This window comes from Streptomyces sp. NPDC006733, assembly GCF_040636125.1.
In the GTDB taxonomy this organism is placed as follows: domain Bacteria; phylum Actinomycetota; class Actinomycetes; order Streptomycetales; family Streptomycetaceae; genus Actinacidiphila.
The window spans coordinates 1-52693 of sequence record NZ_JBEYJD010000056.1; the positions used below are offsets into that span (position 1 = coordinate 1).

The 52693-nt window shown below is 71.4% G+C and carries 51 protein-coding genes, 2 tRNA genes and 1 riboswitch; of the genes, 27 read left to right on the plus strand and 26 right to left on the minus strand.

Features of this window, described 5'->3' with window-relative positions; all coding sequences use genetic code 11:
• Window positions 1-86: 86 nt before the first annotated feature.
• On the minus strand, window positions 87-641 hold the full coding sequence (locus tag ABZ721_RS34890; RefSeq protein WP_358792810.1) for a PPA1309 family protein: 555 nt from the start codon (window positions 639-641) through the stop codon (window positions 87-89).
• A gap of 131 nt (window positions 642-772) precedes the next feature.
• Between ABZ721_RS34890 and ABZ721_RS34895 the strand changes: the two genes are divergently transcribed.
• From ABZ721_RS34895 to ABZ721_RS34915, 5 genes are all read left to right on the plus strand, one after another.
• Complete coding sequence (locus tag ABZ721_RS34895) at window positions 773-3631, plus strand: UPF0182 family protein (RefSeq protein ID WP_358792811.1); 2859 nt, start codon at window positions 773-775, stop codon at window positions 3629-3631.
• Between the two features lie 41 nt (window positions 3632-3672).
• Window positions 3673-3746, plus strand: a tRNA-Met gene (locus ABZ721_RS34900).
• 176 nt (window positions 3747-3922) lie between these two features.
• Window positions 3923-5809 carry a tetratricopeptide repeat protein gene (locus ABZ721_RS34905; RefSeq protein ID WP_358792812.1) on the plus strand — a complete coding sequence of 629 codons (1887 nt, stop codon included), beginning with the start codon at window positions 3923-3925 and terminating at the stop codon, window positions 5807-5809.
• Window positions 5810-5892: 83 nt separating this feature from the next.
• A tRNA-Met gene (locus ABZ721_RS34910) sits at window positions 5893-5966 on the plus strand.
• A gap of 198 nt (window positions 5967-6164) precedes the next feature.
• Window positions 6165-7526, plus strand: coding sequence for a hypothetical protein (locus ABZ721_RS34915; protein WP_358792813.1), 1362 nt, complete (start codon window positions 6165-6167; stop codon window positions 7524-7526).
• On the opposite strand, the gene ABZ721_RS34920 is transcribed toward ABZ721_RS34915, so the two are convergent.
• Complete coding sequence (locus tag ABZ721_RS34920) at window positions 7492-7902, minus strand: Fur family transcriptional regulator (RefSeq protein ID WP_358792814.1); 411 nt, start codon at window positions 7900-7902, stop codon at window positions 7492-7494. The two genes, ABZ721_RS34915 and ABZ721_RS34920, sit on opposite strands and share 35 nt — an antisense overlap.
• A 130-nt stretch (window positions 7903-8032) precedes the next feature.
• Here ABZ721_RS34920 and ABZ721_RS34925 point away from each other — a divergent pair, with 130 nt between their 5' ends.
• A complete protein-coding gene (locus ABZ721_RS34925) occupies window positions 8033-9493 on the plus strand; it encodes a catalase (protein ID WP_358792815.1) in 1461 nt (486 codons plus the stop codon).
• Window positions 9494-9566: 73 nt separating this feature from the next.
• On the opposite strand, the gene ABZ721_RS34930 is transcribed toward ABZ721_RS34925, so the two are convergent.
• Together ABZ721_RS34930 and hisN are read right to left on the minus strand one after the other, a co-directional pair.
• Entirely contained in the window at window positions 9567-9977 is a 411-nt protein-coding gene (locus ABZ721_RS34930) for a CBS domain-containing protein (RefSeq protein WP_358792816.1), read from the minus strand.
• A 102-nt stretch (window positions 9978-10079) separates the two neighbouring features.
• Window positions 10080-10880 (minus strand): histidinol-phosphatase, encoded by an 801-nt coding sequence (gene hisN, locus ABZ721_RS34935; RefSeq protein WP_358792817.1) that lies wholly within the window; start codon window positions 10878-10880, stop codon window positions 10080-10082.
• A gap of 134 nt (window positions 10881-11014) precedes the next feature.
• Here hisN and ABZ721_RS34940 point away from each other — a divergent pair, with 134 nt between their 5' ends.
• A complete protein-coding gene (locus tag ABZ721_RS34940) occupies window positions 11015-11674 on the plus strand; it encodes a helix-turn-helix domain-containing protein (protein WP_358792818.1) in 660 nt (219 codons plus the stop codon).
• A gap of 43 nt (window positions 11675-11717) precedes the next feature.
• Here the strand turns inward: ABZ721_RS34940 and ABZ721_RS34945 are convergent, their stop codons facing one another.
• From ABZ721_RS34945 to ABZ721_RS34960, 4 genes are all read right to left on the minus strand, one after another.
• Entirely contained in the window at window positions 11718-12041 is a 324-nt protein-coding gene (locus tag ABZ721_RS34945) for a multidrug efflux SMR transporter (RefSeq protein ID WP_358792819.1), read from the minus strand.
• 158 nt (window positions 12042-12199) lie between these two features.
• A complete protein-coding gene (rsgA, locus tag ABZ721_RS34950) occupies window positions 12200-13201 on the minus strand; it encodes a ribosome small subunit-dependent GTPase A (protein WP_358792820.1) in 1002 nt (333 codons plus the stop codon).
• 7 nt (window positions 13202-13208) lie between these two features.
• Window positions 13209-14549, minus strand: coding sequence for a 3-phosphoshikimate 1-carboxyvinyltransferase (gene aroA, locus ABZ721_RS34955; RefSeq protein WP_358792821.1), 1341 nt, complete (start codon window positions 14547-14549; stop codon window positions 13209-13211).
• Between the two features lie 103 nt (window positions 14550-14652).
• Entirely contained in the window at window positions 14653-15366 is a 714-nt protein-coding gene (locus ABZ721_RS34960; protein ID WP_358792822.1) for a M50 family metallopeptidase, read from the minus strand.
• 54 nt (window positions 15367-15420) lie between these two features.
• Between ABZ721_RS34960 and ABZ721_RS34965 the strand changes: the two genes are divergently transcribed.
• The 9 genes from ABZ721_RS34965 (at window position 15421) to def (ending at window position 23103) form a co-directional block, all read left to right on the plus strand.
• On the plus strand, window positions 15421-16236 hold the full coding sequence (locus ABZ721_RS34965; RefSeq protein ID WP_358792823.1) for an SOS response-associated peptidase: 816 nt from the start codon (window positions 15421-15423) through the stop codon (window positions 16234-16236).
• A 14-nt stretch (window positions 16237-16250) separates the two neighbouring features.
• Entirely contained in the window at window positions 16251-16916 is a 666-nt protein-coding gene (locus tag ABZ721_RS34970) for an alpha/beta family hydrolase (protein WP_358792824.1), read from the plus strand.
• 64 nt (window positions 16917-16980) lie between these two features.
• Window positions 16981-17823, plus strand: a complete 843-nt coding sequence (locus ABZ721_RS34975; RefSeq protein WP_277440016.1) for a sigma-70 family RNA polymerase sigma factor — start codon at window positions 16981-16983, stop codon at window positions 17821-17823.
• Window positions 17820-18143 carry a mycothiol system anti-sigma-R factor gene (rsrA, locus tag ABZ721_RS34980; RefSeq protein WP_358792825.1) on the plus strand — a complete coding sequence of 108 codons (324 nt, stop codon included), beginning with the start codon at window positions 17820-17822 and terminating at the stop codon, window positions 18141-18143. Before ABZ721_RS34975 ends, rsrA begins: the two co-directional genes overlap by 4 nt.
• A gap of 201 nt (window positions 18144-18344) precedes the next feature.
• Window positions 18345-19739 (plus strand): HD-GYP domain-containing protein, encoded by a 1395-nt coding sequence (locus ABZ721_RS34985; RefSeq protein WP_358792853.1) that lies wholly within the window; start codon window positions 18345-18347, stop codon window positions 19737-19739.
• An 83-nt stretch (window positions 19740-19822) separates the two neighbouring features.
• The gene (locus tag ABZ721_RS34990) at window positions 19823-21178 is read left to right on the plus strand and encodes an HD domain-containing protein (protein WP_358792854.1); all 1356 of its coding nucleotides are present in this window, start codon (window positions 19823-19825) and stop codon (window positions 21176-21178) included.
• Between the two features lie 70 nt (window positions 21179-21248).
• The gene (locus ABZ721_RS34995; protein WP_358792826.1) at window positions 21249-21371 is read left to right on the plus strand and encodes a hypothetical protein; all 123 of its coding nucleotides are present in this window, start codon (window positions 21249-21251) and stop codon (window positions 21369-21371) included.
• A 17-nt stretch (window positions 21372-21388) separates the two neighbouring features.
• Window positions 21389-22384 (plus strand): hypothetical protein, encoded by a 996-nt coding sequence (locus ABZ721_RS35000; RefSeq protein ID WP_358792827.1) that lies wholly within the window; start codon window positions 21389-21391, stop codon window positions 22382-22384.
• Between the two features lie 62 nt (window positions 22385-22446).
• Complete coding sequence (def, locus tag ABZ721_RS35005; protein WP_358792828.1) at window positions 22447-23103, plus strand: peptide deformylase; 657 nt, start codon at window positions 22447-22449, stop codon at window positions 23101-23103.
• An 87-nt stretch (window positions 23104-23190) separates the two neighbouring features.
• Here def and ABZ721_RS35010 read toward each other — a convergent pair whose 3' ends face one another.
• The 4 genes from ABZ721_RS35010 to ABZ721_RS35025 all read right to left on the minus strand — a co-directional run bounded on the left by ABZ721_RS35010 (window position 23191) and on the right by ABZ721_RS35025 (window position 27725).
• Window positions 23191-24213, minus strand: coding sequence for a ribonucleotide-diphosphate reductase subunit beta (locus ABZ721_RS35010; RefSeq protein WP_358792829.1), 1023 nt, complete (start codon window positions 24211-24213; stop codon window positions 23191-23193).
• Window positions 24213-26561 (minus strand): ribonucleoside-diphosphate reductase subunit alpha, encoded by a 2349-nt coding sequence (locus ABZ721_RS35015; RefSeq protein ID WP_358792830.1) that lies wholly within the window; start codon window positions 26559-26561, stop codon window positions 24213-24215. Before ABZ721_RS35015 ends, ABZ721_RS35010 begins: the two co-directional genes overlap by 1 nt.
• A 167-nt stretch (window positions 26562-26728) precedes the next feature.
• A riboswitch (cobalamin riboswitch) is annotated at window positions 26729-26806 on the minus strand.
• Window positions 26807-26971: 165 nt separating this feature from the next.
• A complete protein-coding gene (locus tag ABZ721_RS35020; RefSeq protein WP_358792831.1) occupies window positions 26972-27466 on the minus strand; it encodes a GNAT family N-acetyltransferase in 495 nt (164 codons plus the stop codon).
• Between the two features lie 55 nt (window positions 27467-27521).
• Window positions 27522-27725 (minus strand): hypothetical protein, encoded by a 204-nt coding sequence (locus ABZ721_RS35025; RefSeq protein WP_358792832.1) that lies wholly within the window; start codon window positions 27723-27725, stop codon window positions 27522-27524.
• 88 nt (window positions 27726-27813) lie between these two features.
• On the opposite strand from ABZ721_RS35025, the gene ABZ721_RS35030 reads away from it, so the two are divergent.
• The gene (locus tag ABZ721_RS35030; RefSeq protein ID WP_358792833.1) at window positions 27814-28788 is read left to right on the plus strand and encodes a helix-turn-helix domain-containing protein; all 975 of its coding nucleotides are present in this window, start codon (window positions 27814-27816) and stop codon (window positions 28786-28788) included.
• Between the two features lie 24 nt (window positions 28789-28812).
• Here the strand turns inward: ABZ721_RS35030 and mctP are convergent, their stop codons facing one another.
• The 3 genes from mctP to ABZ721_RS35045 all read right to left on the minus strand — a co-directional run bounded on the left by mctP (window position 28813) and on the right by ABZ721_RS35045 (window position 31674).
• Window positions 28813-30441: a monocarboxylate uptake permease MctP gene (gene mctP, locus ABZ721_RS35035; protein ID WP_358792834.1), complete on the minus strand. Its 1629-nt coding sequence runs from the start codon at window positions 30439-30441 to the stop codon at window positions 28813-28815.
• Window positions 30438-30704, minus strand: a complete 267-nt coding sequence (locus ABZ721_RS35040) for a DUF3311 domain-containing protein (protein ID WP_358792835.1) — start codon at window positions 30702-30704, stop codon at window positions 30438-30440. Before ABZ721_RS35040 ends, mctP begins: the two co-directional genes overlap by 4 nt.
• A gap of 187 nt (window positions 30705-30891) precedes the next feature.
• Window positions 30892-31674 (minus strand): GntR family transcriptional regulator, encoded by a 783-nt coding sequence (locus tag ABZ721_RS35045; protein ID WP_138351076.1) that lies wholly within the window; start codon window positions 31672-31674, stop codon window positions 30892-30894.
• A gap of 319 nt (window positions 31675-31993) precedes the next feature.
• Here ABZ721_RS35045 and ABZ721_RS35050 point away from each other — a divergent pair, with 319 nt between their 5' ends.
• The 6 genes from ABZ721_RS35050 to ABZ721_RS35075 all read left to right on the plus strand — a co-directional run bounded on the left by ABZ721_RS35050 (window position 31994) and on the right by ABZ721_RS35075 (window position 39835).
• The gene (locus ABZ721_RS35050; RefSeq protein WP_358792836.1) at window positions 31994-33289 is read left to right on the plus strand and encodes an extracellular solute-binding protein; all 1296 of its coding nucleotides are present in this window, start codon (window positions 31994-31996) and stop codon (window positions 33287-33289) included.
• 108 nt (window positions 33290-33397) lie between these two features.
• Window positions 33398-34405 carry a sugar ABC transporter permease gene (locus ABZ721_RS35055; RefSeq protein WP_358792837.1) on the plus strand — a complete coding sequence of 336 codons (1008 nt, stop codon included), beginning with the start codon at window positions 33398-33400 and terminating at the stop codon, window positions 34403-34405.
• The gene (locus tag ABZ721_RS35060) at window positions 34402-35256 is read left to right on the plus strand and encodes a carbohydrate ABC transporter permease (RefSeq protein ID WP_358792838.1); all 855 of its coding nucleotides are present in this window, start codon (window positions 34402-34404) and stop codon (window positions 35254-35256) included. Before ABZ721_RS35055 ends, ABZ721_RS35060 begins: the two co-directional genes overlap by 4 nt.
• A complete protein-coding gene (locus ABZ721_RS35065) occupies window positions 35253-36797 on the plus strand; it encodes a glycoside hydrolase family 3 protein (protein WP_358792839.1) in 1545 nt (514 codons plus the stop codon). Before ABZ721_RS35060 ends, ABZ721_RS35065 begins: the two co-directional genes overlap by 4 nt.
• Before the next feature lie 43 nt (window positions 36798-36840).
• On the plus strand, window positions 36841-37911 hold the full coding sequence (locus tag ABZ721_RS35070) for an SIS domain-containing protein (RefSeq protein ID WP_358792840.1): 1071 nt from the start codon (window positions 36841-36843) through the stop codon (window positions 37909-37911).
• Between the two features lie 475 nt (window positions 37912-38386).
• Window positions 38387-39835 (plus strand): PAS domain-containing sensor histidine kinase, encoded by a 1449-nt coding sequence (locus ABZ721_RS35075; RefSeq protein WP_358792855.1) that lies wholly within the window; start codon window positions 38387-38389, stop codon window positions 39833-39835.
• 148 nt (window positions 39836-39983) lie between these two features.
• Here the strand turns inward: ABZ721_RS35075 and ABZ721_RS35080 are convergent, their stop codons facing one another.
• Entirely contained in the window at window positions 39984-40241 is a 258-nt protein-coding gene (locus tag ABZ721_RS35080) for a WhiB family transcriptional regulator (protein WP_138350912.1), read from the minus strand.
• Window positions 40242-40560: 319 nt separating this feature from the next.
• Window positions 40561-41529, minus strand: coding sequence for a diacylglycerol kinase family protein (locus tag ABZ721_RS35085; RefSeq protein WP_358792841.1), 969 nt, complete (start codon window positions 41527-41529; stop codon window positions 40561-40563).
• A gap of 48 nt (window positions 41530-41577) precedes the next feature.
• Between ABZ721_RS35085 and ABZ721_RS35090 the strand changes: the two genes are divergently transcribed.
• On the plus strand, window positions 41578-41997 hold the full coding sequence (locus ABZ721_RS35090; RefSeq protein ID WP_358792842.1) for a hypothetical protein: 420 nt from the start codon (window positions 41578-41580) through the stop codon (window positions 41995-41997).
• 72 nt (window positions 41998-42069) lie between these two features.
• Here the strand turns inward: ABZ721_RS35090 and ABZ721_RS35095 are convergent, their stop codons facing one another.
• From ABZ721_RS35095 to ABZ721_RS35110, 4 genes are all read right to left on the minus strand, one after another.
• Window positions 42070-43035, minus strand: coding sequence for an RNA polymerase sigma factor SigF (locus ABZ721_RS35095; protein ID WP_358792843.1), 966 nt, complete (start codon window positions 43033-43035; stop codon window positions 42070-42072).
• A 109-nt stretch (window positions 43036-43144) separates the two neighbouring features.
• Window positions 43145-43558, minus strand: a complete 414-nt coding sequence (locus ABZ721_RS35100; RefSeq protein ID WP_138350908.1) for an anti-sigma regulatory factor — start codon at window positions 43556-43558, stop codon at window positions 43145-43147.
• A 182-nt stretch (window positions 43559-43740) separates the two neighbouring features.
• A complete protein-coding gene (locus ABZ721_RS35105) occupies window positions 43741-44286 on the minus strand; it encodes a GNAT family N-acetyltransferase (protein ID WP_358792844.1) in 546 nt (181 codons plus the stop codon).
• Between the two features lie 112 nt (window positions 44287-44398).
• Window positions 44399-45298 carry a pyridoxal-phosphate dependent enzyme gene (locus ABZ721_RS35110; RefSeq protein ID WP_358792845.1) on the minus strand — a complete coding sequence of 300 codons (900 nt, stop codon included), beginning with the start codon at window positions 45296-45298 and terminating at the stop codon, window positions 44399-44401.
• Between the two features lie 130 nt (window positions 45299-45428).
• Here ABZ721_RS35110 and ABZ721_RS35115 point away from each other — a divergent pair, with 130 nt between their 5' ends.
• The gene (locus ABZ721_RS35115; protein WP_358792846.1) at window positions 45429-46400 is read left to right on the plus strand and encodes a MurR/RpiR family transcriptional regulator; all 972 of its coding nucleotides are present in this window, start codon (window positions 45429-45431) and stop codon (window positions 46398-46400) included.
• 114 nt (window positions 46401-46514) lie between these two features.
• On the opposite strand, the gene sodN is transcribed toward ABZ721_RS35115, so the two are convergent.
• On the minus strand, window positions 46515-46910 hold the full coding sequence (gene sodN, locus ABZ721_RS35120; protein ID WP_164298766.1) for a superoxide dismutase, Ni: 396 nt from the start codon (window positions 46908-46910) through the stop codon (window positions 46515-46517).
• Window positions 46911-47050: 140 nt separating this feature from the next.
• Between sodN and sodX the strand changes: the two genes are divergently transcribed.
• Window positions 47051-47473: a nickel-type superoxide dismutase maturation protease gene (sodX, locus tag ABZ721_RS35125; RefSeq protein WP_358792847.1), complete on the plus strand. Its 423-nt coding sequence runs from the start codon at window positions 47051-47053 to the stop codon at window positions 47471-47473.
• Here sodX and ABZ721_RS35130 read toward each other — a convergent pair.
• The 4 genes from ABZ721_RS35130 to ABZ721_RS35145 form a co-directional block, all read right to left on the minus strand.
• Complete coding sequence (locus tag ABZ721_RS35130) at window positions 47377-48006, minus strand: CGNR zinc finger domain-containing protein (protein WP_358792848.1); 630 nt, start codon at window positions 48004-48006, stop codon at window positions 47377-47379. The two genes, sodX and ABZ721_RS35130, sit on opposite strands and share 97 nt — an antisense overlap.
• Window positions 48007-48183: 177 nt before the next feature.
• The gene (locus ABZ721_RS35135; RefSeq protein WP_358792849.1) at window positions 48184-48951 is read right to left on the minus strand and encodes an amino acid ABC transporter ATP-binding protein; all 768 of its coding nucleotides are present in this window, start codon (window positions 48949-48951) and stop codon (window positions 48184-48186) included.
• Window positions 48948-49907 (minus strand): amino acid ABC transporter permease, encoded by a 960-nt coding sequence (locus ABZ721_RS35140; protein ID WP_358792850.1) that lies wholly within the window; start codon window positions 49905-49907, stop codon window positions 48948-48950. The genes ABZ721_RS35135 and ABZ721_RS35140 overlap by 4 nt, the downstream gene beginning before the upstream one ends.
• 30 nt (window positions 49908-49937) lie before the next feature.
• On the minus strand, window positions 49938-50894 hold the full coding sequence (locus ABZ721_RS35145) for an ABC transporter substrate-binding protein (RefSeq protein ID WP_358792851.1): 957 nt from the start codon (window positions 50892-50894) through the stop codon (window positions 49938-49940).
• A 505-nt stretch (window positions 50895-51399) separates the two neighbouring features.
• On the opposite strand from ABZ721_RS35145, the gene ABZ721_RS35150 reads away from it, so the two are divergent.
• Window positions 51400-52596, plus strand: coding sequence for an NADP-dependent malic enzyme (locus tag ABZ721_RS35150; RefSeq protein WP_358792852.1), 1197 nt, complete (start codon window positions 51400-51402; stop codon window positions 52594-52596).
• The last annotated feature ends 97 nt before the right edge of the window (window positions 52597-52693 follow it).

Genomic DNA, 52693 nt, shown 5'->3' on the forward strand with positions numbered 1-52693 from the left:
GCGCCTGCTGAGCCGCCCCCGGGGCCCGCGGGCGGGCGGGGGGGGGGGGGGGGCCCCGGCCCCCCCCCCCCCCGCCGCGGGGGTCGTCAGCTCTCGAAGGTGGCGGCCAGGGCCTCCGCCAGGCCCGGTACGAGGTCGGAGCCGGTCAGGACCTCGGTGGCGGTGTCCTTGGACCGCAGCCTGATGGCCGACTCGCGGGCCCCGTTGCGCAGCACGGCGACCGTCATCCGCACCTCCTGGCGCTCGGGGTGCTCGGCGACCCACTTCGCGAGCTTGGCGTCGTTCAGCCCTTCGGGGATCGCCGCCTCCGCGGACGGCGGCAGCATCAGCCGCTCCACCGTCATGGCGCAGCCGGAGATCACATCCGGCCAGGCGATGGTGGCGAGAAACTCGTCCAGGGCCTTGCCGTCGGGCAGCTCGTCCTGCTCCACCGGGGTCAGCGCCCCGGCGTTCTTCTCCGCGAGTCCCAGCTGGTCGGCCAGGCCCGGTTCCTGTGTACGCAGGCGTGCGGTGTCGACCAGGGCGAACAGCCGCGCGGGCCGGTCCCAGCCGAGACCGGACGCGTATTCGTCGATCTCCAGTACGGCACGGGTCAGCGGGCTCGCCGCGAGAGGTGCTCCATCGGTCGCAATGTTGGACATGGTCAATATCCTGCCTGTTCCCAGGCCAAAATCGGGAACCGAGTAAAGCGTGAATAAGTTGCACCAGTGGGGGTCCGACCCGGGACGCCCGTAGACACCGACACTTCGAGGTGTGCACCTTGGTATTCCAGATGCCGGATCGCGGCGGAGGTCCGACCGGGCCGCGGATCAGACTCGGCCGTCCGTCCCGGCGTACGCGAACGCTCCTGATGACGCTGGGCGCGCTGATCGTGCTCGCCATCGCGTTCGTCATGTTCGCGGGCTTCTGGACGGACTGGCTCTGGTACCGCTCGGTCCACTACTCGTCGGTCTTCAAGACCACCCTGTGGACGAAGATCGGCCTGTTCTTCACCTTCGGCCTGCTGATGGCCGCGGCCGTCGGCGTCAACATCTTCCTGGCGCACCGGCTCCGGCCGCCGCTCAGCGCGATGTCGCTGGAGCAGCAGAGCCTCGACCGGTACCGCATGGGCATCGCGCCCTACAAGAAGTGGGTGCTGCTCGCCGTCTGTGCGATGGTCGGCCTGATCGCCGGCGGCTCGGCGTCCGGCCAGTGGCGCACGTGGCTGCTGTACACCAACGCCACGCAGTTCGGCACGAAGGATCCGCAGTTCCACAAGGACGTGGCGTTCTACGCCTTCGACCTGCCCTGGTACCGCTTCCTGCTGAGCTTCGGCTTCGCGGCCGTGGTGCTCGGCCTGGTGGCGGCCGCGCTGGTGCACTACCTGTACGGCGGCCTGCGGATCACGTCGCCCGGCGGGCGCGCCACGGCGGCGGCCACCGGCCACCTGTCGGTGCTGCTGGGGCTCTTCGTGTCCCTCAAGGCCGTCGCGTACTGGCTGGACCGGTACGGCCTGGCGGTGAAGTCGAGCGACTTCAAGGCCACCAGCAACTGGACCGGCCTGCGCTACGTGGACGCGAACGCGTACCTGCCGGCGAAGAACATCCTCTTCGCCATCGCGATCATCTGCGCGCTGCTGTTCTTCGCGACGCTGTGGCGCCGCACGTGGTCGCTGCCGATGATCGGCTTCGGCCTGATGGTGCTCTCGGCGATCCTGATCGGCGGGCTGTACCCGGCGATCGTGCAGAAGTTCCAGGTGCAGCCGAACGAGGCCGCCAAGGAAGCGCCGTACATCCAGAAGAACATCGACGCCACGCGCGAGGCCTACGGGATCGGGGACAGCAAGGTGTCCCCGTACCCGGGGGCGCCCGCCAACCCGAACAAGGACATCCTGCGGGCCGACGCCAACACCACGGCGAGCGTGCGCCTGCTGGACCCGAACGTGGTCTCGCCGACCTTCCAGCAGCTGCAGCAGACCCGCGGCTACTACGCCTTCCCGTCCACGCTCGACGTCGACCGGTACACGACCGACAAGAAGGAGCAGGACACGGTCGTCGGCCTGCGCGAGCTGAACGTCAACGGCATCCCCGAGAACAACTGGATCAACGACCACTTCAAGTACACCCACGGCTACGGCATGGTCGCCGCCAAGGGGACGAACGCGCTGGCGGACGGTTCGCCGGACTTCACCGAGAAGGACCTGCCGGCCACCGGCACCCTTCCCGAGTACGAGCAGCGGATCTACTACGGCGAGCAGACCAAGCAGTACTCGATCGTCGGCGGTCCGACGAAGGAGATCGACTACACCGACGGCGGCGGTGAGAAGGCGTTCACCTACACCGGCAAGAGCGGGGTCGGGCTGGACAACCCGATCACCCGCGCCGCGTACGCGGTGAGCTTCGGCGAGCCGCAGATCCTGTACTCGGGGGCGATCGGCAAGGGCTCCAAGGTGCTCTACAACCGGACGCCCAAGGAGCGGGTCGAGGCCGTCGCGCCGTGGCTCACCATCGACGGCGACCCGTACCCGTCGGTCGTCGACGGCCGCGTGCAGTGGATCGTGGACGCCTACACGACCACCAACGGCTATCCGTACGCCTCCCGCACCACGCTGGGGGACACCACGGCCGACTCGCTGACCGACGGCCAGCGGACGGTGCTCGCGCAGCAGAACCAGGTCAACTACATCCGCAACTCGGTCAAGGCGACCGTGGACGCGTACACCGGTGACGTCAGCCTGTACCAGTGGGACGCCAAGGACCCGGTGCTGAAGACCTGGATGAAGGCGTTCCCCGGCACGGTCAAGGACAAGAGCGAGATCAGTCCCGACCTGATGGCGCACCTGCGGTACCCGCAGGACCTGTTCAAGGTCCAGCGGCAGCTGCTGACCCGCTACCACGTGACCCTCGCGTCGACGTTCTACAGCGGCAGCGAGGTGTGGCAGGTCCCGGACGACCCGGCGGCGAAGACCGGCAAGGCGGTGCCGCCGTACTACCTGAGCCTGAAGATGCCGGACCAGCCCGCGCAGTCGTTCTCGCTGACGACCACGTTCACGCCCAACGGGCGGGACAACCTCAGCGCGTTCATGGCGGTCGACGCCGACGCGACGAGCAAGGACTACGGCGCGATCAGGATGCTGCAGCTGCCACCGAACACCACGGTGGACGGGCCCAAACAGGTGCAGAGCAAGCTCAACTCCGACAACAAGGTCGCGCCGCAGATCAACCTGCTCAAACGCGGGGGCGACTCGACGGTCGAGTACGGCAACCTGCTCACGGTGCCGCTCAACGGCGGCCTGCTGTACGTGGAGCCGGTGTACGTCCGGGGCGCGGGCACCAACTACCCGCTGCTGAGGAAGGTCCTGGTGACCTACGGGAACCAGATCGGCTTCCAGGACACCCTGGAGGCGGCGCTGAACGAGGTGTTCAGCAGCCAGGGGACCACCACCCCGCCGCCGGGCACCGGGCAGCCCACGCAGCCGACGCCGGACCCGACGGTCGCCGCGGCCCTGCAGGAGGCGCAGAAGGCGCTCGACGCGAGTCAGGCGGCGATGAAGGCCGGTGACTGGGCCAAGTACGGCGAGGCGCAGAAGCAGCTCGCTGCGGCCCTGCAGAAGGCCGTGGCGGCGGAGCAGAAGGCAGCAAAGAAGGGCTGATCAGACACACCTCGCGTCGTGGTACGGTTGCGACACAACGGCGCGGGGTGGAGCAGCTCGGTAGCTCGCTGGGCTCATAACCCAGAGGTCGCAGGTTCAAATCCTGTCCCCGCTACTGCAGAAGAGGCTCGGAGTCAATAGACTCCGGGCCTCTTCACTTATATGGGGGACGCTCAGAGCTATACGTTTGGTAAGGCGTCAAGTCGGGAAGTCGACAAAACGCTGAAGTGACCAATTGGGTTGCGGTATACCAGGTGTACGGCGGTAACGGGTGGTGCGACGATGGACCTTATGGGGGATGGTGCAAGGCTGCTGAATACTCGTCAGATCCATGATCGCGGGTCGGCGGGTGATACGTCGACGTCCGCTTCCAGGCTGGTGCCCGCGGTCACCGGTCTGCTGCCCGCGCCGCGCTCCGAGTCGCTCCCCGTCGCCAGGTCCGATGCCAGGAACGAGCCGTCCGATCTGCCCGAGGCCTCGGAGGCCGCCGAACTCGCCGACGAGGAGAGCCTCGCCGTCCGCGAGGAGGCCGAGATCGAGATCCGGCACCGCCGCGCCGCCGACCACGGGGACCCCGCCGCCATGAGCGCGCTGGGCACCCTGCTGCTGCGCCGGGGCGACCTCGACGCCGCCGAGCCGTACCTGCGCGCCGCGACCGCCAACGGCGACCGCGCGGCCGCCAACAACCTCGCCCTGCTGCTGCACCAGCGCGGCTACCCGGAGGAGGCGGCCAACTGGTGGCGGATCGCCGCCGTCGCGGGTTCCGCGCCGGCCGCGCACGCCCTGGGCCGGCACTACCGCGAGCGCGGCGACGAGCCCGGCGCCGAGTACTGGCTGCGCCAGGCCGCCGAGTCGGGCCACACGCTGGGCGCGTACGCCCTGGCCGACCTGCTGGACCACCGGCGCGACGTCGGTGCCGAGCGCTGGTTCCGCGTCGCCGCCGAGCACGGCCATCGCGAGGCCTCGTACCGCATCGCGCGCATCTGCGCCGAGCGCGGCGAGGAGCGCGAGGCCGAGCAGTGGTACCGGCAGGCCGCCGCGCGCCGGCACCGCCGCGCCGCGCTGCGCCTCGGCACGCTCCTGGAGGAGCGCGGCGAGACCAAGGAGGCCGGCCACTGGTACCTCACCGCGGCCCGTGACGGCGAGGCGCGCGCCGCCTGCGCGCTCGCCTTCCTGCTGCGCGACGCCGGCGACCTGGACTCCGCCGCCACGTGGTGGCGGCGCGCCGCCCAGGCGGGCGACGGCAACGCCGCCAACGCGCTCGGCGCGCTGCACGCCGAGGAGGGCGAGACGCAGACGGCCGAGCGCTGGTACCGCAGCGCCCTGGCCGCCGGCGACGTCAACGGCGCGTTCAACCTCGGCCTGCTCTGCGCCGGCCAGGGCCGCACCGCCCAGGCCGAGCAGTGGTACCGCAAGGCCGCGTACGCCGGACACCGCGAGGCCTCGAACGCGCTCGCCGTGCTGCTGCTGCAGCGCGGCGACGCGGCCGGCGCCGAGCCCTGGTTCTCCAAGGCGGCCGAGGCCGGCAGCGTCGACGCCGCCTTCAACCTCGGGATCCTGCACGCCAACCGGGGCGACGAGGCGGCCGCCCGCCGCTGGTACGAGCGGGCCGCCGCGGCCGGCCACACCGAGGCCGCGCTCCAGGTCGCCATCGTGCTGCTGCGCGAGGGCGAGCACCACGGCGCCGAGCGCCACCTGCGGTGCGCCGCGGGCGGCGGCAGCCCCGAGGCGGCCTTCCGGCTCGGCGCGCTGCTGGACCGGGCGGACACCGACGAGGCCGAGGAGGAGGCCGAGGAGTGGTACGGCCGTGCCGCCCGGCAGGGGCACCGCCGGGCGCAGGTGCGGCTCGGCATGTGCGCCGCCAAGCGCGGTGACGTCGTGGACGCGGCGCACTGGTACCGCGAGGCCGCCGAGGCGGGCAGCCGCAACGGCGCGTTCAACCTCGGGCTGCTGCTGGCCCGCGAGGGCAGCGAGCCGGAGGCCGCCCTGTGGTGGACCCGTGCCGCCGACGCCGGTCACGGCCGCGCCGCGCTGCGGATGGCGCTGCTGGCCGCCCGGCACGGCGAGCTGGCCGAGGCCCAGGGCTGGTGCGCGCGGGCGGTCGAGTGCGGCCCCGCCGAGGTCGCGGAGCGTGCCGCGCGCCTGACCGACGCCCTGAAGCAGGAGCTCACGGCGTAGCAGGGCGCCGGGCGCCCCCGCCCGTCCGTCCGGAACTGATTTGCACCGCTCAGCGCCGCTGGTCTACAGTGAGGACACAACGACGCGGGGTGGAGCAGCTCGGTAGCTCGCTGGGCTCATAACCCAGAGGTCGCAGGTTCAAATCCTGTCCCCGCTACTTCGGTACGAAGGCCCGGCTCCTGAGAAATCAGGAGCCGGGCCTTCGTCATTCCCCCAGGTGTGCGCCCTGAGGTGCCCCGGATCGTTCCGGACGGGTAGCAGCTCGGACATCGTTCGGGCAAAAGCGTGCAAACAGCCTTGGAAGCTCTCCCCGCCCGCGCGATCCTGGTCCCCTACGCGGTGCGAGGAGGCGGGGTTGCTGCGCGGACGGTTGGGGCGGACCGTGCTGCGCCGGCGGGACGGGTCGGCACCGGCCGCGGTGCTGGACGCGGAGCGCTGGAGCGGGCTGTGCGAGGCGGCCGTGTCCGGCCGCCCGGAGGCCGTCGGGGCGCTGCTGGACGCCCTGCGGGCCACCGCGGACGGCGGCCTCCCGTACGACCGCGCGGCGGCCCTCGACGCGCTGCTGCGGTCGCCCCCCGAACTGCTGCCCCGGCTGGACCGCGGCGCGCGGGCCCACGGGGGTGCGGCCCCGCTGCCGCGTCCCGGCGCCGCTGATCCGCTGCGGCTGCTGCTCGCCTCGCTGGACCGCGACGGCCGTGTCCGGCAGGCCGCCGTGGAGGCGCTGGCGGGGGTCGGCGGGCCGCTGGCCGCCGCGGCGCTGGCGCTGCGCACCGTCGACTGGGTGCCCGCGGTGCGGGAGTGCGCCGCGGCCGCGCTGCCCGCGCGGACCGCTCCCGACGAGGTCGCGGCCGCGCTGCGGCTGCTGCTGCGGCTGCGCGGCAGGCGCCGGGCGGGCGGCCTGGCCGGGTACCGCGCGGTGCTCGCGGAGCCGGGGCACCGGCGTGCGGTGCGGGCGCTGGCCGCCGACGGCGACCTGCGGACCCGCCGCTTCGGCATGGAACTGGCCCTGGAGCTGGGGGAGTACGTACGCGGCGACCTGCTGCGGGCCGCCCTGCACGACCGGGACCAGGTCTGTCGGCGGCTGTGCGCGGAACGGCTGCTGGAGATCGATCCGGAGCAGGCGGGGCAGCTGATGGGGGCGCGCGGCGCGGTGGTGCGGGAACTGGCGGTGGCCGCGCTGCCCGCGGACGTGCCGGCCGCCCGCCTGGTGCCGGTGCTCGCCGACCCGGCCCGGATGGTGCGGGCGCAGGCGCGCTGGCAGCTGTACCGGCGCGGTGAGCCGCCGGCCCGGGTCTACCGCAGGCAGCTCGGCCGCTGCGCGCCCGGCACCCCGGCGGGGCTGGTGGCCGGCCTGCTGGTGGGGCTGGGGGAGTGCGGGGACGCGGCGGACGTCCCGCTGCTGCTGCGCTTCGCCGAGCCGGGGCCGCCCGAGCGGCCGGCGCGGGTGCGGCGCTGCGCCGTGCGGGCGGTGGGGCGGCTGGCTCCCGCGAACGATCTGGTGCGGCTGCTCGCGCCGCTGGCGCTCGACCCCGACGCGGGGGTGGCCAGGGAGGTGTTCGACGCGCTGGCGCGGGTGGCCGCGCAGGTGCCCGCCGAGACGGTCTGGGTCGGCAGGACCCGGACGGAGCCCGCGGTGCGCAGGGCGGCCGAGCGGCTCGCGCCGGACGCGGCGGCCGGCTCCGTCAGGCGCAGTCGGGGCACAGACCGCGGAAGGTGACCTCGACCTCGGCGACGGTGAAGCCGTAGCGCTCGGCCGCGGGCAGGCTCGCCAGCGGGTCGCCCGCGGGGTGCACGTCGCGGATGGTGCCGCAGCGCGAGCAGATCAGGTGCTGGTGCGGCCGGTGCGCGTTCGGGTCGTACCGCTTGGCGCGGCCGTCCGTCGCCACCTCGATGACCTCGCCGAGGGTCACCATCTCGCCCAGCGTGTTGTAGACGGTCGCCCGGGAGATCTCCGGCAGCCGGGCGGCGGCGCGGGCGTGCACCTCGTCGGCGGTCAGATGGACGTGCTCGCCGTCGAGGACCTCGGCCACCACCCGCCGCTGGGCGGTCAGCCGCCAGCCGCGTTCGCGCAGTCGTCCCAGTAGGTCACTCATACCGATGAGCTTAACAGTCATGAGTCCGGATCCCGAAGGAGTCCGGTGATGGTTCTCTTCTTGACTTGGACTCTGTCTATCGTAGGATCGATTCCGACGGACAGGTCGATCAGGATCCAGGGAGACGCACGTGACGGTTCAGGAAACGGGCCCGCTGACCACCGAGGCCGGCGCGCCGGTGGCGGACAACCAGAACAGCCAGACGGCGGGGCCGGGCGGCCCGGTGCTGATCCAGGACCAGTCGCTGCTGGAGAAGCTCGCGCACTTCAACCGGGAGCGCATACCGGAGCGCGTCGTGCACGCCCGTGGCGCCGGCGCCTACGGCACCTTCACGCTGACGCGCGACGTCTCGCAGTGGACGCGGGCGGCGTTCCTCTCCGAGGTCGGCAAGCAGACCGAGACCTTCCTGCGGTTCTCCACCGTGGCGGGCAACCTCGGCTCCGCGGACGCGGTCCGCGACCCGCGCGGTTTCGCGCTGAAGTTCTACACCGAGGACGGCAACTACGACCTCGTCGGGAACAACACCCCGGTGTTCTTCATCAAGGACGCCATCAAGTTCCCCGACTTCATCCACACCCAGAAGCGCGACCCGTACACCGGCTCCCAGGAGGCGGACAACGTATGGGACTTCTGGGGCCTGAGTCCGGAGTCCACGCACCAGGTGACCTGGCTCTTCGGCGACCGCGGCATCCCGGCCTCGTTCCGGAACATGAACGGCTACGGCTCGCACACCTACCAGTGGAACAACGCGGCCGGCGAGGTCTTCTGGGTCAAGTACCACTTCAAGACCGACCAGGGCATCAAGAACCTGACCACGGCCGAGGCCAACCAGCTCTCGGGCATGGACCCGGACTCCCACCAGCGCGACCTGCGCGAGTCCATCGAGCGCGGCGAGTTCCCGTCCTGGACGGTGCAGGTCCAGGTGATGCCGGCGGCCGACGCGGCGGGCTACCGCTTCAACCCGTTCGACCTCACCAAGGTGTGGCCGCACGCGGACTACCCGCCGATCGAGATCGGCCGCCTCGAGCTCAACCGCAACCCGGAGAACATCTTCGCCGAGGTCGAGCAGTCGATCTTCTCCCCGGCGCACTTCGTGCCCGGCGTCGGCCCGTCGCCCGACAAGATGCTGCAGGGCCGGCTGTTCGCGTACGGCGACGCCCACCGCTACCGCGTCGGCATCAACGCCGACCACCTGCCGGTGAACCGGCCGCACGCCACGGTGGCGCGCACCAACAGCCGTGACGGCTACCTGTACGACGGCCGCCACAAGGGTGCCAAGAACTACGAGCCGAACAGCTTCGGCGGCCCGCAGCAGACCAACGTGCCGCTGTGGCAGCCGCTGCCGGTCACCGGTACCGACGCCGCCTCCGAGGCGCCCACGCACGCCGAGGACAACGACTTCGTGCAGGCCGGCAACCTCTACCGCTCGCTGTCCGAGGACGAGAAGGAGCGCCTGGTCGACAACCTGGCGCAGTTCATCGCCAAGGTGTCGCGCGACGACATCGCCGAGCGCGCGGTGAACAACTTCCGCCAGGCGGACCCCGACTACGGCAAGCGGCTGGAAGCCGCGGTCCAGGCCCTCCGCGGCTGACCGGACGCCTGCCGTACAACCGAAGAGGCCGGACGCCATGGGGCTCCGGCCTCTTCGCTGTCCGGGGCCGGGTTCAGCCGGCCATGGCTTCCTGGGCCGCGGGGGCGGCCCGGGACGGGGTCCAGCAGCGGATGATGTCGCGGACCGACACGATGCCGACCGGGTCGCGGCCGTCCAGCACGATCAGGTGCCGGAAGCCGCCGTGCACCATGGCGGACGCGGCGTCCTCCAGGGTCCATTCGGGCGTCGCGAAGACGACGTCGGTGGTGGTGTGGTCGTGGGCGGTCTCGACGTCCGGGTCCAGGCCCGCGCCGACGGCGTTGAGGATGTCGCGTTCGGTGAGGATGCCGAGTCCCCAGGTGTCGGAGTCGAGGACGACGGCCGCGCCGATCCTCCGGGCGGCCATCAGGCCGGCTGCCTGGCGCAGGGTGTGGGCGGGTCCGATGGTCAGGACGACGGTGCTCATGGCGTCTCGGACGAGCATGGGCTACCCCTAGAGAATGCGTTCACAAGTTCACAAGCTCGGGCATTCTCATGTTCACATGCTCCGACCCGCGCAGCAAGGGGAGGTACCGGGCGGGTTCGCTCAGCCCGTGCGTCCGAGGTAGCCGAGCAACTCCTCGTGCAGGAGCCCGTTCGAGGCCGCCGCGTTGGTGCCGAACGGGCCTGGCTCGCCGTCCAGGCTGGTGTACCGGCCGCCGGCCTCCTGGACGATGACGGCGGGTGCCGCCATGTCCCACAGGCTCAGCTCCGGCTCGGCGCAGATGTCGACCGAGCCCTCGGCGACCATCATGTACGGCCAGAAATCGCCGTAGCCGCGGGTGCGCCAGCAGTTCCTGGACAGGTGCAGGAAGCCGTCGAGCCGGCCCTGCTCCTCCCAGCCGCTGAGCGAGGAGTACGCGAAGGACGCGTCGTCCAGCTTGTTGATCTTCGACACCTGCAGCCGCGTGGCGGCCGACAGGCTGCGCCCGGTGTACGCCCCCCGGCCCTTGGAGGCCCACCAGCGCCGCCCGAGCGCCGGCGCGGAGACCACGCCCACCACACCCTCGTCGCCGTGCTCGCCGCTCACCACCAGGGAGATGAGGGTGGCCCAGACCGGCACCCCGCGCACGTAGTTCTTGGTGCCGTCGATCGGGTCGACGATCCAGCGGCGCGGGCCGTTGCCGTGGCTGCCGTACTCCTCGCCGAGCACCGCGTCCCGGGGCCGGGCCCGGCCCAACTGGCTGCGGATCAGCTCCTCCGCCGCCTTGTCGGCCTCGCTCACCGGCGTCATGTCGGGCTTGGTCTCCACCTTGAGGTCCAGAGCCTTGAAGCGCTCCATGGTGGTGGCGTCGGCGGCATCCGCGAGGATGTGGGCGAGGCGCAGGTCGTCGTTGAAGTCGGGCATAACGCGAACAGTAGCGATCGCAACCGGCCGAGGTCACGCGGAGAGTGCGCGGAGCCTTGACAGGGGTCAGCGGCGCGTCAATTCTTTGCCCACGGCCGCTGTCCGGGACATATGCGGGGCCTTGGAGGCAACCAATGCCTACTGCGCGGGAAGCATTACTGGACGCGGCTCTGGCCGCACTGGGTGCCCGGCCCTGGGCGGCGGTGCGGATGGTGGACGTCGCCGTGTCGGCCGGGGTGTCCCGGCAGACCCTCTACAACGAGTTCAGCAGCAAGGAAGGCCTCGCCCGCGCGCTCGCGCGACGCGAGGCCGACACGTTTCTGGCCGGGGTGGAGAACGCGCTGGCGGAAGCGGAGCGGCACGGCGCCGACGCGGGCGACTGCTTCGCCGCCGCGACGGCCTGGACGCTGCACAGCGCGCGCCGCAGCCCGCTGGTCCGCGCCACGCTGACGGGCTGCCGCAGCGAGCGGCTGCCGGCCGCGGCGGTCGCCGGGATCCCGGTCCAGCGCTCGCCGCATCCGGGGCGGGCCGCGGCGCCGCCCGCTCCGGGGGCGCGCCACCCGGCGGACGGGGCGCCGCCGTCGCCCGCCGAGCTCGTCACCGAGATCCGCAACCGGGCCGTCGGCGCTCTCGAACACGGCTACCCGAAGCTGGATCTGGCCGACATCGGCTGGGCCTGCGAGGTCGCGGTCCGGCAGACGCTCGCCTACGTCGTGGCCCCTTCGGCCTCCGACGAGGACGCCTGCCTTCAGGTCGCCCGGCTGGTGCGCGGACTGCTGGCGCGCGGCTGGTAGGCCCCGGCCCAGCCCCGCAGGGTCCCGAGCGGGGCGCCCGGCGTCAGTGCGAGGAGCCGGAGAGCTGCAGGCCGATGACGCCCGCCAGGACCAGGACGATCGAGACGATCTTGAGCGTCGAGACGATGTCACCGAGGAAGACCATGCCGTAGATCGCGGTCCCCGAGGCGCCGATCCCGGTCCACACCGCGTACGCGGGGCCGACGTCCAGCTTGCGCAGGGACAGGGTGAGCAGGCCGAAGCTCCCCAGGGCGAAGACCGCGAAGGCGATCGTCGGCCACAGGCGGGTGAACCCGTGGGAGAGCTTGAGACAGACCGCGAAGCCGGTCTCCAGGATGCCTGCGACCACCACGAGCAGCCATGCCATCCGAGGTGCCTCCCGTTCCGTCGCCGTGCCCGCCGTCCGCGGCGCTGCTGTCGGACTGATGGATCATCACACAGCATGCCCAGAAATGGCGGCAACGCTCCTGGGACGGAACGGCAAACGGGCGAACGGACGAAAGAAGCCCCGGAGGGCGCCGCGGATCAGTCGCCCTCGCGGCGTTCCCGGGTCGCGAGCAGCCGGCGCAGCGAGTCCAGCCGGGCCGGGTCGGCGTGCCCCGCGGCGACCCACGCGTCCAGCGCGCACTCGGGCTCGTCGTGGCTGCAGCCGCGCGGGCACCCCTCGGTCCCGGCCACCAGTTCGGGGAAGGCGAGGATGACGCGCGACGGGTCGATGTGGTGCAGCCCGAAGGAGCGCACGCCCGGCGTGTCCACGACCCAGCCGTCGTCGCCGGGCAGCGGGAGCGCCAGCGCGGACGTGGTGGTGTGCCGGCCGCGGCCGGTGACGGCGTTGACGATGCCGGTGGCGCGCTGCCGCTCGACCAGCGCGTTCACCAGGGTCGTCTTGCCGACGCCGCTGTGCCCGACGAAGGCGGTGATACGGCCCTTGAGGCGCTCGCGGACCGCGTCCACCCCGCCGGTCAGGAAGTTGTCGCGGTTGGTGACCACGTAGGCCACGCCGAGCGTCGCGTAGGTCTCCAGCAGCTTGTCCGGCGAGGCCAGGTCGGACTTGGTGAGCACGAGCAGCGGCTCCAGGCCCGCGTCGTACGCCGCCACCAGACATCGGTCGATCATGCGGGGGCGCGGCTCGGGGTCGGCCAGCGCGGTGACGATCGCGAGCTGGTCGGCGTTGGCCACGACCACCCGCTCGTACGGGTCGTCGTCGTCGGCGGTGCGGCGCAGCACGGACTTGCGCGGCTCGACGCGCACGATCCGCGCCAGGGTGTCCTTGTCGCCGGACAGGTCGCCGACGACCGCCACCCGGTCGCCCACCACGGCGCTCTTGCGGCCCAGCTCGCGGGCCTTCATCGCGACGATGGTCCGGTCGCCGATCAGGACGTGCAGCCGGCCGCGGTCCACGGTCAGGACCATGCCCTCGGCCGCGTCCTCGTGCTTGGGCCGGATGTTGGTGCGGGGGCGGTTGCCCTTGGTGTTGGGGCGGACGCGGATGTCGTCCTCGTCGGGGTTCTTGCCGTAGCGACGCATGGCGCGGTCAGCCCCGCCCCGCCGTGACGGAGGAGGCGCCGAGCATGTCGGCCCACAGCTCCGGGAACTCCGGCAGCGTCTTGGCGGTGGTGGCGACGTTCTCCACCTGGACGCCGGGGACGGCCAGGCCGAGCACGGCCGCCGCCGTCGCCAGCCGGTGGTCGTCGTAGGTGTGGAAGACCCCGCCGTGCAGCGCCCTGGGCCGGATGCGCAGGCCGTCCTCGGTCTCGGTGGCGTCGCCGCCCAGACCGTTGATCTCGGCGACGAGGGCCGCGAGGCGGTCCGTCTCGTGCAGCCGCAGGTGCGCGACCCCGGACAGCACGGACTGTGAGTCGGCCAGCGCGGCGACCGCCGCGATGACGGGCGTCAGCTCGCCGACCTCGTGCAGGTCCGCGGTGATCCCCAGGATCCGCCCGGTGCCGGTGAACGTCAGCCCCTGCTCGGTCAGCTCGCAGGCACCGCCCATCCGGGTGAAGATCTCCCGCAGTGCCTCGCCCGGTTGGGTGGTCCGCTCGGGCCAGTCCGGCACGGTGACCCGGCCGCCGGTGACCAGCGCCGCCGCGAGGAACGGCGCCGCGTTCGACAGGTCGGGCTCCACCGTCAGGTCCCGCCCGAGCAGCGCGCTCGGCGCGACCCGCCACACGTTCGGCTCGCCGCCGTCCTGCGGGGCGTCGACCTTCGCGCCCGCGAGCCGCAGCATGTCGATCGTCATGCGGATGTGGGGGAGGGAGGGGAGCGTGCGGCCGGTGTGCCGCAGCTCCAGGCCCTGGTTGAAGCGCGGCCCGGACAGCAGCAGCGCGCTCACGAACTGCGAGGACGACGAGGCGTCGACCTCCACCTTCCCGCCGGACAGCGAGCCGGCGCCCTGCACGGTCAGCGGCATCGCGCCGCGTCCCTCGTCGTCGATCCGGGCGCCCAGCGTGCGCAGCGCGTCGATGACGCCCTGCAGCGGCCGCTCGTAGGCGCGCGGGTCGCCCTCGAAGCGGACCGGGCCGTCGGCCAGCGTGGCGACCGGCGGCAGGAAGCGCATGACGGTGCCGGCGTTGCCGACGTCGACCCGGGCCGGGCCGTACAGGCCGGCCGGGATGACCCGCCAGACCTCGCCGCCGCCGACGGTGTTCACCTGCTCGTCGATCTGCACGCCCATGGCGCGCAGCGCGTCCGCCATCAGCACGGTGTCGCGGCTGCGCAGCGGGCGGCGGATCCAGCCGGGCTCCGACGCGTGCGCGGCGAGCACCAGGGCGCGGTTGGTGACCGATTTGGATCCGGGCACCGTGACCGTCGCGTCGACGGGGCCGGGGGCGACGGGGGCGGGCCAGAGAGCGGTGCGCGGGGAACTGTCGGTCATGGGAGCCAAGCCTAGTGGCTGACGGCGGCCCCGCCCCGGGTGCGGAGGCCGCGCGCAAGGCCTTCGGGGGCCGTACCGGGCCCGGTACGGGCCCCGCGCGGAGTCACAGCCCGAGCAGCCAGCGGCCCCCGCCGACGAGCGAGCAGACGGCCGTCGCGTAGAAGAGCAGCAGCCACAGCCCCACCGGCGTGTGCGTCAGCCGGCCCAGCTGGTCCGCGTCCGAGGTGTTGGACCGTTCGCGTCTGCGGGTGCGCTGCAGCTCGAAGACCGGGCGCGAGCCGCCGAGCAGCAGGAACCACACGACGAGGTAGGCGAAGGCCGCCTGCACCTGCGGCCCGGTCAGCCAGGACACCAGCAGGAACGCGGCGCCGGTGACCAGGACCGTGAGCGCCCCGTACGCGTTGCGGATCATGACCAGCATCGCCAGCAGCAGCGCCGTCGCCCCCCACAGCAGCGCCGTGATGTGCCCGGCGGCCAGCAGCGCGGCCCCGGCCAGGCCCAGCAGCGGCGGCGCGGTGTACCCGGCGGCGGCCGTCAGCACCATGCCGAGCCCGGAGGGCTTGCCGCGCGAGACGGTCAGCCCCGAGGTGTCCGAGTGCAGCCTGATGCCCTCCAGGCTGCGGCCGGTCAGCAGCGCGAGCAGCCCGTGGCCGCCCTCGTGCGCGATCGTGATCGCGTTGCGGCTCAGCCGCCAGACGCCGTCGGGCAGCACGGCGGCCAGGGCTATCAGGGCCGCCCCGCCGACCAGCCAGGCCGACGGATCGGGCTGCGTGCCGATCACGCGGTCCCACAGTTCGGTGAAGCTCTTGATATCCATCGTTCCCCTGCAACGAGCGGTGCGGTGTCGGAGTGCCGTGGCAGTCTGGCACTCATGTGCGGTCGATATGCGGCGAGCCGGCAACCCGAGGACCTGGCGGCTCTGTTCGAGGTGCGGCAGCAGGCCCCGGAGGAGGAGTGGGCGCCGAACTGGAACGTGGCGCCGACGGCCTCGGTGCACGTCGTGCTGGAGCGCCCGGTGAAGGGCGCGCCGAGCCCGGAGCCGGTGCGGCAGCTGCGGCGGCTGCGCTGGGGGCTCGTGCCGTCCTGGGCGAAGACACCGGACGTCGGCGTGAAGATGATCAACGCGCGGGCGGAGACGGTGCACGAGAAGCCGTCCTTCCGCCGCCCCTTCAGCGCCCGCCGCTGCCTCGTACCCGCCGACGGGTACTACGAGTGGCTGACCGCGCACGACGAGCGCCAGTTGGAGGAGCAGGGGAAGAAGAAGCGGGCGCGCAAGCAGCCGTACTTCGTGACCCCCGCGGACGGCTCGGTGATGGCGATGGCCGGGCTGTACGAGTTCTGGCGGGACCGGACGCTGCCCGACGACCACCCGCAGGCCTGGTGGTCCACCTGCACCGTGATCACGACGGAGGCGGAGCGGACCCCGCCGGCCGGCTTCACCGGCGAGGGCCCCGCCAGCCTGGCCGACATCCACCCCCGGATGCCGCTGGTGCTGACGCCGGACCGCTGGGACGCCTGGCTGGATCCGGCCACCACCGACCCCGAGGAGATACGCGGCCTGCTGGTGCCGCCGCCGGCCGGATCGATGCGGGTGTATCCGGTGGGCACGGAGGTCAGCAACGTCAGGAACAACGGGCCGCGGCTGACCGACGCGCTGGCCGCTCCCGAGGAGGAGACCCTTTTCTGACCGGGACCGGCAGGATGGGGCGGGTGATCGACACACCGGCGGGCGAGGCCCGCGTGACGTGGTACGACGGCGGACGCGGCGCGCGGGCGGTCCTCGCGCTGGGGCACGGCGCCGGGGGCGGCATCGAGGCGCGCGACCTGGTCGCCCTGGCCGCCGCGCTGCCGCCCCTGGGGGTGACCGTGGCGCTGGTGGAGCAGCCGTGGCGGGTCGCCGGGAAGAAGGTGGCGCCCGCGCCCAAGACGCTGGACGTGGCCTGGCGCGCGCTGTGGCCCGTCCTGGCCGGGCGCGGCCTGCCGGTGGTCGCGGGCGGCCGCAGCGCCGGGGCGCGGGTGGCCTGCCGGACCGCCGTGGAGCTGGGGGCGGTCGCCGTGCTGGCGCTGTCGTTCCCGCTGCACCCGCCGGGCCGGCCGGAGAAGTCGCGGGCCGCCGAGCTGCTGGGGGCAGGTGTCCCCACTCTGGTGGTGCAGGGCGGCCGGGATCCTTTCGGGCCGCCGGAGGAGTTCCCCGCCGGGACAAAGATCGTCGCGGTGCCGTACGCGGACCACGGCTTCGCCGTGCCCAAGAAGGCCGATCTCTCCCAGGAGGAGGCACTCGGCGTGATCACGGAGGGTGTCGGCGGCTGGCTGGCCGGACTCGGACACACGTCTGTTCGCACACAGGCGCGGCAACGGCGGGAATGACCGCTGAGGCGCATGCGTTGTCCGGATCACCGGTACGAAAACGCAGAGTGAGGAAGGCCGCCGCATGGTTTCAGCCGCATGCCAGCCACGCGCGAACGCGAAGGCGAAGGCACCCTACCTGGACTGGGCCCAGTGGCCTGCGACAGGCGGCAGGACCGGCACGCCCGGCACGCCGATCTCCAGCGGGATATCCTCCGAACCGAGCGGGTCCGGCTTCGGCCCCGTGACCGTTTTGGAGGAGGTGGTTCCGGTCACCGGCACCGACGACGGCACCGCGGGTGCTGCGGGCACGGCCGGCGAGGAAGCACAGGAGAGCTCCGCGGAGCGCAACGAGCGTTTCGAGCGCGACGCCCTCACTTTCCTCGACCAGATGTACTCGGCCGCGCTGCGGATGACCCGCAACCCCGCGGACGCCGAGGACCTGGTGCAGGAGACGTACGCGAAGGCGTACGCGTCCTTCCACCAGTTCCGCGAGGGCACCAACCTCAAGGCGTGGCTCTACCGCATCCTCACCAACAGCTTCATCAACTCCTACCGCAAGAAGCAGCGCGAGCCGCTGCGCAGCGGGTCGGAGGAGATCGAGGACTGGCAGCTCGCACGCGCCGAGTCGCACATGTCGACCGGCCTGCGTTCGGCCGAGTCCCAGGCGCTCGACCACCTGCCGGACTCCGACGTGAAGTCGGCGCTGCAGGCGATCCCCGAGGAGTTCCGCATCGCGGTCTATCTCGCGGATGTCGAGGGCTTTGCGTACAAGGAGATCGCCGACATCATGGGGACACCCATCGGCACGGTGATGTCCCGACTGCACCGCGGGCGGCGCCAGCTGCGCTCGATGCTCGAGGACTACGCCCGTGAGCGCGGGCTCGTCCCGGCCGGCGCGGGAGACGAGAAGGGCTCAGGGACATGAGCTGCGGCAACGCACACGAGACGGACTGCTCCGAGGTGCTCGACCACCTCTACGAGTACCTCGACGAGGAGATGTCCGACGACGCCTGCGCCAAGTTCAGGGAGCACTTCGACGAGTGCCACCCCTGCTTGGAGAAGTACGGCCTCGAGCAGGCGGTGAAGAAGCTCGTCAAGCGCTGCTGCGGCAGCGACGACGTCCCCACCGACCTCCGGTCGAAGGTCATGATGCGGATCGAGCTGATCCGCTCCGGCGAGATCGCCCCGGTGCCGGAGCAGGCACCCGAGATCATCGCCGGGAGCGGGGCCGAAGCTCACCCGTAGGGGTGACGGTCGGCGGCGTCAATCCGCTCAAACCGCACATCGGTCTCCCGCCCGACGGGCGCGGCCCTATTCTCCGAGGACTCATCGGGGGCTGAGCCGCGCCCGTCTCGGGCACTGGGAGGCAGGGTGCTGGGTTCGAGGATCCTGTCGGGCCGCTCGACGGCCGCGGCCGGCGCCCTGCGGTCGAAAGTCGGCGTGAGCCTGCGGACGCTGCCGCCGGCCGCCCGCGGCTGGGTCGCGGTGGTCCTGCTCGCCGCCGCCCTGTGCGCGGCCCCCGCGCTCGACACCCGTACGCCCTGGACCACGGTCGCGGTGCTCGCCGTCCTCTACGCGGTCTGCGAGCTCGGCTTCCTGCCCGCGGGAGGCGGGAGCCCGTCGGCCGCCCGCCGCGACCCCGGGGGCGAGGCGCCGGCCGGGATCGGCTCGTTCTACCCGGTGCTGCTCGCCGCGGCGCTGATGCTGCCGCCGTCCGCCGCCGCGCTCGTCGCCCTGCCGGGGTCGATGGTCGGCCGGGTCGCGCGCAGCCCCCGGTGGCTGCGGCGCTGCTGGCGCGCCGGGCAGCTCGCCGTCGCCACCTTCGCGGCGGGCCACGCGCAGCGGCTGCTGGACGGCGAACGCGCCCTGCGCGACCTCGACTTCCCGTACCTGCTGCTGCCGGCCGCCGCGGCGGCGCTCACCTTCTGCGTGGTCGCCACCACCCTCGTCGGAGGCGTGCTCGTCACCGCCGAGCGCTGCCCGCCGCGCGCCGCCTGGGGCACCCCGCTGCTGGGCTCGATCGCCCCGCACCTGACCTACGGGATGGTCGGGCTGATGATGGCGGCGCTGTGGCGCGGCTCGTACGGGGCCTTCGCCGCCGTCCTGGTGCTGCTTCCCATGTACATCGCCTGCTGGGTCTTCGCGCAGGTCCACCGCGAGCACACCGCCCACCGGGCGACCGTCCGGGCCCTGGTGCAGGCCGTCGAGATCAAGGACCGCTACACGCGCGGCCACAGCGAGCGCGTCGGCCGCGCCTCGGTGTTCATCGCCCGCGAGCTGGGGATGGCCGAGGACCGGGTGGACGCGCTGCGCTTCGCCGGGATCCTGCACGACATCGGCAAGATCGGCGTCCCCACCCGGCTGCTGCGCAAGAACGGCCCGCTCACCCCGGAGGAGCGCCGGGTGATCGAGCTGCACCCGGAGTACGGCCACGAGGTGGTGCGCGGCATCGCGTTCCTCGGCGAGGCCCGCGCCGCGATCCTGCACCACCACGAGCGGATGGACGGCAGCGGCTACCCCTTCGGGCTGACCGGCGAGCAGATCCCCCAGTTCGCCCGGGTCGTCGCCGTCGCCGACGCCTTCGACGCGATGACCTCCACCCGCAGCTACCGCCGGGCCAGGGGCGTCGGCGAGGCGCTGGACGAGCTGCGCCGCTGCTCGGGGACGCACTTCGACCCCGCCATGGTCGCCGGCCTCGTCAGCGCGCTCGACCGGCACGTCTGGACCCCCACCGCGACGGCCGACCCGTCCGACCTGCCCCTGCCCGGCGGGCCCGGCCTGCCGCCGCCGCGCCCCGGGGGCCGCCCCGCCACGGCTCCCGCGCCGGACCACCGCCCGTGACGGCGCTCCGCGACGAGCCGGCGCCCCGGCCACCCCGATGGCCCCGCGCCCGCGGCACGGCCGGCTCCCGCCCGCCCGCCGTCGTGGGGGCGGTCTACGCGGCCACCGCGCTGCTCACCGCCGTGGCGATCGGCTGGACGGTGTGGGCCGGCGTCACCGAGCCGGCGAGCGCCGCCGCCTTCGCCGCGCTGATCGCGGTGGGGGAGGCGACCCGGATCCCGCTGCCCGGCGACCGCGAGGCGACGCCGCTGGCCACCGCGGGGGCGCTGGCGTACGCGCTGCTCGGCGAGGCGGACGGCAGCCGGACCTCGCACGGAGTGCTGCAGGTCACCGCGGTCGTCGTGGTGGCCGCCGCGCTCGGCCGGCTCGCCCGTACGGCGGCCTGCCCCCGCACGGCCGCCTCCCGCGCCGAGGGCGCCGCCGACCCGCGCGCCCTGGACGACGCCGCCCGCCGCGTGCTCGCCGTGGCCTTCGCCGCCACCTGCTTCCAGCCGCTCTACAATTCCGGCCTGCTGCGGCGGTTCCTCGACCCCGGCCCGCTCTACGCGCTGTTCCTGTTCGCGCTGCTGGCGCTCACCGCCCTGTGCGACGCCGTCCTGGCCGCCACCCTCGCCACCGCCAGGACGGGGCACCCCTTCGCGCCCGTGCTGCGCGACGAGGTGCGGGCGCTGGCCACCATCGGGTCCGCGGTCTGCGCCGGCGGGGTCGTGATGGCCCTGGCGGTCGGCGTCGCCGGACTCTGGGCGCTGCCCGTCTTCAGCCTCCCGCTGCTCCTCACCCAGGTCTCGCTCCGCCGCCACGCCGCGATCCGGGCCACCTACCGGCAGACCATCGCCTCCCTCGCCCGCGCCACCGAGGTGGCCGGCTACACCCCGGCGGGCCACGCCCGCCGGGTGACCGCCCTCGGCCGGGAGGTCGGCCGGGAGCTGGGGATGGCCCAGCGCGAGCTGCTGCTGCTGGAGTACGCCGCCCTCATGCACGACATCGGCCAGCTCTCCCTCGTCGACCCCGTCCCCGGCGGCGCCACCGAGCCGCTCGCGCCCGAGGAGCAGCGCCGCATCGCGCTGCTGGGCGGTGTCGTGGTCCGGCAGACCGGTGTCCCCGCCGAGGTGGCCGTGATCGTGGAGCGCCAGGCCGACCCGTACCGCGAACAGCCCCTCGCCGGCCGTATCGTCCGCGCCGTCAACGCGTACGAGGACCTGACCGGCGGCACAGCGGCCCTGGACCGCCGTCTGGCGGCCGTGGAGCGGCTGCGGCTCTCCACCGCCAGGGACTACGATCCGGCCGTCGTGGACGCGCTGACCCGGGTTCTCGCCCGTGGCGGGGCGGGCCGGGCCCCGGCCGGGAACCGGAAGTCGATGAGCGGTGCTCGCGACCGACATGGTTGGATGCGGCTGGGGATGGCAAGGAGGAGTGGTGAGGACCGGAATCCGGGCTGAAGCCACGGCCGATATGTGGAAGGTTGTCACCGACCGGGGAGACAACCTGCGGGGGAACGGGAGCGTCGTCATGCTGGAGACCGTGGAGCGGGACATCCCGGTTCTCACCGAGATGCCGGGAATGGTCACCGGGCTGAAGGTGTCCGAGGAGGACGTGGTGCGGAAAGGCAACGTCCTGGCCGTGATCGGCTGAGCAGGCAGGCGGGAATCGTGAGGATCTTCGGCAGAGTGCGGCACCGGCCCTCCCCTACGTGGCGGCAGGCCACCGACCGCGCCTTCTCGCTCATCGGCGACGGGCGCTACGAGGACGCGGGAGCGCTGCTCACGCGTGCCGCCGACATGGAACCGTGGCTCTCGGAGTCCTGGTACAACCTCGCGCTGCTGCACAAGTTCCGCCACGACTGGGAGCAGGCCCGGACGGCCGGGCTGCGCGCCGTGGCGCTGCTGGACCGCGACTCCGGCGCCCCGGACTGGTGGAACCTCGGCATCGCGGCCACCGCGCTGCAGGACTGGCCGCTGGCCCGCCGCTCCTGGCAGGCGTACGGGCTGCGGCTGCCGTCCGGCTCCGCGGAGAGCGCCTCCGAGGAGGCGGTCCGCCTCGCGCTCGGCAGCGCCGCCGTGCGGCTGTCGCCCGAGGGCGAGGCCGAGGTCGTCTGGGGCCGGCGGCTGGACCCGGCGCGCATCGAGGTGCTGAGCATCCCGCTGCCGTCGTCCGGGCGGCGCTGGGGCGAGGTCGTCCTGCACGACGGCGTCCCGCACGGCGAGCGCGCCACCGCGGAGGGCTCCGCGAAGTCGGTCTACCCGGTCTTCGACGAGATCGAGCTGTGGGCGCCCTCGCCGGTGCCGACGTGGCTGGTCCTGCTGGAGGCCGCCACGGCCTCCGACCGGGACGCCCTGGAGCGGCTGGCCGCCGACGCGGGCTTCGCCGCCGAGGACTGGTCGTCGTCCGTGCGGCTGCTGTGCCGTACCTGTTCGGAGAGCCGGATGCCCACCGACGACGGCTCCGCGACCTCCCGGGACCCGCACGACCACGGGGAGCCGGGCCACCCGGGCCACCTCAGCCACCACAGCGCGGGCACCCTGTGGGTCCCCGAACGCGAGTGCGGCATAGCGGCACCCGCTGCGCTCGTACGGGGCCTTCTCGACAGCTGGATCGCGGACAGCCCGGACACCCGGGACTGGCGTGATCTGGAGGAGGTCTGCTGACCTCGCGCGGCCCCGTACGCTTGACGGGTCTATGACGGAATTGGGAAGGCGTACGGCGGAACATGTCGCAGCAGGAAACCGAGAAGCAGCAGGACCGGCACGTCCACGTCCACGATGACGCGTCGGAGTTCCTCGACGACGTCACGGACGCCGAGGCGCGCGAGCTGGCGTACCGCGAGCGCGGCACGGCCCGCCCGATCACCGTCGTGGGCAACCCGGTGCTCCACCGGGAGTGCCGCGACGTCACGGAGTTCGACGACGCGCTGGCCGCCCTCGTGGACGACATGTTCGCGAGCCAGAAGGCCGCCGAGGGGGTCGGCCTCGCCGCCAACCAGATCGGTGTCGACCTCAAGGTCTTCGTCTACGACTGCCCGGACGACGACGGCGTGCGCCACACCGGCGCCATCTGCAACCCCGTCCTGGACGAGATCCCCGCCGACCGGCGCGTGCTCGACGACTCCAACGAGGGCTGCCTGTCGGTGCCCGGCGCCTACATGGAGCTGGCCCGCCCGGACTACGCGATCGTCCGCGGCCTGGACCTGAAGGGCAACCCCATCGCCCTGGAGGGCACCGGCTACTTCGCCCGCTGCCTCCAGCACGAGACCGACCACCTGTACGGCCGGCTCTACATCGACCGCCTCTCCAAGCGCGACCGCAAGGACGTGCTGCGCCAGATGGAAGAGGCCACCCCGAAGTTCGCGACGGTCCCCAACGACTGACCGCCCGCGGGCGGCAGCACGCGTAAGGGCCCGGCTCCAGGAGCCGGGCCCTTACGCGTTGCCGGCGGGAGTCACCGGCGGTGGTGCCTAGAAGTCGTCGTCGAAGCCGACCGTGCCCTCGACCGCCACCTGGTAGGCGGAGGCGCGGCGCTCGAAGAAGTTGGTCAGTTCCTGGACGCCCTGCAGCTCCATGAAGGAGAAGGGGTTCTCCGAGCCGTAGACCGGCTTGATGCCGAGCCGGGCGAGGCGCTGGTCGGCGACGCACTGCAGGTACTCGCGCATCGACTCGGTGTTCATGCCCGGCAGGCCGTCACCGCACAGGTCGCGGCCGAACTGCAGTTCCGCCTCGACCGCCTCGCGGATCATGTCGGTGATCTGCTGGTCCAGCTCCGCGTCGAAGAGGTCCGGCTCCTCCTCGCGGACGGTGTCGACGAACGCGAACGCCGCGTCCATGTGGCCCGTCTCGTCGCGGAAGACCCAGTTGGTGCCGGTCGCCAGGCCGTGCAGCAGGCCCCGCGAGCGGAACCAGTACACGTAGGCGAAGGCGCCGTAGAAGAACAGCCCCTCGATGCAGGCCGCGAAGCAGATGAGGTTGAGCAGGAAGCGGCGGCGGTCGGCCTTTGTCTCCAGCCGGTCGATCTTCTCGACCGAGTCCATCCACTTGAAGCAGAACTGCGCCTTCTCGCGGATCGACGGGATGCTCTCGACCGCGTCGAACGCGGCGGCCCGGTCGTCCGGGTCGGGGAGGTAAGTGTCGAGCAGCGTCAGATAGAACTGGACGTGCACGGCCTCCTCGAAGAGCTGGCGGGACAGGTAGAGCCGCGCCTCGGGCGAGTTGATGTGCTTGTAGAGCGTCAGCACGAGGTTGTTGGAGACGATCGAGTCGCCGGTCGCGAAGAACGCGACGAGCCGGCCGATCATGTGCTGCTCACCCGGGGAGAGCTTGGCGAGGTCGGCGACGTCGGAGTGGAGGTCGACCTCCTCCACGGACCAGGTGTTCTTGATCGCGTTGTGGTAGCGCTCGTAGAACTCCGGGTAGCGCATGGGGCGCAGGGTCAGCTCGAAGCCCGGGTCCAGCAGGTGCTTCTCGTGGGTGGTGGTGTTGGGCATTACTGGCAGGCCTCGCAGGACTCGGGGTTTTCCAGGGAGCAGGCGACGGCGTCGTCGTCGGTCGTCTGCTGGAGGGGGATGGGCGCGGCCACCGGCGCCGCCGCGGCGGCGCGGGCGATCCGGGTGGCGGGCCGCGACCGCAGGTAGTACGTGGTCTTCAGGCCCTTCTTCCAGGCGTACGCGTACATCGAGCTGAGCTTGCCGATGGTGGGCGAGGCCATGAAGAGGTTCAGCGACTGGCTCTGGTCCAGGTACGGTGTGCGCGCCGCGGCCATGTCGATCAGGGCGCGCTGCGGCAGCTCCCAGGCGGTGCGGTACAGCGCCCGCACCTCGGCCGGGATCCAGCTGAAGCCCTCGACGGAGCCGTTGGAGTCGCGCAGCGCCTCGCGGGACTGCGCGTCCCACACGCCGAGCTCCTTGAGCTCGTTCACCAGGTAGGAGTTGACCTGGAGGAACTCGCCGGACAGCGTCTCGCGCTTGAAGAGGTTGGAGACCTGCGGCTCGATGCACTCGTAGACGCCCGCGATCGAGGCGATCGTCGCGGTCGGCGCGATGGCCAGCAGCAGGGAGTTGCGCATCCCGGTCCTCGCGATGCGGGCGCGCAGCGCCTCCCAGCGCTCGGGCCACAGCGAGTCGGCGGTGTCGTAGTGGTCCGGGTGCAGCACGCCCTGGGCGGTACGGGTCTGCTCCCAGGCCGGGTGCGGGCCGTGCCGCTCGGCGAGGCCGGCGGACGCCTCGTACGCGGCGAGCATGATCCGCTCGGAGATCCGGGTCGACAGGACCCGCGCCTCGGCGGAGTCGAACGGCAGCCGGAGCTTGAAGAAGACGTCCTGCAGGCCCATCAGGCCCAGGCCCACCGGTCGCCAGCGGGAGTTGGACGAGCCGGCCTGCTCGGTCGGGTAGAAGTTGATGTCCACGACGCGGTCGAGGAAGGTGACCGCGGTGCGGACCGTCGCGTCGAGCTTCTCCCAGTCCATCTCGCCGTCGGTGCCGAGGTGCTGCGAGAGGTTGACCGAGCCGAGGTTGCAGACGGCGGTCTCGCCGTCGTCAGAGACCTCCAGGATCTCGGTGCACAGGTTCGAGGAGTGCACGACGTTGCCCGGCAGCGCCGTCTGGTTGGCGGTGCGGTTGGCGGAGTCCTTGAAGTTCAGCCAGCCGTTGCCGGTCTGCGCGAGGGTGCGCATCATCCGGGCGTAGAGCTGGCGGGCCGGGATGGTCTTGATGGCCAGTCCGGCGGCTTCCGCCGTGCGGTAGGCCGCGTCGAAGTCGCCGCCCCACAGGTCGACCAGTTCGGGCACGTCGGCGGGGGAGAACAGCGACCAGTCGGTGTCGGCGTCCACCCGGCGCATGAACTCGTCGGGGATCCAGTGCGCGAGGTTGAGGTTGTGGGTGCGCCGGGCCTCCTCGCCGGTGTTGTCGCGCAGCTCCAGGAACTCCTCGATGTCGGCGTGCCACGTCTCCAGGTAGACGGCGGCGGCGCCCTTGCGCCGGCCGCCCTGGTTGACGGCGGCGACGGAGGCGTCGAGGGTGCGCAGGAACGGGACGATGCCGTTGGAGTGGCCGTTGGTGCCGCGGATCAGCGAGCCGCGGGAGCGGATCCGGCTGAACGGGATGCCGATGCCGCCGGCGTGCTTCGACAGCCGGGCGACCTGGTGGTAGCGGTCGTAGATCGAGTCCAGCTCGTCCAGCGGGGAGTCCAGCAGGTAGCAGGACGACATCTGCGGGTGCCGCGTGCCGGAGTTGAAGAGCGTGGGGGAGCTGGGGAGGTAGGAGAGCGTGCTGGTCAGCGCGTACAGCTCGCCGACCTCGACGAGGGCGCGCACCGAGTGGTCCTCGGCGAGACCGCAGGCGACGCGCAGCAGGAAGTGCTGCGGGGTCTCGATGACCTGGCGGGTGATCGGGTGCCGGAGCAGGTAGCGGCTGTGCAGGGTGCGCAGGCCGAAGTACTCCAGGCGGTCGTCGGCCGTGTCGTCGATCATCGCGTCCAGGCGGGCGGCGTGCAGCAGCACGAACTCGGCCGTGGCGTCGGCGATCAGGCCCTCGCGGTGCCCGACGGCGATGGAGGCGGAGAAGGAGACGGCGCCCTGCCCCGCCGCCTCGTCGGCGACGGCGCGGGCCAGCAGCCGGGCGGCGAGCCGGCTGTACTGGGGGTCCTCGGAGATGAGCCCGGCGGCGGCCTCGGTGGCCAGCGCCCGCAGTTCGGCCTCGTCCGATCCGGCGTTGCGGCCGCGGAGCGCCGCGGCGGCGACCCGGCCGGGGTCGGTGTCGGGGAGGTCGACGGTCAGTTCCGTCAGGGTGTGCAGCAGGACGGTTCCTGCTGAGGCGGGGGCTGCGGGCGCGATGGTCACGTTGGTGCTCTCTCCCTCGAACGCGGCGACGGCGTCACGGGGGAGGAGCAGGCGCGTTCGGGCACACCGCGTCAGGGCAGGGGTGTGCCGGGTCGCGTCCGCCGGCCCAACCCGCGAGGCCCGGACAACACTGCACCCGGAAGGCAGGACCGGGTGCGCCGTCGGCAGGTGGCCGGACTGTGCGGGCGTGCGCAGGCACGACCGCTCACCGTTGCGGGGCAGTGCCGGATTCTCACCGGCTTCCCCTGCGTGGACAGCGGCCCTGAGCATACATCTAGTGGCGGGTCGCGGCGCTAACCCCAGATGTTGTGTCTGGCGTGTTGCGCGGCGGACGCTGTGCGTGACAAGGGGCGTACGGGCGCGGCCGGTTGTGGGGCTGCGCGGGCAGGCGTGCGCGGCCCGTCGCCGCGCTACAGCGGCAGGGCGTACGTCAGCAGGTCGATGCCCGGCAGGGGCGACCAGTCGCGGTCCGGGGTGCGCCGGAAGCCGAGCCGTTCGTAGATGCGGTGGGCGCCGCCCATGGACGGCTGGGTGGACATCACCAGCCGCTGGACGCCGAGGGCGCGGGCCCGTTCGACACAGGCCAGGACGAGTGCCTCACCGGCGCCGCGGCCGCGCGCCGCGGGGTCGACGGCGAGCATCCGGAACTCCGCCTCGCCGTCTTCGGCTATGTCGCCCCAGGGGCTGCCGGGAGGGGCGAACGTCACACAGCCGAGCAGCGTGTCGTCCGCCGCTTCGACCGCGACGAGCACCTCCGCGGCCGCGGCGCGGGCGCGGGCGTCCCGCAGCTTCGGGGCGTAGGTGCCGTCGCGTGAGGTGTGGCCGTCGGCGATGAACGCCTCGGCGGTGACGCGGCCGGCTTCTTCGAGCTCGTCCGCTCGCGCGGGGCGGATGATGATGTCCATCCCCGCAGTCTGCCGCATGGCCCCCACGTCCTCGTGGGGAGCGGCTCGGGCGCGCTCAGACGACCGGGCTGAAGGAGCCGCGGGTCAGTTCTCCGGCCCGGCGGGCCTTCGCGGACCGCTCCTCGTGGAGCCGCTCGGCGGCGCGGGCGGCACGGATCTGGCGGGAGATGCGCAGCTCGGCGCGGAAGGCGATCAGGGACGGGAGGGCGACCAGGAGGATCAGGGCGGTGGCGGCCAGGTAGCCGAGGAATGTGTTCATGCATCTATTTTCGGCGCGGGCGGCCCCGACCGGGAGTGGCAGTACTGACGCACTACCGCAAATTCCTGCCAAGTGGGATGCTGGAGCCATGCTGGACAACGTGGCAGTGGTTCTGATGGACGGCGGACACGCCTTCGAACTCGGCGTCGTCTGCGAGGTCTTCGGCATCGACCGCAGTGAGCAGGGGCTTCCGGTCTACGACTTCGCCGTCGTCGGCCTCGGCACGTCCCCCGTCCAGCTGCAGAACGGCATGCAGGTCTCGGCGCCCCACGGCCCCGACCGGCTGGAGGAGGCGGACCTCATCGCCGTCCCCGCCGGATGCGCCTTCCCCGAGCAGGCGGAGTACCCGCCGGAGCTGCTGCGGGCGCTGCGCCGGGCGGTGGAGCGCGGGGGCCGGGTGCTCAGCGTGTGCTCCGGGGCGTTCGTGCTGGGCGCGGCCGGGCTGCTGGACGGGCGGAACTGCACCACGCACTGGCGGCACACCGAGGCGCTGCAGCGCCGCTTCCCGCTCGCCCGGGTCGAGGCGGACGTGCTGTACGTGGACGACGATCCGGTGATCACGTCGGCGGGCACGGCGGCCGGCATCGACGCCTGCCTGCACCTGGTCCGCAAGGAGCAGGGCAGCGCGGTCGCCAACGGCATCGCCCGGCGCATGGTGGTGCCGCCGCACCGCGAGGGCGGCCAGGCGCAGTACGTGGACCGGCCGCTGCCGCGCGGCCAGTGCGACACCGTGGGCGCCGTGCTGACCTGGATGGAGCGCCACCTGGACCGCGAGGTCACCGTCGAGGAGCTGGCCGCCCGCGCCCACATGTCGCCGCGCACGTTCGCCCGCCGCTTCCAGCAGGAGACGGGCACCACGCCGTACCGCTGGCTGCTGGGCCAGCGGGTGCTGCTGGCGCGCGAGCTGCTGGAGGGGACGGACGAGACGATGGACGCGATCGCCACCCGCGCGGGCTTCGGCAGCGCGGCGACCCTGCGCCACCACTTCGTCCAGTGGGTGGGAACCACCCCGCAGTCCTACCGCCGGACGTTCAGGGACCCGGTGCCCGCGCCGAGCGCGTGACACCGGGTCCCCGGCCGGCAGGCGTCAGGACGCCGCCAGCGGCAGTTCCTCCTTGACCCCGGGCTCGCCGGAGTCGGCCGTGTAGTCCGCGGGGGACGTCTCGTCGACGCCCTCGGGCGCCTTGAACGCCTTCAGCACGAAGGTCAGGACGACGGCGACGACGACGTTGAGCACGAACGCCGTGAGGCCGATGTACCCCTTCTCGCCGATGTACGGGATGAGGTCGGCGTTGCCGGCGAAGTGCTTCTGCGCCGGGGTGTGCTGCTCGTACGCCTTCCACGTGCCGTAGAACATGCCCACGGCCCAGCCGCCCAGCAGCGCCCAGCGGTGGAACCACCGGGTGAACAGGCCGCCGACGATGGCCGGGACGGTCTGCAGGATCCAGATGCCGCCGAGCAGCTGGAAGTTGATCGCGACCGTCTTGTCCATGGTGAGGACGAAGATCAGCGCGCCGACCTTCACCAGCAGCGACACCAGCTTGGAGACCTTGGTCTCCTGCGCGGGGGTCGCGTCGGGCTTGATGAAGTCCTTGTAGATGTTGCGGGTGAACAGGTTCGCCGCGGCGATCGACATGATGGCCGCGGGCACCAGGGCGCCGATCCCGATCGCGGCGAACGCCACCCCCGCGAACCAGTCCGGGAACATGTCCTCGAAGAGCTGCGGAATGGCGGTCTGCGGGTTGTACCCCTTCACCCCGACGCCGACCCCGGCCGCCAGCGCCATGAAGCCGAGCATGGCCAGCAGGCCCAGCATCAGGGAGTACAGCGGCAGGATGGTGGTGTTGCGGCGGATGACGTTGCGGCTCCTGCCGGAGAGCACCGCGGTCACCGAGTGCGGGTACAGGAAGAGCGCCATCGCCGAGCCGAGCGCCAGGGTCGCGTACGCCCACTGCGCCTGCGGCCCGGAGACCAGCGAGCCGCGGGGCTTGCCGGTCGCCGGGTTGACGGTGGCGTACGCCTTGCCCGCCTTGTCGAAGACGTCGTCGAAGCCGCCGAGCTTGTACGGGATGTAGATGATCGCCACCGCGATGACGATGTAGATCAGCGCGTCCTTGACGAACGCGATCATCGCGGGCGCCCGCAGCCCGGAGGAGTACGTGTACGCCGCGAGCACGCCGAACGCGATCAGCAGCGGCAGGTCCTTCACGAACCAGCTGGAGTTCTCGCCGCCGCCCACGCCCATGACGTCGAGGACCGCCTGGATCCCGACGAGCTGCAGCGCGATGTACGGCATCGTGGCGAGGATGCCGGTGACGGCCATCGCCAGCGACAGGCCCTTGGAGCCGAAGCGGCCGCGGATGAAGTCCGAGGACGTCACGTAGCCGTGCTTGTGCGAGATCGACCAGAGCCGCGGCAGGAAGAGGAAGACCAGCGGGTACGTGATGATCGTGTACGGCACCGCGAAGAAGCCGGCCGCGCCCGCCGCGTAGATCGCCGCCGGGACGGCGACGAAGGTGTACGCGGTGTACAGGTCGCCGCCGAGCAGGAACCAGGTGATCCAGGTGCCGAAGCTCCGGCCGCCCAGGCCCCACTCGTCGAGGCTCAGCGCGTTCTCCGCGCGGCGCCAGCGGGCCGCCAGGAAGCCCATGGCGGTGACCGCCACGAAGAAGAAGATGAAGACGCCGAGCGCCACACCGTTGACGCCACCGCTCATGACGAGGCCCCCTTGCGTGCGCGTTCCTCACGGCGGACCAGGAGGTAGGCGATCGTGGTCAGTCCGGCCGAGACGAAGACCCAGGCCATCTGGTACCAGTAGAAGAACGGGATGCCGATGAACTCCGGCGTCAGCCGCGCGTAGGAGCTGACCCACAACATCGCGACCAGCGGGATGACCAGGCAGACACCGGCCACCACGCGCGAGGGCGTGACGACCGGTGTGCGGTTGGGCGTAGGCGGTGTTTGCGGTGGTGCTGACATCTTCTCGGCTCCGTCCCCTAGAGCGAATCTCCTGCGTAATGCGCAGGAAATCTAGGGCAGCACTCCGCCACACGTCACTAGCGGTCCGCATATCGGTACGGACTCGATCCCTGACGAGGGGGGAATCGGGTGGATCGGAGCGGGTTTCGGCCCGGGTCGCGGTCCGGGCCGCGAGAGTCTCGCGCGGTCAGTCGGTGGGGCGGCTCAGCCTGGCGACGAACTTGTACCGGTCGCCCCGGTAGACCGAGCGCACCCATTCGACGGGTTCGCCCGTGGTGTCGATGGAGTGCCGGGACAGCATGAGCATCGGCAGGCCGACGTCCGTGCCCAGCAGCCCCGCCTCGCGCGGGGTGGCCAGCGAGGTCTCGATGGTCTCCTCGGCCTCGGCCAGCCGCACGTCGTAGACCTCCGCCAGCGCCGTGTACAGCGAGGTGTACTTGGCGAGGCTGCGGCGCAGCGCGGGGAAGCGCTTCGCCGACAGGTGGGTGATCTCGATCGCCATCGGCTCGCTGTTGGCGAGCCGCAGCCGCTCGATGCGCAGCACCCGGCCGCCGGTCTTCATGTCGAGCAGACCGGCGAGCCGGTCGTCCGCCGTGATGTAGCCGATGTCCAGGAGCTGTGACGTGGGCTCCAGGCCCTGGGCGCGCATGTCCTCGGTGTACGAGGTGAGCTGCAGTGCCTGGGAGACCTTCGGCTTGGCGACGAAGGTCCCCTTGCCCTGGATGCGTTCGAGGCGCCCCTCGACGACCAGTTCCTGCAGTGCCTGCCGCACGGTGGTGCGGGAGGTGTCGAACTCCGCCGCGAGCGTGCGCTCGGGCGGCACCGGTGTGCCGGGCGGCATCGTCTGCGTGATGTCCAGCAGATGTCGCTTGAGGCGGTAGTACTTGGGCACACGCGCGGTGCGCCCGGCGGCGCCCGCCGTCTCCGGCACGTCCGATGCCGGCGTGCCGCCGCCCCCGTCGCTGTCCATGACGTCTACTCCCGACTGCTGTCGTGCTGCCGTCACCGGCTCCTCCGTCTATCGCGGCTCACATGGTGGCACGGGCTGCTGTGGTGCAGGGAGGCGATGGCAGGTGACGTCCCCCTCAGGTGTCGGTCCGATAACAGACCCGACAGCGCTTCTTATACACCCTTGACACCCCTAAAGGTCTAGGCCAAGCTGCGCTCACTGGTCTAAACCATTAAAGACCAATCCCAGACCCACAAGCAGGACGCGGCATTTGTCGTGTCTCGCGGCAGCCGGATTTCGGGCCGTGGGGGGTGGTTTCGGGCATCCTGAGGAGGGTGGCATGAAGCGCAAGCTCATCGCGGCAATCGGTGTCGCGACCATGATCGCGGGCGTCGCAGCGTGTGGCAGCGACAAGAAGGACGAGTCGGCCGCGAAGCCGGCGGACCGCAAGGACACGGTGACCGTCTGGCTCATGAGTGACGCCCAGAGCACCTGGCCGGAGCTGGTCAAGAGCGTCAACGACGAGTTCAAGGCGAAGTACCCGAACGTCACCGTCAAGGTGCAGTACCAGCAGTGGAGCGACAAGGTCCAGAAGCTGGACGCCGCGCTCTCCGGCTCCAGCGCCCCGGACGTCGTCGAGCTCGGCAACACCGAGACCATGACCTACATCCTCAATGGCGCCCTCGCCGAGGTCGACAAGACCAAGTTCGAGAACTCGGCCACGTGGATCAAGGGCCTTGAGGACACCTGCTCGTACCAGGGCAAGCTCTACTGCGTGCCCTACTACGCGGGTGCCCGTGTGGCGATCTACAACACCGCCGTCTTCCAGAGCGCCACCGGTTCGGCCGAACTGCCGAAGACCGAGGCCGACCTGACGGCGGCCCTGGACAAGATCCAGGCGGCCAAGGGCGGGGACAAGGCGTACTCGCCGCTCTACCTGCCGGGCGAGTACTGGTACGCGGCCATGTCCTACGTCAAGGCGTACGGCGGCCAGATCGCCAAGTACGACGGCGGCAAGTGGACCGGCACGCTGTCCACCCCGGAGGCCCAGGAGGGTCTGAAGCACTTCATCGAGCTGGTCACCAAGTACAACCACGGTGACAAGACCAAGGACGAGGCCGACCACGCCGCGGTCATGGCCCAGGAGAAGACCGCGCTGATCTACGGCAACGGCTGGGAGTCCGGCAGCGTCGTCGACACCAAGGCGCCCGGCAACCCGAAGCTGAAGGACGTCATCAAGACGGCCGGTATGCCCGGCCCGAACGGCAAGGCCCTGCCGTCCTTCATCGGTGGCTCGGACCTCGCCGTCGTCGGCAAGTCCAAGGCCCAGGACCTGGCCAAGGAGTGGATCGCCGCCTTCACGAGCGAGAAGTCCGAAGCCGTCCTGGCGAGCAAGAAGATCCTCCCGAACAACACCAAGCAGCTCGAGCCGCTGAAGACGGACCCGGCCACCGCGCCGATCGCCAACGCGGTGCCGGACGCCTGGTTCACCCCGATCGCTCCGGGCTGGGCCACCATCGAGAAGCAGAACATCCTGAAGAACATGCTGCTCGACATCATCAAGGGCAAGTCCATCGCCGACGCCACCAAGGCGGCCGACGAGAAGATCAACTCGCTGATCAACAACGCCTCCTGATCCCAGGCCCCGCCCGCGGGCGGGGAGAACGGCCTGAGGAGCGGACGGCCCACAGTCGTGGGCCGTCCGCCTCCGCACCGGCAAGGACGACGAAGAAAGGTCAGCGAGATGAGTGCCGCCGACACGCATGCCACCGAGCCACTGGAGCGGGGTCTCGCCAAGAGTCCGCCACCGGCTCAGCACCTGCCCGCACCAGGGCGGGGCGGCCGCCGCCGGCCGGCCACCCGGCAGAACAGAACCCTGCCGTACCTGCTGATCACCCCGGCCCTGCTGGTCATGGCCGGCGTCCTCGGCTGGCCGCTGATCGACACCGTGGTGCTGTCCTTCCAGGACATGCGCCGCAACAACCTCTGGGGCGGCACGACACCCCCGTGGGTCGGCTTCGACCAGTACACGGAGATCCTCGGGGACTCCGAGTTCTGGCACGTGTTCATCCGCACGGCCGTCTTCGTCGCCGTCTGCGTCTTCTTCACCATGCTGCTCGGGCTTCTCATAGCGATGCTGCTGCAGCGAGTGTCGCCCTGGCTGCGGGTGATGATCACCAGCGCGATGGTCGCCGTCTGGGCGATGCCGCTGCTGGTCTCCACCTCGGTCTTCAAGTTCATGTTCGACTCGGACTACGGGCTGGTCAACGAGCTGCTCAGCAAGCTCCCCGGAGTCGACTACGCCGGGCACAACTGGTTCCTCGACCCCAACTCGGGGCTGGCGATCATCGCCGCCCTGGTGATCTGGGCGGCCATCCCCTTCATCGCCATCAGCCTGCACTCGGCGCTCACCCAGGTGCCGAAGGAGCTGGAGGAGGCGGCCAGGATCGACGGCGCCAGCGGCTTCGGCATCTTCCGGTTCGTCACCTTCCCGGTGATCAAGCCGGTCTTCGTCATGACGACGACGCTCTCGATCATCTGGGACTTCGGTGTCCTCGGCCAGGTGCTCCTGATGCGCAACAACCACCCGGAGCCCGACTACCAGCTGCTCGGCCTCTACTCCTTCACCCAGGCGTTCACCAGCAACTCCTTCAGCCGGGGTGCCGCGATCTCCATCATCACCGTGGTGATGCTGTCCGGCGTCTCCGTGTACTACCTGCGCCAGCTGATGAAGATCGGAGAGGTCGAGTGACTACCGCCGTCAAGGTCACGTACAAGAGCAAGAAGAAGAACCGCATCGGCTGGAACATCCTCGGCCTGATCACCTTCGTGGTCATGGGCTTCCCGGTCTACTGGATGGTCATCACCGCCCTGCGGCCCAGTACCGAGATCCTCAGCTACGACCAGAAGCTCTGGCCCAGCTCGATCACGTTCGACCAGTTCGACCGGGCGATGGACATGCCCAACTTCTGGGACAACGTGCGGAGCAGCGTGATCATCTCGCTGTTCGCGGTCGTGATCGCCATCGGCGTCGGGCTGCTCGCCGCCTACGCGCTCGGCCGCTTCCACTTCTGGGGCCGCCGCGGTCTGATGATCACGCTGCTGCTGATCCAGATGATCCCCGGCACGTCGATGCTGATCCCGATCTACATCCAGCTCAACGACATGGGCGGGCTGAACCAGTACTGGGGCGTCATCGTCGTCTACGCGGCGACGACGCTGCCCTTCTCGGTGTGGATGCTGCGCGGGTTCATCGTCAACATCCCCAAGGAGCTGGAGGAGTCGGCCATGGTCGACGGCTGCAGCCAGATGGCCGCCTTCCGCCGGGTCGTCTTCCCGCTGCTGGCCCCCGGGCTGGTCGCCGCCTCGATCTACGCCCTGATGACGGCGTGGAACGAATATCTTTTCGCTTACGTCCTCCTTCAGGACAACGACAAGTACACACTCAGCATTTGGCTGCTGAACTTCACCGGCCAGCGCGGCACCGACTTCGGCGCGCTGATGGCGGGCTCCATCCTGGTGGCCCTGCCCGTGGTGATCTTCTTCGTTCTGGTCCAGCGCAAGGTCGCTTCCGGTCTGACCGCCGGGGCGGTGAAGGGATGACCGTCATTTCTATCGACTCCGCCCCCGACACCCTCACGCGGGACGCGCTCGCCGTCCTGCAGCCGGGGTTCGTCGGGACCACCGCTCCCGAGTGGCTGCTGCTCCGGCTCGCCGAGGGGCTCGGCTCCGTGGCGCTGTTCTCCCGGAACATCGAATCGCCCGAGCAGCTGTCCGCGCTCACCGCGCAGTTGCGCGCGGTACGGGCCGACGTGCTGGTCGCGGCCGACGAGGAGGGCGGTGACGTCACCCGCCTCGAGGCGCGCAACGGCTCGTCCTTCCCCGGCAACCTCGCGCTCGGCGCCGTCGACGACGCGGACCTGACGCAGGAGGTGGCGGCGGAGCTCGGCCGCCGGCTCGGCACCTGCGGGGTCAACTTCAACTGGGCGCCGTCCGCGGACGTCAACTCCGACCCGGGCAACCCGGTCATCGGCGTGCGGTCCTTCGGCTCCGACCCGCACCTGGTCGCGCGCAACACGGCCGCGTACATCACCGGGCTGCAGTCCGCCGGGGTGGCGGCCTGCACCAAGCACTTCCCCGGCCACGGCGACACGGCCGTCGACTCGCACCACGCGATGCCCAACATCGAGGTCGGCCTGGAGATCCTGCGCGACCGTGAACTGGTGCCCTTCCAGGCCGCCGTCGCCGCCGGGACCAAGGCCGTGATGAGCGCCCACATCCTGGTGCCGGCCCTCGACCCGGACCGGCCCGCCACGCTCAGCCCCAGCGCGCTCAACGGGCTGCTGCGGGCGCCCGTCGCGGACGGCGGCCTCGGCTACGACGGCCTCATCGTCACCGACGGCATCGAGATGCAGGCCATCGCGGCGACGTACGGCATCGAGCGCGGCACCGTCATGGCGCTGCTGGCCGGCGCCGACGCCATCTGTGTCGGCGGCGGACTCGCCGACGAGGAGACCGTGCTGCGGCTGCGCGACGCCATCGTGCGTGCGGTGCGCGACGGCGATCTGCCCGAGGAGCGGCTCGCCGACGCCGCCGCCCGGGTGCGCTCGCTCGCGGCATGGACGGCCGAGCGGTCGGGTGCGGCGGAGGGGACCGCACCCGACCCCGAGGTCGGCCTCATCGCGGCCCGCCGGGCCGTGCGCGTGACCCGGACGGAGGAGTACGTACCGGTCGCGACCGCGCCGTACGTGGCCGCCTTCACCCCGGTCGCCAACATCGCGGTCGGCTCCGAGACGCCCTGGGGCGTGGCGGCGGAGCTGGAGCGGCTGCTGCCCGGCACCGTGACCGGCACCTTCCGCGAGGCGGACACCGCGGACGGCGGCGTGGACGGCCTGTGCGCGAAAGTGCTGCAGTCGGCGTCCGACCGTAGGATCGTCGCAGTGGTCCGTGACGTCCACCGCCACCCGTGGATGGCCGACGCGCTGGAAGCCCTGCTCGCCGCCCGGCCGGACTCGGTCGTGGTGGAGATGGGGGTGCCCCAGGCGCCGCCGTCCGGGGCGTTGCACATCGCGACCCACGGCGCGGCCCGCGTGTGCGGGCAAGCGGCCGCTGAGGTCATCGCCGGCAAGGAAGCCGGGGTCTGACCGGCGCGGCGACGAGATCAGCGACAGCCTGGAGGCCCACCGCATGTCCGCCCCGACTCCGGCCCGGCAGCACCCGATACCGGGCCGGATCATGTCCGGCGAGATGGCCGAGCAGCCCGCCGTGCTGCGCCGCATCCTGGAGCGGGGGGCACCCCGGATCCGCGCCGTCGCCGAGCAGGTCGCGGCGCGCGAGCCGCGCTTCGTGCTGCTCACCGCCCGCGGTACGTCCGACAACGCGGCGCTGTACGCGAAGTACCTGATCGAGGTGCTGCTCGGCAAGCCCGCGGGGCTGACCTCCATGTCCACCACCACCGCGTACGGCGCGACGCCGGACCTCACGGACTGCCTGGTGATCACGGTCAGCCAGTCGGGCGGCTCGCCCGACCTGGTGGCCTCCACCCGGGCGGCCCGCGAGGCCGGCGCCATCACCGTCGCGGTGACGAACAACCCCGACTCCCCGCTCGCCGAGGTCTCCGAGTTCCACATCGACGTGCTGGCGGGCCCGGAGAAGGCGCTGCCGGCGACGAAGACGTACACCGCCGAGCTGCTGGCGCTGTACCTGTTCGTCGAGGGGCTGCGCGGCGGGACCGGGGAGGCCGCCGACGTGCTGCCGGACCTGGCCGAGGGGATCCTCGCGCGCGGCGCCGAGATCAAGGCGCTGGCCGGCCGCTACCGCTTCGCGGAGCGCATGGTCATCACGTCCCGCGGCTACGGCTACCCGACCGCCCGGGAGGCCGCGCTGAAGCTGATGGAGACCAGCTACATCCCGGCCCTGGCGTACTCGGGCGCGGATCTGCTGCACGGCCCGCTGGCGATGGTCGACAACATCTCGCCGGTGATCGCCATCGTCACCGAGGGCAAGGGCGGAGAGGCCCTCCAGCCGGTCCTGGACCGGCTGCGCGGCCGGGGTGCGGATCTGGTGGTCATCGGCCCCCAGGCGCAGGTCGACGCGGCCTCGGCGGGCTTCGCCCTGCCGACGAAGGGCGTCGCCGAGGAGGTGCAGCCGATCCTGGAGATCCTGCCGCTGCAGATGCTGGCCTACGAGGTCACCATCGCCCGCGGCCAGGACCCGGACGCCCCGCGTGCGCTGGCCAAGGTGACGGAGACGCACTGACCGTACGGCCCGTAGGACGAGCAAGGCCCCGTCGCGTGTCGCGACGGGGCCTTGCGTCTGCGGGGGAGGGGGTGCGGCGGACCGCGGGAACGGTGCCGGGGCCGTGCCGGGAGGGGTGCCGGGGCCGGGCCGTGAACCGGGCTGTGAACCGGGCCGGAAAACGCCACGGGCCGCGGCGCCGGGAAGGGACCCTCAGCCCTTCCAGCACCGCAGCCCGGAGCTGCTGTCGGCGCCGTGGCCTACGGGGTGTGCGGTTCCCCGTGGCCCGCCAGGAGCCGACCGGTGAGGCCGCGGCGTAGTCAGGGCAGAGAACGCCTGGCCTCGATCCACCCTCCTGTGCGGGGAGGATGGAGGTCTGTTCGGTCCCATTGTGGACTAGACCATTCTCCCTTGTCCATGCCAAGGCGGCCATCAGTGGAAAAAGGCCGGGCGCGGATGGCGCGAAACGGCCTGTACGCTCGCAGACGTGCCCTCCATGAACGACCTCGTACGCCAGCACACCGGCCTCGACGACTCCGATCTCGAATGGCTCCACCTGCTGGTCTCGGAGTGGCAGCTGCTCTCCGACCTGTCCTTCGCCGACCTCGTCCTGTGGGTGCCCACCCTGGACGGCACGCGGTACGTCTCGGTCGCCCAGATGCGGCCGAACACGGGCCCGACCTCGTACCAGGACGACATGGTCGGCCATCTGGTGCCGCGCGGCCGCCGCCCCATGCTGGACGCGGCGCTCGACGAGGGCCGGATCGTCCGCGAGGGCGACCCCGAGTGGCGCGACGAGGTCCCTGTGCGGGTCGAGTCGATCCCGGTCCGCCGCGAGGGCCGGGTGCTGGGCGTCATCGCCCGCAACACCAACCTGCTGACCGTCCGTACCCCCAGCCGGCTCGAGCTGACCTACCTGCAGAGCGCCTCGGACCTGGCGCAGATGATCGCCGCGGGCTCCTTCCCGTTCCCCGCCGAGCAGGTCGACATGGACGCGGCGCCGCGCGCCGGCGACGGGCTGATCCGGCTCGACGCGGACGGCGTCGTGCAGTACGCCAGCCCCAACGCGCTCTCCGCGTACCACCGGCTGGGCCTCGCCGCCGACCTGGTCGGCCTGCACCTCGGCAAGGCCACCACCGAACTCGCCCCCGCCCGCGGCCCGGTGGACGAGGCGATGGTCAAACTCGCCAGCGGCTGGGCGCCCCGTGAGGCCGAGGTCGAGGGCGGCGACGGTGTCATCCAGCTGCGCACCATCCCGCTGCGCCCCAAGGGCACCCACATCGGCTCCCTGGTGCTGCTGCGCGACGTCACCGAGCTGCGGCGCCGTGAGCGCGAGTTGATGACCAAGGACGCCACCATCCGGGAGATCCACCACCGGGTGAAGAACAACCTGCAGACCGTCGCCGCGCTGCTGCGGCTGCAGGCCCGGCGGATGGACTCCGACAAGGCGCGCGAGGCGCTGGAGGAGGCGGTCCGCCGGGTCGGCTCGATCGCGATCGTGCACGAGACGCTCTCGCAGAACCTGGACGAGCGGGTCGAGTTCGACGACATCGCCGACCGCGTGCTCTCGATGGTCGCCGAGATCTCACCCGGTCGGGTCACCGCCCGCCGCACCGGCCGCTTCGGAATCCTGACCGCCGAGGTCGCCACCCCGCTCGCGATGGTCCTCACCGAGCTGCTGCAGAACGCGCTGGAGCACGGCTTCGGCCCGGGGGAGAGCGGCTCGGTCGAGGTGGGCGCGGTGGTCGGCCGCGACAAGCTGATCATCACCGTCCAGGACAACGGGCGCGGGCTGCCGGAGGGCTTCGACCCGCAGCGGGCCGGAAACCTCGGGCTGCAGATCGTCCGCACCCTGGTGGTCGGCGAGCTCTCGGGCACGTTCGACATGGTCCCGGCGCCCGAGGGCGGCACCCGGGTCGTCCTGGAACTCCCCGCCGAGGGCTAGGACTTCGCTCGAACGGCGGTCGGGAACAGCGGGGAGCGGGAACAGCAGTGAGCCCCGACCGCCAGGCGGTCGGGGCTCACTGGATGCTGTGTGCTGCGCGTACGAATTCGGGTGCTGCGCGCTGCGGCTCGGGGGTAAGGCGCGGGCGTCAGACGCTGGCGTTGCGGGCCCTGTTGCGGGCGGCGCGGCGCTTCATTGCGCGACGCTCGTCCTCGCTGAGGCCGCCCCAGACGCCTGCGTCCTGGCCGCTCTCCAGCGCCCACTGCAGGCACTGCTCCATGACGGGGCAGCGGCGGCAGACGGCCTTGGCTTCCTCGATCTGCAGCAGCGCAGGACCGGTGTTGCCGATGGGGAAGAAGAGTTCCGGGTCTTCCTCGCGGCAAACGGCGCGATGACGCCAGTCCATGGCTGCTCCAACTCCTTTGTGACAAGCACGTTGCTTGTGAATGTGAACGCTTTCACGAATCCCCTCACAGGGCACGGCACTACGCCCAGTTTCCTGGTGCAGTCCCGCTGGTGTGAGGTGGTGTGGATTCGGGCTCTCAAGGGACTCCGGTTGGTGGCCGTCCCGATCGCCATGTAGAGACTCGCAAACCTGGGCTGCGGATACAACCCCTTCAGGAAAGTTTTTTTTGATTCCTCGGTGTCGCCTGCATCACAGCCGTACTTCCATGGGGTGCAGGGCAGCCTAAACGTTCGAGTAAAAGGACTTTGGGCTCTTCCGCTTACACAATCACACGCAGTGCACGGCGTACGCCTGTGAAGGTTGCGCTGGTTCGCAGCCCCAGGTGGTCGCCGTCCACCTGGAAGGGGAGTGGCGCCTGCGAATGCAAGGTGAAGTCGGTCAGGTCGTGCAAGGACGCCACATGCTTGCCGTGCGGGCCTCGATCGGGGCTCGAACGCAGCAGTTGCGTGGCGTAGCGCATGGCCGAGGATGTCGACATCTTGGACACCCCGAGCACGTCCAGGCCGGTGTCGAAGGAGGCCTCGGGGGACGCGTACACCGGACGATTGCCCAGGTAGGTCCAGGGTGCGGTGTTGCAGACTATGGACAGCACCAGTCCGGAGACCGGGTCCGCGTCCGGCCGCTCCAGCGTGATCGAACCGACCCCGCGGTGGGTCTCCGCCAGGAACTGGCGCATCACCTGGCGCATGTAGAGCGCGTGCGTCGAGCGCTTGCCCAGATCGCGTTGCTGTTCGACCCGGCCGACCACGCCGGCGTCGAAGCCCAGCCCGGCGCAGAAGGTGAACCAGCGCGACGGGACCCCCTCGTCCTCCGTGCCGGGGGTGCCGCTCACCAGGCCCAGGCCGACCGTGCGCGACGACCGGTCGTGCAGGGCGTCCAGCAGGGCGCCGGTCGCCTCGACGGCGTCGTTGGGCAGCCCCAGGGCGCGCGCGAACACGTTGGTCGACCCGCCGGGGACCACGGCGAGCTGCGGCAGGTTGTCGGGGTCCGGGCCGTTGTGCAGGAGCCCGTTGACGACCTCGTTGACCGTGCCGTCGCCGCCGAGCGCGACGACGAGTTCGATCTCACCGCCCTCGGCCGCCTGCCGGGCGAGGTCCCGGGCGTGGCCGCGGTACTCCGTCGCCGCCACGTCCAGCTTCAGATCACTGGCGAGGGCGTGGGCCAGAACGTCACGTACCCGCGCGCTGGTGGTGGTGGCAGCAGGGTTGACCACGAGAAGTGCGCGCATGAGGGGAAGCGTACCTACCCATAAGTACACCGGGCTACGCTGGCCGGTGTGAGCCAGATCCCCCCGACCCCGTCATCCACCCCGCGCCGGCTGACCGCCGCCGCGGGCCTCGCGGCCCTGGAAGGCCTCGCCCTGGCGGGCTGCGGGCTCGTCCTGCTGGTGCTGGCGCTGACCGGGCACAGCGACAACGTCCGCAACGCCGTGGTGGGGGCGCTCACCGTCCTCGCCCTCGGCGCGATCCCGCTGGCGGCCGCGTACGGGCTGCGGCACGCCCGGCGCTGGAGCCGGGGCCCCGCGCTGATCATCCAGCTGCTGGCGCTGCCGGTGGCCTGGACGCTGCTGCACGGCGCGGCACCGCTCGTCGCGGCGGGCGTCGCCCTGGCCCTGGTCGCGCTGGCCGGGCTCGTCCTGCTCGTCCACCCCGCCACGACCGCCGCCCTCGGCATCGGGGACCGCGGCCAGGCGTAGGCCCGCACACACGGCGGCCGGACGGATCCAGGGATCCGTCCGGCCGCCGTGCTGTCACGGGTCGCTCCCCGGCTACTCCTCGACGAGGAGCTTCTCGCGGAGCTGCATGAGGGTGCGGGCCAGCAGCCGGGAGACGTGCATCTGGGAGATGCCGACCTCGATGGCGATCTGGGACTGGGTCATGTTGCCGAAGAAGCGCAGCATGAGGATCTTCTTCTCCCGGGGCGGAAGCGACTCCAGGAGCGGTTTGAGCGATTCCCGGTACTCGACGCCCTCCAGGGCCTCGTCCATGGCCCCGAGGGTGTCGGCGACGGCGGGGGAGTCGTCGTCGGTGTCCGGCACGTCGAGGGACAGGGTGCTGTAGGCGTTCGCGGATTCGAGGCCCTCCAGCACCTCCTCTTCCGTGATCTTGAGCTGGACCGCCAGTTCGTGCACGGTAGGTGCCCGGCCGAAGCGCTGGGAGAGCTCTCCGGTGGCGGTGGTGAGGGCCAGCCGCAGCTCCTGGAGCCTGCGGGGGACGCGGACGGCCCAGCCCTTGTCCCTGAAGTGGCGCTTGATCTCGCCGACGACCGTGGGAGTCGCGTACGTGGAGAACTCCACGCCGCGGTCCACGTCGAAGCGGTCGACGGACTTGATCAGGCCGATGGTGGCGACCTGGGTGAGGTCGTCCAACGGCTCTCCGCGGTTGCGGAAGCGCCGCGCCAGGTGCTCCACCAGCGGCAGGTGCATGCGCACCAGCCGGTTGCGCAGCTCTGCGCGTTCCGGCGAGCCGTCCGGGAGCCGGCTCAGCTCCACGAAGAGCGCTCGGGCGCCGGCCCGGTCATGCGGGTCGTGCTGCTCTTGCTGGTCCATGGGATCCGCCTGCTCCGCCGCGTCCATTGCATCTGTACGGGACCCGGGGTGCTGCCGCGCCGCGAACCGCCCGGCCGCCCCGGCGGGCGACGCCTGAGCGGGTACGGCGGCACGGCCCCGCACCGCGGGCGTGCCGCTGTCCGCCGGGGGTCCGGGAGCTGCCTCCCGGGAAAGATCAGCACTCATGGCGTTTCCCCGTTCCGTGCACGGTTGTACCGTTACCGGCCCTTCGGGGGACCGGGACACGCTGACCTGCTTCGGGTCCGCGCCTGCGGGCTGCCTGCATCTGGCGACCTCACGACTGTCCGGGGCCGGCACCGCGCTTCTTGTGCAGGCTGATGCTGACGGTCTTGTCCTCCGCGACCGTGGCATCCACCTCGCCGGCCAGTGCGGAGAGCACTGTCCAGGCGAAGGTGTCCCGCTCCGGGGCGCGGCCATCGGTCGTGGGCGCCGAAACTCTCACCCACAGAGCGTCTCCGACGAGTCGGAAGACGCAACTCAGTACGCTGCCGGGAACGGCCTGCTGCAGCAGGATCGCGCACGCCTCGTCCACGGCGATGCGCAGGTCTTCGATCTCGTCGAGGGTGAAGTCCAGCCGTGCCGCGAGACCGGCCGTAGCCGTTCGCAGCACCGACAGATAGGCCCCCGCGGCGGGCAGCCGGACCTCAACGAAGTCCTTCGTCCCGGGCTCGCCTGCGATCTGGGACACCCTCACCTCCAAGGTGGCACACAGTGATTGCTCTGGTTCGCCAGCGACGCTATCGCGATCTGTGCCCCGATGTCGCCCGGACGGAGCACTGCCGCCGCCATGAGTGAGCCCTGGCCCGACCCCCCACGACTGTCACCCATGGTAAGCGCATGAGCACACAAAGTGGCTAGGGGTGTGCGGTCTCAATTCGAAAGAGATGTCGCATCGTTGCCCGTGCCGGGGTGGAGTGCCAGGTCGGCGAGGGTGCGCAGCGGTTCGCCGGTCAGCCGTTGCACGGTCCAGCCGTCCTGCCCGAGGGCGCCGATGGAGCGGTAGAACCCGATCGCGGGATCGTTCCAGTCCAGTACTGCCCATTCGAAGCGCTCGTAGCCGCGCGTGACGCAGATCGAGGCCAGTTCGGCGAGCAGGGCCTTGCCGTGGCCGCCGCCGCGCGCCTCGGGCCGGACGTACAGATCCTCCAGGTACACCCCGTGCGTACCCGTCCAGGTGGAGAAGTTCCGGAACCACAGGGCGAATCCCACCGTGCGGTCCCCGGAATTCGTCCCGGAATCCTCCGCGGATTCCGCTTCCGCGATCAGCCCGAAGACCGCCGGGTGCTCGCCGAAAAGGGCGTCGTGCAATTGCTCCGGCGTCGCGCGGGCTTCCTCCAGCGCCTTTTCGTACTCCGCGAGTTCGCGGATCATGGCGTGGATCGCCGGGACGTCGGCGGGCGTGGCGGCTCGGATCATGAACCAAGATTACGCGCTCGACGGCGGCTCGACAGCGGCTCGGAAGTGGTGGAGATCACCTGCGTTCCCGGAGCCCTCGGCCGGGGTCCTCGGCCTGGGCCCTGGACGGCCCTCAGCCGGTCACGACGGCCGCCAGGCGGGTTCCCGGGGTGAAGGCGCCCTCCTGGGCCAGGGTGAACAGGCCGTGCAGCATCTTCGCCACGTAGACGCGGTCCGGGAGCAGGCCGTGCCGGACGGCGAAGTCCTCGGCGAAGGCGTCGAGCTCGGGGGTGGTGCGGGCGTAGCCGCCGTGGTGGAAGCGCTCGTCGAGCCGCCAGTCGCCCGTCCTGGCGCCGAACGCGTCCTCCTGCAGCCGCTGGACGGCGGCGTCCAGGAAGCCGCCCCTGAGGACCGGGAAGCCGATCGCGCGCTGGCCGTCCGGCAGCAGTCCCGCGGCCAGCCCGGCGAGGGTGCCGCCGGTGCCGCAGGCGACCGCGACGACGTCCGCCGCGCCGCGCAGCTCCCGCCCCAGCTCCGCGCAGCCCTGGGCCGCCAGCGGGTTGCTGCCGCCCTCCGGCACCACGTAGCAGCGGCCGAAGCGCTCCCGCAGCCCGGCGACGACGTCCGGCTCCGCCTTGCGGCGGTACGTGCTCCGGTCGACGAACACCAGCCGCATGCCGTCGGCCGCGGCGCGGGCCAGCGAGGCGTTCAGCGGGCGCCGGGCCAGCTCGTCGCCGCGGACGACGCCGACGGTCGCGAAGCCCAGCAGCCGGCCGGCCGCGGCGGTCGCGCGCAGATGGTTGGAGTAGGCGCCGCCGAACGTCAGCAGGGTGTCGTGTCCGGCGTCCGCGGCGGCCTGGAGGTTGAGCCGGAGCTTGCGCCACTTGTTGCCCGGCAGGTCCGGATGGATCAGGTCGTCGCGCTTGAGCAGCAGCCGGACGCCGTGCCGGGTGAGCCGGTCGTCCTCGATCGCGGCCAGCGGGGAGGGCAGCCGGGGGTGGAGCGCGTCGAGCGGCAGGCCGGGGGCGGTCACCGGAACATTGTCCCCCCGGGCGGACGGGGGCGGCGGCCCGTGGATCGCAAACCGCCGCAATGGCCTCAGAAGTCCCTCAGGGCAAGGAAGAAGCTCCCGAAAAGGGCCGCCCCCGGTGCATTCTTCTCACGTGAAGACGGACGGCACGAACGGCACAGACCCCTCAGGCGGCCCGGACCTGGAGTTTCCGGCCTCCCCGCCACCCCAGGCCGCCCCGCCGGCCCCAGCGGCCCCACTGGCCCCGGCCGGGGCCGGTGACGGGCTCGCCGCGACGGTGCGCGGGCTGCTGCCCTCGCTGACGCCCGCCTCCGCGCGCATCGCCCGGCTGATCGTCGAGGACCCCGCCCAGGTCGCCCGGAGCACCATCTCGGAGCTGAGCGCGCTGGCGGGCACCAGCGACTCCTCGATCGTCAGGACCGCGCGGGCACTGGGTTTCTCCGGCTACCCCGAGCTCCGGCTGGCGCTGGCCGCCTCGGCCGCCCGGCAGGCCCCGCGCTCGACCCTCACCTCGGGGATCACCCGGCAGGACTCGCCCGCGGAGGTGATGGCCAAGCTGGTGCACACCGAGTCCCAGGCGGTCCTGGAGACCGAGACGCAGCTCGACCCCGGCCAGCTGCTGGGCGCCGCGCTGGCCGTCTGCGGCGGCGGCCAGCTGCACATCGCCGGCGTCGGCGCGTCGGGGCTGGTCGCGCAGGACCTGCACCAGAAGCTGCAGCGCATAGGGCGGCCGTGCCACGCGCACGGCGACTCCCAGTCCGCCCTGACCAGCGCGGTCCTGCTCGGGCCCGGCGACATCTTCCTGGCCGTGTCGCACTCCGGCGAGAGCCGCGACGTCCTGGAGCCGCTGCGCCGGGCCGCCGACCAGGGCGCGACCACCGTCGTCATCACCAACCACCCGCAGTCGTCCGCCGCCCGGCTCGCGGACTTCGTCCTGGCGTCGGCGGGCCGCGAGACGACCTTCCGGCCCGGCGCGATGGCCAGCCGGATCAGCCAACTGGTCGTCGTCGACTGCCTCTTCGTCTGCGTGGCGCAGCGCACCTACGAGAAGTCCGACCACGCGCTGCGGGTCACCCGCCAGGCGCTGGAGAGCGACCGCTCCTGAACTGCCGGGCCCGGAGCGCGGAAACGCCCGTACCCGGTGCGCCGAGGCGGACCGGGTACGGGCGACAGGTCTGTGACCGTGGTGTTGTCACAGGCCGACGGGCCCAGGTGGAGCTCAGGCCTTCTTGGTCTCCCAGAAGATGGTGTCGATCCGGGCGATCAGCTCGAGGAGCTTCTCACCCGTCTTCGGGTCGTTCGACGCCTTGGCAGCACTGCCTGCCTTGAGGGCGTCGTTGATGAGCTGGTGCAGCTCGGGGTACTTCTCGAAGTGCGGCGGCTTGAAGTAGTCGCTCCACAGCACCGAGATGTGGTGCTTCGCGAGCTCCGCGCGCTGCTCCTTGATGATGATCGCCCGGGTCCGGAAGTCCGGGTCCTCGTTGGCCTGGTACTTCTCCTGGACGGCCTTGACCGACTCGGCCTCGATGCGGGCCTGGGCCGGGTCGTATACGCCGCAGGGCAGGTCGCAGTGGGCGCTGACCTTGACCTTCGGCGCGAACAGGCGAGAGAACATGGCTGTCCTTCCTTGTGATCGTCTTTCCAGGTGGGAGATTACTCCCTAGGAGAGTCGTTTTCTCGGGTGCCCCAGGTGGCTTAGGACAAAAGTCTGGTGTCACCCTGGGGCTGGTGGAGGAAGGGACGAGGAGGCAGAGCATGCGGGAGCGGCGAGTCCGGCGGGGCTACGCGGTCGAGGTGACCGGCCCTTCGATGGTCCCGACGCTGTACGAGGGCGATCGGCTGTTCGTGCGCGACGTGAGCGGTCCGGCCGACGTCCGGGAGGGTGACGTCGTGGTCCTGCGCCACCCCCTGCAGCAGGATCTGCTCATCGTGAAGCGGGCCGTGGAGCGCCGTGAGGGCGGCTGGTGGGTGCTGGCGGACAACCCGTTCGGGTCGGTCGCGGACAGCAGCGTGTTCGGCACGGTGCCGGACGAGTTGGTGCTCGCCCGGGCCCTGGTGCGGTTCCGGCCGCCGCGGGAGCTTCAGCGGTCGGTGGCCGGGGTGCTGTCGTGGGCGGCGTCCTGCGTGCGGCCGCTGAGCGCCGACCGTTCGTTCTCCAGGCGCTTGCGGGCGCGGTAGGCCGCGACGTTCGCGCGCGTCGCGCACCGGTCGGAGCAGTAGCGCCGGGACCGGTTGGTCGATGTGTCGACATAAGCGTTGCGGCAGGGGGCGGCCTCGCAGATGCCGAGCCGGTCCACGCCGAGTTCGGTGAGCTGGAAGGCGAGCCCCATGCAGGCGGTGGCGGCGTACCCCGCGGTGGCGGTCGCGGCGTGGTCGGCGAGGTGCATGTGCCAGTCGGGCCGCCCCGACGCGTCGAGGTGCTCGTGCCCGGAGATCTGCGGGCTGACGGGGAACTCCAGCAGGAGCGCGTTGAGCAGGTCCACCGCGCGCACCTCGTCCCCCTCGTCGGCGGCCTCGAAGACCCCGCGCAGCCGGGTGCGGACGGCACGCAGCCGGGGCACGTCGGCGTCGGTGCTGCGCGCGGCGGCCTGGGTGCTGGTGCCGAAGAGCGCGCGGACGGCGTCGACCCCGGTGAGGTCGTCCGTCCCGCGTTCCGGCTCCTCGCTGTTGACCAGGCGCACGGCGTACTCGGAGTAGTAGGCCAGTTCCACGTGTGATCCTTACCCGTGCGTTCTAGGCTCAGTAATGACCGAGGTAGCTATCAGGGTATTACGGCTCGGCGGACGGCGAGAACGGTACGCCGACGGTGCCGCCCGGCGGGCGCCGCGGACAGGCCGAGGCCGGACCGCCGGGCTCCGCGCCCGGCCGTCCGGCCTCGTCCCTTCGGGTCACAGCACCTTGGACAGGAACGCCTTGGTGCGGTCGTGCTGCGGGTTGTTCAGGACGTCACGGGGGCTGCCCGCCTCGACGACGAGGCCGTCGTCCATGAAGACCAGCGCGTCGCCCACCTCGCGGGCGAAGCCCATCTCGTGGGTGACGACGATCATCGTCATGCCGTCCTCGGCGAGACCGCGCATGACGTCGAGGACGTCACCCACGAGCTCCGGGTCGAGCGCCGAGGTCGGCTCGTCGAAGAGCATCAGCTTCGGCTCCATCGCCAGCGCGCGGGCGATGGCGACGCGCTGCTGCTGGCCGCCGGAGAGCTGCGACGGGTAGTTGGCCGCCTTGTCGGCCAGCCCGACCCGGTCCAGCAGCCGCTCCGCGCGGGCCCGGGCGGTCGCCTTCGACTCGCCCTTGACCTGCATCGGGGCTTCCATGACGTTCTCGATCGCCGTCATGTGCGGGAAGAGGTTGAAGCGCTGGAACACCATGCCGATGTCCCGCCGCTTCGCCGCGACCTCGCTGTCCTTCAGCTCGTAGAGCTTGTCGCCCTTCTGCCGGTAGCCGACCAGCTCGCCGTCGACCCACAGGCGGCCGGCGTTGATCTGCTCCAGGTGGTTGATGCACCGCAGGAAGGTGGACTTGCCCGAGCCGGACGGGCCGACGAGGCAGAACACCTCGCGCGGCGCGACCTCCAGCTCGATCCCCTTGAGGATGTGCGCCAGGCCGAACGACTTGTGCACGGCCTCGGCCTTGACCATGGGCTGAACGGTCATCGGGCCACCTCCGGACGGCGCAACGTGCTGAGATTCGCCTTGATCTTCTGCCACGGGGTGAGCGGCAGGCTCCGCAGCGAGCCCCGGGCGAAGCGGCGCTCCAGGTAGTACTGGCCGACGCTGAACACGCTGGTCAGGGCGAGGTACCAGATCGACGCGACGAAGAACATCTCCATGGTCGCGAAGGAGCTCGCGGCGATGTCCTGCGCGCTGCGCAGCAGGTCCTGGTACTGGACGGCGACGACCAGCGAGGACGTCTTGAGCATGTTGATGAACTCGTTGCCGCTCGGCGGGATGATCACCCGCATCGCCTGCGGCAGCACCACGCGGCGCATCGTCTGGCCTTGCTTCATGCCCAGCGCGTGCGACGCCTCGGTCTGGCCCTCGTCGACCGACTGGATGCCGGCCCGGACGATCTCCGCCATGTAGGCGCCCTCGTTCAGGCCGAGCCCCAGCAGGGCGGCCACGAACGGGGTCATGACCTCGACCATCTCGTTCTTGTAGATCGGCCCGAGGTTCAGCACCGGGAAGATCAGCGCCAGGTTGAACCAGATCAGCAGCTGCACGTAGACCGGCGTGCCGCGGAAGAACCAGATGTAGAGCCAGGCGACGCCGCCCGTCACCGGGTTCTTGGAGAGCCGCATGATGGCGAAGAGCACGCCGAGCAGCAGACCCATCAGCATCGACAGGACGCTGATGAGGACGGTGTGCCACAGGCCGGTCAGGATGGAGTCGTCGAACAGCTTCTCCGGCACGGTCGCCCAGCGCACGTCGCCCTGGGAGAACGAGTACACGAGTCCGGCCAGCACGGCCAGGACGACGACGGCGCTCACCCAGCGCCCGTAGTGCCGTACGGGGATCGCCCGGATGGCCTGGGCCGGGACCGCGGTGGTGGCGGTCCCGGCCCACCCGCTCGGCGGCGTGTCGGCGGGTTCCTTCGAGAATTTGTCAGTCACGGTGACTGCCCTTCAGTGGAGCGCGTGGGGTCAGGATCCGCCGTTGATCGCGGCCTTGGTGATCGCGCCGTCGCCGGCGCCCCACTTGTCGAGGGCTGCCTTGTAGCTGCCGTCGGCGATGATCGCGTCCAGCGCGAGCTTGATCGCGTCACGCAGCTGCGTGTTGCTCTTGTCCACGGCGATGCCGAACGGCCCGGCGTCGGACTTGTTGGCCACGGACTCGAAGTCGTTGCCGCCGCCCGCGGTCTTGGCGATGTACGCGGCGACCGGGGAGTCGTTGAGGTCGGCGACGGCTCCGCCGGCCTTGACGCGGGTCTGGGCCTCGGCGTCGGTCGGGAAGGACTCGATGGAGATCTCGGACTTGCCGCCGGTCGTGCACTTCTTGGAGAGGTCCTTGGCCGCCGCCTCGAACGTCGTACCGCGCTGGACGGCGAGCTTCTTGCCGCACAGGTCGTCGACGGAGGTGATGTGCGCCGGGTTGCCCTTCTTGACCAGGATGCCGGTGCTCGCGGTGAAGTAGTCGACGAAGTCGACGCCCTTACCGGTCTTCTGCCCCTTGTCGTCCAGGCCCTCCTGGCGGGCCTTGGTGTCGCTCACGGAGGACATGACGAGGTTGTAGCGGCCGGTCTGCATCGCGGCGAGCAGGCCGTCGAAGGTGCCGCTGGTGAACTTGAAGGTCACACCGAGCTGCTTGCCGAGCGCGGCGGCGACGTCGGGGTCGACGCCGACGATCGTGCCGCCCTCCTTCAGCTCCATCGGCGCGTACGTGGCGTCCGTGCCGACGGTGATGACGCCGGCGTCCTGGATCGCCTTCGGCAGCTTGCCGAAGAGCGGGGCGCTGTTCGTCTTCGCGGTGCTGTCGGAGCCGCCGTCCTTCTTGGTCTGGTCGCCACAGCCGCTGAGCAGCAGGGTGCCCGCGACCGCGATCGCGCCGACCGCTGTGATCCGAGAGGTGGCGGTCGAGCGAAGGGTGGTGCGTGCGGTCATTGCTGGTTCCTCCTGCGGAAGGTGGGCGGAGTGGGGGAAGCCTGTGGATGGAAACCTCTGTTCGAGTGTCGCCACCCGGTGTGATGTGCGCATCTTGCCATCCGGACAGACCCAGACAGTGGTCCAGTTGTGTCAAAATCGGATAACGGGCGATCCCCGGGCTCTCACCGGGCCGGCACACCAAGGCCGGACCGCGGTGGGGCCACGCCGACCAGTCGCACACAGTATCCGCGGTTTCTCCCTATTAGGGCCTTTTGCCGCGCTGTATGCCGTTTCTACCGATTCGCTCTCCGATGACGGAACCGAATTGGACTCGTCAGCGGAATCACTCTTCCGGTAGAACGGATCCTTACCCCTCATCCCGGGGCCCACGGCATGCGTGCGGCATGCCTGGCGCCGGTGCCTTCAGGACCACTCAAGTGCCTGGGTGTACCGATGCCGAGCCCGCCTATCTCCATTTCCGGAGGTAGTACCCTCGACACCAAATCAGACAAAGGGGTCAATTGTGGCAGCGGAGATCGTCAATCCTCGGACCGATACGGACGCGTTTCCCATCGATCCGGTCTTCGCCCTGCACCGCGGCGGAAAGATGGAGGTGACCGCGACCGTGCCGGTGCGCGACGCGGACGATCTCTCCCTCGCCTACACGCCGGGTGTCGCGAAAGTCTGCACGGCGATTGCCGAGCAGCCCGAGCTGGTGAACGACTACACCTGGAAGTCCAACGTCGTGGCGGTCGTCACGGACGGCACCGCGGTGCTCGGACTCGGGGACATCGGCCCGGAGGCCTCCCTGCCGGTCATGGAGGGCAAGGCCATCCTCTTCAAGCAGTTCGGCGGGGTCGACGCCGTCCCCATCGCGCTGGCCTGCACGGACGTCGACGAGATCATCGAAACCGTGGTGCGGATGGCGCCGTCCTTCGGCGGCGTCAACCTGGAGGACATCTCCGCCCCCCGCTGCTTCGAGATCGAGCGGCGGCTGCAGGAGCGCCTCGACATCCCGGTCTTCCACGACGACCAGCACGGCACCGCCGTCGTGACGCTCGCCGCGCTGCGCAACGCCGCCAAGCTCACCGACCGGTCGCTGGGGCAGCTGCGCGCGGTGATCTCGGGCGCGGGTGCGGCCGGGGTCGCGATCGCCAAGATCCTCGTCGAGGCGGGAATCGGCGACGTCGCCGTCACCGACCGCAAGGGGATCGTGCACGCCGGACGGGACGACCTGAACTCCGTCAAGCGCGAGCTGGCCTCGTACACCAATAAGGCTGGTCTTTCCGGCTCGCTGGAGACGGCTCTGGAGGGGGCCGACGTCTTCATCGGCGTCTCCGGCGGCACCGTGCGGGAGGAGGCGGTGGCCACCATGGCCGAGGGCGCCTTCATCTTCGCGATGGCCAACCCGACGCCGGAGATCCACCCGGACGTCGCGCACAAGTACGCGGCCGTCGTCGCCACCGGCCGCAGCGACTTCCCGAACCAGATCAACAACGTCCTGGCCTTCCCCGGCATCTTCGCCGGCGCCCTCCAGGTGCGCGCCTCGCGCATCACCGAGGGCATGAAGATCGCCGCGGCCGAGGCGCTGGCCGCCGTCATCGCCGACGAGCTCAGCGCGGACCACGTCATCCCGTCGCCGTTCGACACCCGCGTCGCCCCGGCGGTCACCGCGGCCGTGGCGGCGGCGGCCCGGGCGGAGGGCGTCGCCCGCCGCTGACCCCCCTCCGGGCCTGCGCCGCCCGGGCGGCGATCAGGGTCCAGAGCGTGGGCGCGAGCCCGCACAGCACCGAGGCCGCCGTGAACAGCGCGATGCC

Excerpts from the sequence above, each read along its gene's own strand:
- ABZ721_RS35075 (WP_358792855.1), top strand. The coding sequence starts at position 38,387 with ATGAACGACCTCGTACGCCAGCACACCGGCCTCGACGACTCCGATCTC.
- ABZ721_RS34975 (WP_277440016.1), top strand. The coding sequence starts at position 16,981 with ATGGTTTCAGCCGCATGCCAGCCACGCGCGAACGCGAAGGCGAAGGCA.
- ABZ721_RS35065 (WP_358792839.1), top strand. The coding sequence starts at position 35,253 with ATGACCGTCATTTCTATCGACTCCGCCCCCGACACCCTCACGCGGGAC.
- ABZ721_RS35070 (WP_358792840.1), top strand. The coding sequence starts at position 36,841 with ATGTCCGCCCCGACTCCGGCCCGGCAGCACCCGATACCGGGCCGGATC.
- ABZ721_RS35105 (WP_358792844.1), bottom strand. The coding sequence starts at position 44,286 with ATGATCCGAGCCGCCACGCCCGCCGACGTCCCGGCGATCCACGCCATG.
- ABZ721_RS34970 (WP_358792824.1), top strand. The coding sequence starts at position 16,251 with ATGGGGCGGGTGATCGACACACCGGCGGGCGAGGCCCGCGTGACGTGG.
- ABZ721_RS34940 (WP_358792818.1), top strand. The coding sequence starts at position 11,015 with ATGCCTACTGCGCGGGAAGCATTACTGGACGCGGCTCTGGCCGCACTG.
- ABZ721_RS35050 (WP_358792836.1), top strand. The coding sequence starts at position 31,994 with ATGAAGCGCAAGCTCATCGCGGCAATCGGTGTCGCGACCATGATCGCG.
- hisN (WP_358792817.1), bottom strand. The coding sequence starts at position 10,880 with ATGCCCGACTTCAACGACGACCTGCGCCTCGCCCACATCCTCGCGGAT.
- ABZ721_RS34905 (WP_358792812.1), top strand. The coding sequence starts at position 3,923 with ATGGGGGATGGTGCAAGGCTGCTGAATACTCGTCAGATCCATGATCGC.
- ABZ721_RS35010 (WP_358792829.1), bottom strand. The coding sequence starts at position 24,213 with ATGCCCAACACCACCACCCACGAGAAGCACCTGCTGGACCCGGGCTTC.
- ABZ721_RS35045 (WP_138351076.1), bottom strand. The coding sequence starts at position 31,674 with ATGGACAGCGACGGGGGCGGCGGCACGCCGGCATCGGACGTGCCGGAG.
- ABZ721_RS34890 (WP_358792810.1), bottom strand. The coding sequence starts at position 641 with ATGTCCAACATTGCGACCGATGGAGCACCTCTCGCGGCGAGCCCGCTG.
- sodN (WP_164298766.1), bottom strand. The coding sequence starts at position 46,910 with ATGTTCTCTCGCCTGTTCGCGCCGAAGGTCAAGGTCAGCGCCCACTGC.
- ABZ721_RS35085 (WP_358792841.1), bottom strand. The coding sequence starts at position 41,529 with ATGCGCGCACTTCTCGTGGTCAACCCTGCTGCCACCACCACCAGCGCG.
- ABZ721_RS34965 (WP_358792823.1), top strand. The coding sequence starts at position 15,421 with ATGTGCGGTCGATATGCGGCGAGCCGGCAACCCGAGGACCTGGCGGCT.
- rsgA (WP_358792820.1), bottom strand. The coding sequence starts at position 13,201 with ATGCGTCGCTACGGCAAGAACCCCGACGAGGACGACATCCGCGTCCGC.
- ABZ721_RS35040 (WP_358792835.1), bottom strand. The coding sequence starts at position 30,704 with ATGTCAGCACCACCGCAAACACCGCCTACGCCCAACCGCACACCGGTC.
- ABZ721_RS35080 (WP_138350912.1), bottom strand. The coding sequence starts at position 40,241 with ATGGACTGGCGTCATCGCGCCGTTTGCCGCGAGGAAGACCCGGAACTC.
- ABZ721_RS34920 (WP_358792814.1), bottom strand. The coding sequence starts at position 7,902 with ATGAGTGACCTACTGGGACGACTGCGCGAACGCGGCTGGCGGCTGACC.
- ABZ721_RS34945 (WP_358792819.1), bottom strand. The coding sequence starts at position 12,041 with ATGGCATGGCTGCTCGTGGTGGTCGCAGGCATCCTGGAGACCGGCTTC.
- ABZ721_RS34995 (WP_358792826.1), top strand. The coding sequence starts at position 21,249 with ATGCTGGAGACCGTGGAGCGGGACATCCCGGTTCTCACCGAGATGCCG.
- ABZ721_RS35020 (WP_358792831.1), bottom strand. The coding sequence starts at position 27,466 with ATGGACATCATCATCCGCCCCGCGCGAGCGGACGAGCTCGAAGAAGCC.
- ABZ721_RS35025 (WP_358792832.1), bottom strand. The coding sequence starts at position 27,725 with ATGAACACATTCCTCGGCTACCTGGCCGCCACCGCCCTGATCCTCCTG.
- mctP (WP_358792834.1), bottom strand. The coding sequence starts at position 30,441 with ATGAGCGGTGGCGTCAACGGTGTGGCGCTCGGCGTCTTCATCTTCTTC.
- ABZ721_RS35055 (WP_358792837.1), top strand. The coding sequence starts at position 33,398 with ATGAGTGCCGCCGACACGCATGCCACCGAGCCACTGGAGCGGGGTCTC.
- rsrA (WP_358792825.1), top strand. The coding sequence starts at position 17,820 with ATGAGCTGCGGCAACGCACACGAGACGGACTGCTCCGAGGTGCTCGAC.
- ABZ721_RS34930 (WP_358792816.1), bottom strand. The coding sequence starts at position 9,977 with ATGCTCGTCCGAGACGCCATGAGCACCGTCGTCCTGACCATCGGACCC.
- ABZ721_RS34895 (WP_358792811.1), top strand. The coding sequence starts at position 773 with ATGCCGGATCGCGGCGGAGGTCCGACCGGGCCGCGGATCAGACTCGGC.
- def (WP_358792828.1), top strand. The coding sequence starts at position 22,447 with ATGTCGCAGCAGGAAACCGAGAAGCAGCAGGACCGGCACGTCCACGTC.
- ABZ721_RS35135 (WP_358792849.1), bottom strand. The coding sequence starts at position 48,951 with ATGACCGTTCAGCCCATGGTCAAGGCCGAGGCCGTGCACAAGTCGTTC.
- sodX (WP_358792847.1), top strand. The coding sequence starts at position 47,051 with ATGCGGGAGCGGCGAGTCCGGCGGGGCTACGCGGTCGAGGTGACCGGC.
- ABZ721_RS34960 (WP_358792822.1), bottom strand. The coding sequence starts at position 15,366 with ATGGATATCAAGAGCTTCACCGAACTGTGGGACCGCGTGATCGGCACG.
- ABZ721_RS35030 (WP_358792833.1), top strand. The coding sequence starts at position 27,814 with ATGCTGGACAACGTGGCAGTGGTTCTGATGGACGGCGGACACGCCTTC.
- ABZ721_RS35095 (WP_358792843.1), bottom strand. The coding sequence starts at position 43,035 with ATGAGTGCTGATCTTTCCCGGGAGGCAGCTCCCGGACCCCCGGCGGAC.
- ABZ721_RS35145 (WP_358792851.1), bottom strand. The coding sequence starts at position 50,894 with ATGACCGCACGCACCACCCTTCGCTCGACCGCCACCTCTCGGATCACA.
- aroA (WP_358792821.1), bottom strand. The coding sequence starts at position 14,549 with ATGACCGACAGTTCCCCGCGCACCGCTCTCTGGCCCGCCCCCGTCGCC.